Origin of the sequence: Aeromonas sp. FDAARGOS 1418 (assembly GCF_019048585.1) — a bacterium.
Lineage (GTDB): Bacteria > Pseudomonadota > Gammaproteobacteria > Enterobacterales > Aeromonadaceae > Aeromonas > Aeromonas caviae.
Window position 1 is genome coordinate 402,501 of the sequence record NZ_CP077387.1, and the last position, 56,899, is coordinate 459,399.

Below are 56,899 nucleotides of genomic sequence, written 5' to 3' on the forward strand. Positions count from 1 at the left end.
ATAGGGAGCCGCGCCGTGATGACAAGGGCTTTTTCACCGAAAAGAACAGTTCGCTCAGATATACAGCAAAGCGGTTCTATTTCGTTCGCATCACCACCATTTCGGGCTGTCATTGGATTTAAATTGAACATTTGAAAAGCCACTTTATAATTGGCTTTTCAAATGTTCAATTAAGGTTTCATTCATGCACCAGATCCTGGATAGCCGCAAAGAGGAGAGAATCGTTCCTCTGTTCCGCCTCGGGTTTCGGCCTTTCTTCCTGTTCGGCGCCTTGTTCTCGGCTTTGGCGATGCTGGGCTGGCTGGGGCAACTCAACGGCTGGTTCGCTCTGCCCGGGATTAGCAACCCCATCTGGTGGCATGCACATGAAATGCTGTTCGGCTTTGGTGCCGCCATAGTGGCGGGTTTTCTGCTTACCGCCGTCCAGAACTGGACCGCTCACCCAGGTGTACGCGGTTGGCCGCTGGCACTGGTCGTGGGATTGTGGGCCATCCCGAGAGGCCTGCTCCCCTGGTTTGGGGAAAGCAATGTCACTCTGATGGTCATGGACCTGGCCTGGTTGCCCCTCTGTACGTGGTTTCTCGCCAGACCCATCATAGTGACGCGCCAGTGGCGCAATCTCTTTTTTGTTCCCCTGCTTCTCGTGTTGACCCTGCTCAATACCGCTTGCTGGCGGTGGCATGCCGAATGGCCATTGGTAGAACATATCCTGCTTGCAACCGTGCTCCTCTTCACGACCCTGATTGCCGTCATGGGAGGACGTGTCATTCCCTTCTTTACCGCCAGAGCCACTGGGACGGAAAAAGCATTACCACTGCCGTGGCTGGAGCGCATTGCCCTCGCGTCTCTGTGGCTCATCCTGCTGCTCTGGTTGGTGCTCCCGACCCAGTGGGTCCTCGGAATCCAGATGTTCCCTCTATATATAGTGGCGGCAGGGGCTCACCTCTACAGGCAGCTGCGCTGGCGACCCGGAACCACGTTAGCCCAGCCCCTGCTGTGGTCGCTTCACCTGGCCTACCTCTTTATCCCACTGGGGCTGACCGCCCTGGCGGCACGCACGGCTGGCTGGCCGATTGCCTTGTCACTGGCCAGCCATCTGTTCAGCGCAGGCAGCATGGGGGCCATGATCCTCGGGATGATAGCCCGTGTATCCCTCGGACACAGTGGCAGAGCCCTGCAGATAGGACGCAGGATCACGGCGGCATTTGCACTGGTCATGCTGTCCGCACTGTTGCGGGTCTTGCTCCCCCTCTTTTGCCCAAACCTCACCCTCACGGGATGGAACCTCAGCGGATGGAGCTGGGTTGCCGCCTACGGTCTGTTCATCTGGGTTTATACCCCCATACTGACCAGTCCCAGGGCGGATGGCCGCCCCGGCTAGTCATCGCGTGGCCATGGCCGGATAGTGGATCAAATTGTGGAAGATGGCGGGAGCGACCCCAAGATTGCGATAGCCATGGGGACGGTCCGCTGCAAACCGGACGGCCTCACCCTGATCGAGGGAACGCCACGCCCCGTCAACCAGTACCTCCATCACACCGCTGATGACGATGACATGTTCGGTCACTCCGGGTTCATGGGGTTCTGACTCCCGCTGGTAGCCAGGTAGCAGGGTCAGTTCGAACAACTCGAAACCAAAGCGGGCCTCATAGGGGAAAAGCGGGGCAACCTGCATCCCCTCTCCCGCCGGCTGCTGTCGAATATCATCGGCAATACGGTATACCGTCTCTCCCTGTGCCGCTGGTGTCGGCTCAATGAAACTGGAGAAAGAGACCCGAAAGCCGGTGGCAATCTTCCACAATGTTGCCACCGTCGGACTGGATTCACCTCGCTCGATCTGTCCCAGCATGGCCTTGCTCACCCCCGTTTCACGGGCGGCCATATCCAGGCTCCATCCTCTTTCAGTGCGCAGCCCTTTCAATCGCTGGGCCAGATAGCGACTCATCTCCTGCATCTGTTCTCCGATTACTTCTAACCATATTGTGCGCCATAACGCACAGCGCTATAGTCAAAACCACATTGTACGCAATAGCGCACAAGCTATCAGCATCCACAAGGAAGTTTCCCATGCCCCTAGCCCTCCCCCACATGGTCGCGGGACTCATCGCCGTATTGGTGGGTTACACGAGTTCTGTCGTCTTGATCATCCAGGCTGCCACGGCCGCCGGTGCCGATGCAGCCCAGGTCTCTTCCTGGTTATGGACACTGGGTATCGGCATGGGGGTCAGCTGCATCGGCCTCTCCCTCTATTACCGGGTGCCTGTCTTGACGGCCTGGTCCACCCCGGGTGCCGCCCTGCTCATCACCAGCCTGGGGAACTTCAGTCTGGCGGAGGCCATCGGCGCCTTCATCATCTCTTCACTGCTGATCACCCTCTGCGGTATCAGCGGCTGGTTCGACAGGCTGATGCGTCACATTCCCGCCCCCCTGGCGGCCGCCATGCTGGCCGGAGTCTTGCTCAGGTTCGGGCTGGATCTCTTCAAGGTGGCACCGCAAGATCCTCTGCTGCTTGGCACCTTGCTACTGGCTTTCTTGCTGGGTCGCCACCTCTGGCCCCGCTACACCATGGTGCTGGTCCTGGCGGCCGGCATGCTGCTCTGCACCCTGAGGGGCGAGCTGCAACTCAACGAGGTTCACTGGCAACTTTCCACCCCGGTCTGGATCTCGCCAGCCTTTTCCATCGACGCCCTGCTCGGCATCGCACTCCCGCTCTTTCTCGTTACCATGACCTCGCAAAACATGCCGGGCATTGCCATCCTGCGCGCCCACGGCTATCAACCGGCCACTTCTTCCCTGATTGGCTGGACCGGATTCATCGGCGTGCTGCTGGCACCGTTTGGCGGCTATGCCTTCAACCTGGCCGCCATCACTGCCGCCATCTGCATGGGCAAGGAAGTGGATCACGATGTCACTCGACGCTGGCCTGCTGCCGTGTGGGCTGGTTGTTTCTACCTGCTCACAGGCTGTTTCGGTGCCACCGTGGTTGCCCTGTTCAGCGCATTCCCTGCGGTGCTGGTCACCTGCGTGGCCGGGCTGGCGCTGCTCGGCACCATAGGCAGCAGCTTGCACAGCGCCTTGCAGCAGGACGAGGAGCGGGAAGCCGCGCTACTGACTTTCCTCGTGACTGCCTCGGGGATCACCCTGCTCGGGGTCGGGTCTGCCTGCTGGGGATTGCTGATCGGAGTGACATTGCATCAAGTCAACCGGCTCCGCGCCTGATCTGACCATCTGGGGAGACTCCAGTGAGACGCAGCACATAATCCTGAGAAGAGCGTTCACATATGAACCTTATTCCTTTCTAGTGACAAAACGGCGCAGATCCTTCCCGACAAGCGCCGTTGTCAGACTCAATACTGGAGAACGAAGATGAGGAATCAGGCTGCCATTTTGTTACTGGCACTGCTGGGCGCCACCACGACCCAGGCTGCCGACACCGATCGGGAGCTGGCACGCCAGCTCGCGCTGCAGCAGAAGAACCTGCTGCCACTCCTGAACAATCAGGAATACCAGAGTCCACTGCCCAACCTGCTGCAAAAGGCCAGCCCGCGCCTGAAGCGTCAGGCTCGGGATGCCAACCAGGCGGCCATCAGTCGGCAAGGGCTGGATGGTGAGGTCAGGGAACTGATGCAACTGCGGCTGGCCAATCCGGATCAGGCGGATGCACTGCAACAAGGGGTTGAGCCACTGGTTGCCTACATACCAAGTGGTGACGAAAAGAGCTGGAGCGCCATCGAGGCGTTCGACAGCGCCGGCAGCCCGATCTATCTCGATGTGAACCAGCCGCCGGCGCGACCGGTACTGGTGGTGGAGGCCGATCCGGTCAAAGCCAAGAATGCCGGCCTGAAGGTGATGCGAAAGGCGCTGGCTGCCGCCGACATGCAGGTGACGCCCCGTGCCACCAGCAACACCACGCCCCTCAAGACCAGCATTATCAAGAAGATCAGGCTCAACGATGATCAGGAGCCCTGGCTGCTGGGCGCCGCCGAGGTCTATGCCGTCGTGGCCGGAGTCAACCCTGGCAGGGACGAGCCCGTGGTGGATATCGTCGACATGCCCTATCTCGACTACGACAACACCGACTACACCCCCAACCAGATCCTGGTCTATTGGGATCGCTACCGCTGGGGAGCCGTCGACGTGGTCATGATGGAGCAGGATGACAACGTCAATTACAAGGAGCTGAGCGCCCTCCTGATTGACGCACTCAAACTCGGCTTCACTGCGGGCGGCGTACCCGAGGCCCTGCCCTTCCTCGACCTCGGCGGTCGTATCGTCAAGGCACTCCCGGACTCCTGGATGACCAACAACGACGACTACCTCGACACCTTCTATACCCTGGAGCAGGACCAGAGCTATCACCAGTATCCCGGTGCCGCCGGCAATGCAGTCATCGATCTCGAGCCCAGGGAGATCCAGCCAACCCGGCCCTGACTGTCGCCCAAAACAAAAAGCCAATGAGAAGACTCATTGGCTTTTCTGTATCAGAGCCGCAGATCAGGCCTGACCTTTCGGCCTCACACCCAGTGTGTGACAGATGGCGTAGGTCAGCTCTGAGCGGTTCAGGGTATAGAAGTGGAAATCCTTCACCCCTTCCTGACTCAGCACACGCACCTGGTCGATGGCAATGCTGGCTCCCACCATGTTGCGCGTCATCTGATCGTTTTCCAGCCCTTCGAAACGCTGGTGCATCCAGCGCGGGATCTTCACGTTGGTGAAACCGGCAAACTTGGCCAGGGTCTGGTAGTTGGAGACCGGCAGTATCCCCGGCACGATCTCCGCATCGATACCGATGGCGGCGCAGCGATCCCGAAAACGCAGATAGGTCTCCACATCGAAGAAGAACTGGGTAATGGCCCGGTTGGCACCGGCATCTATCTTGCGCTTGAGGTTCAGCAGGTCGGATTGCGCACTGCGAGCCTCGGGGTGGCCTTCCGGATAGGCGGCGACCGAGATATCGAAATCGGCTTCGGATTTGAGCAGGGCGACCAGGTCGGTGGCATACATGTCAGGCTTGTCGAGACCGGGAGGCAAGTCTCCGCGCAGGGCCACGATGTGGCGAATACCGCTGTTCCAGTAGTCACGGGCAATGGTGCGCAGCTCGTCACGGCTGGCGTCGATACAGGTCAGGTGCGGGGCGGCGATGAGGCCGGTCCGCTCCTTGATGTCCTTGATCACCTTGTGAGTGCGGTCCCGGGTGCCCGAGTTGGCGCCATAGGTCACAGAGACGAATTTGGGCTCCAGCACCTGCAGGCGCTCGATGGACTGCCAGAGGGTGTTCTCCATCCCTTCGCTGTTGGGCGGGAAAAACTCGAAACTGACCGATATGTCGCCACCCAGATCCGCCAAACTCTGGTTGAGTGCCTCAACCTGACGCGCGCTGTGAAATCCCATCTGCTCTCTCCCTGTCCTGCAACCCATTCCTTCACGCCAAAACGGATGTTTGGACGTCTAAACGTCTTTCTATCTTTATGAGAAAACGGATCAAAGTCAATACCGATTTGTCAGCGACAAGGGGGATTGCCGATTTTTTTATTTTGCAATTCAACCTAAGTAATGAGCGACCCCATCCCAAAATGCTGTCAGGCACGCTATGATGCGGGCGGATCGTCCTGGACGTTCTGAATCTGCGTGTGATTGTTTGGCCGGGTTTCCCGGCCTTTTTTTAACTTCTTTCCCCGCCTGCCGATAAGCAATTCAAGCGTTTGCAGGAGCCCCATCATGGAAGATCACCCCGGTTTTGCCACCGATCTGCTGTTCGATCGCTATCAGGGCGAGGTGACGGATCATGATGCGTTCTGGACCGTGCGCACCCCGGGCTCTCCAGACTACTACTTCGGCAACTACCTGTTGCTGCCCACCCCCCCAAGCGATCGTGACAAGGGCTGGCTCGAGGCCAGTTTCGACAGGCTGATTGGCTGGGATCCCCGTATCCGCCACCGCACCTTCCAGTGGCCCCTCGCCGCAGGCCAGAACAGCCGGGTCGCCGGGTTCGTGGCGGCTGGATACCAATACATGGAGTGCGTAGTACTGGCGCTGGGTGCAATGGAGTGGCAAGCTCCCACCGGCAGCGACCTGGCCCCGGCTCGCCCGTTCACCGCGGCGGACTGGGATCAGTGGCTCGCCTTCGAGCTGGCAGAGCGGGATCCCGCCCATTCGGAGGAGCGCTATCTTCCCTACCTCTTGTCACGCCGCCAGCTCTATCAGGCCATGATCGATGACGGGCTCGGACAGTGGTGGGGGTTATGGCACCAGGATCAACTGGTTGCCAGCTGCGGACTCTTCTTCACCGGCACCCTGGGACGCTTTCAACTGGTGCACACGCACGCAGAGTGGCGAAACCGGGGGCTCTGTCGTCTGTTGCTGAGCCAGGTCGCACGCCAGGGACTGGCACGGGCCAGTTCGCTCATCATAGTGGCAGACGAGCACTATCACGCCCAGCGGGTCTATCGCACTCTGGGTTTCGTGCCGGTGGCCCGTATCGGCAGCCTGTGCCGCTGGCCACGGGAATGACAGGTCATCACGCAGATGCAAAACGGGAGGCCAAGGCCTCCCGTTCTTCATGGTGAACCATCAGGGTTGTGCCCCCTCCAGTTCACTGGCGAGCGCCTCCTCCACTTCTGCAGGAGGCGCTGGAGCGACGGCTCCGGACACCGGTTCTGACGGAGGCTGGGTCGCGCTTGCTCCGGAGGGCGCTTGTCCATCCGGCACCACAGGCGCAGCAGGTTCGGTCCCGATGGCACCCGACACAGGGACGGTAGACACGCTCGCCTCACACTGACACTCTTGTCCCTTGCCCTGGTTGCCCTGATGGGGGGCATACCACCCTTTCAACCCCTGTTCCAGGCGATCGGCCGCCGCCTTGGGTGCCACGGTTCCCAGCAATACCTGCTGGCTCACCTCGGCCAGTTCATCCCCGAGCTTGGGAGTGCCGCGGGAGAGGATCTGGGTGGCAACCCGGATGGTGGAATCGCACTGATCCCGCCACTCCATCATCTCTCTGGCCGCCGGATTGGTGGCTTCAAAGAAGTGGTTGGAGAGCGAGAAGAAGCCGGGCAGCGAGTTGGTATAGAGCTCGGCAAACTGGGGAGTGGTCAGCCATTGCAGGAAGGTCATGGCGGCCTCCTTGTTCTTGCTGGCCGGATTCATCCCCATACCGATATCGGTGTGATCGGTGAAGAAACAGCCATCCCCCTGCTTTGCCACGGGCGGGCGCATGACACCGAAGTCCACCTTGCCGGTGAAGGGGGCGATCTCCCAGGATCCCGCCGCATAGAAGGCAGCCTTGCCCGAGGTGAACAGCTCGTTGGTGGTGGCGTAGTCGCGGCTCTCACCCCCCTCCCCCAGGTAGTCACGCCAGCGGGCCAGCTCCTCGAACACCTTGACGTATTGCGGGTTGTTGAAGCGCTCCTGGCCCCCGATCAACGCCAATCGACCATCCTCCCCCTTCCAGTAGTTGGGGCCTATGTTCTGGAAACCGAGCTCGGAGGCAACCCAGCTCTCCGAGCCGCTCACGGCGAGGGGAACATAGCGACCATCCGCCTTCACCTTGTCCAGGGCCGCGAAGAATGCCTCGCGGGTCTGGGGTACCGTCAGCCCCAGCTCACTGAATATCTTCTTGTTGTAGAAGAAGCCGTGAATCACCGATGCCATGGGTACGCAGAAAGTCTGGGCGCCACTGTCGGTCTGCCAGGGGGATTGGGCAAAGCTCGGGAAGTTCTCCATCCCCGCCATCTCGCTCAGCTCCACCAGATGGCCCGCCTTGAACAGGGCCAGGGAGTCGTCAAACGGGCGGCAGGTGATGAGATCCCCCGCCTTGCCCGCCTTGAGGCTGGCCCAGAGGGTCGGCATGTACTCGACGTTCTGCACCCCGTTGAATTTCACCTGAATACCCGGGTGGGCGGCCTCGAAAGCAGGAATGATCTTCTGTTCCCACAAGGCCTTGTCATCTATGCGCCAGCTCTCTATCACCAGCTCGCTGGCCATCAGCTGGCCACACAACAGGAGACTCAGGGCCCCGATCCACTTGTTAGCCATAAGTCCTCCTATACCTTGAAATGGGCGATCAATTGCTGCTGCTTGGCGACCAGATCCGCCAGCACCTCACTGCTGCTGGCCGATTCCCGTGCCTCCCGCTCGGTCTCGTAAGCCACATCCGCAATGCCAGCGACATGACGGGCAACCCCCTGACTCACGGAGATCTGTTCCTGGGCGGCATGAGCCACCTGATCCGCCATCGCCTTGATGGCACTCATCCGCTCGGCAATGGATTGCAGCGCCTCGTCCATCACCCGGGTCTGGGCCACGCAATCCTGGGTCTGCTCCTGGCTGCGTGCCATCACGGCCACCACGTGCTTGCTGGAACTTTGCAGGTTCTCGATCATGGCCTGGATCTCCTCGGTCGAGGTCTGGGTCCGGTTCGCCAGTGCCCGCACCTCGTCCGCCACCACCGCGAAGCCGCGACCGGCGTCCCCCGCCCGGGCCGCCTCGATGGCCGCGTTCAGCGCCAGCAGGTTGGTCTGCTCGGCGATGCTGCGGATCACGTCGAGGATGCTGCCGATGTTGTCGCTGAATTCCCCCAGCTTGTGGGTGATGCCGACCGCCTCTTCCATGGCACCCGCCAGTTGTTCGGTGATCTGGCGCGTAGTCGCCACCTGTTTGCGTCCGGCGCGGGCCTCTTCGTCCGCCAGGTCCACCTCGCGCTTGGTGCCATCGGTGGAACGCGCCACCTCGGTCGCACTCACCTCCAGCTCGGTGATGGCGGCAGCCACCTGATCGGTCTGGCTCTTCTGATCCTGTACCCGTGACATGGCCCGCTCGCTTATCTCGGCGGCGCGGCTCGCCTCGTCCACCAGATGGCGCGAGCCGGCATTGATCTGGGCGAGCAGCTCACCAGTCTTGTCTGCCAGGGTATTGATGGAGCGGGTCAGGCTGCCAAACTCGCAGCGGCTCTGGTAGTCGATGCGCCGGGTCATGTCACCCGTGGCCATGCGATCCAGCTCCCGATCGATGAGTTGCAGCGGACGCTGGATGCTGCGGGCCGTGGTGTAACCGATGAGGAGCGCGGCGGCCGCGGAGATGGCAGACACGATCAGGATCCAGGCGCTGGCGCTGCTGACGGCGTCATCCGCCCCGACCCGGCTCGCGCTGGCAATGCTGCCCGCCGATTTGGCCATCTCGTCCAGCAGCGCCAGGCTGTTGACCAGACAGGTGTCGAGCCGCTGGTTCAGGGACTGCAGCGAGGCCGCCAGTTGCTGGCCATTGCGCATGGTCGCCAGCAACCCTTTCGGGCCGAGGGCCAGCTCCTGCATCCGATCGAGGTTGACGATGAAACGCTGCCTCACGTCATCGGGCACCTGCACCCGTTCGAGCCGTTTGCGTGCCATCTCGATATCCTTGCCGAGCACCTTCTCCAATTCATTGAGATCGGTCTTGGCATCGGCCCGGCGGATGTTTTTTAGATCCCGGGCAATGCCGGAGGTGATGAGTTCGGCCTTGTTGCGCATGGAGCGTTTGCTCGCGGTCTGCTGCAGCAACAGATCGGCGGCCCACTGGTAGGTATCTTCCAGCCGGATGAACGCCAGCTCCAGTTCATGGCGCCGATCGAGTGCGGCCACCCACTGACCGTGCTGGGTCAGCACCTGATCCGCCAACCCGTAGAACTCGCGGGTCGCCCCGTCGACCTGGCGGAACCGCTCGCTCGCCTCCGCCACCCCGTCAAACCGGGCCATCTCCTTGCTCTGGGCCAGGAAACGCTCCTGCTGCGCCTTGAACTGGCTGGCCAGTTGCGGCAACTGGGCCGCCTCCTCGCTGGTTCTGTAGGTGAGCACCCAGCGGTTGCTGTCCTGCAGTGCGCCCTTGAGCCCGGCGACCGCGATCACCAGGGGGGTGGCACGATCAGAAACCTGGGAGAGCCCCTCGTTGATCCCCCGGATCTTCAAGATACTGATGAAGCCGAGCAGAACCAGCAACAACAGCATCAGCACGAAGCCGGCGATGATCCGCTGCACAATAGATAAACCCATGGAGGTATCCTCACTCGTTGGGGAAAGGGGTGAATGCCGAGGTTATCGGCAGCGGGGTGCAATGGAATAGCGGTTCGTGACGCGATGGCGGGCCAGATCACAGTTGGCGTGACATGGCAGGCAGAAAAGGGCCCGAACAGAGCCGGGCCAAAGAGACATGCTTGTTGTCATGGCCGTGCACCGGCCACGTTTGTCATCAGAAGCGGTAACCGACGCCGAACATGAAGGCCACCGGATCGATGGAGGTGTTGATGGTGCCCACGGCGGTATGCACATCGGTATCGATGTCGATGAGCCAGGCAGAGGCGTTGACGAACCAGCGGTCATTGATCGCCATGTCCAGGCCCACCTGACCCGCCATCCCCCAGGAGGAGTCCACGCTCACATCCGTCCCGGCCAGGGCACCGCGCCCTTCCTCGTCGAAGAAGGTGGTGTAGTTGATACCGGCACCCACATAGGGGCGCACCTTGCTGTTGGCATCACCGAAGTAGTACTGCGCCATCAGGGTCGGCGGCAGGTGTTTGACCTTGGCGACCTCACCCAGGCCGGCAGTCGACACCGAGTGGGAGAAGGGGGTCGCGGCCAGCAGCTCGACACCCCAGTTGTCCGTCAACATGTAGGAGAGGGTCAGGCCAAGCTGCATGTTGCTGTCGATCTCCAGCTCGCCCGTCCCCAGCACGTTGTCACTGCTGGTCTGGGGAGAGACGAACGCCAGGCCACCACGGACCAGGATGTCACCGGCCTGATGTGCCATGGCGACGGGGGAAGCAAAAGCGGCTGCGATTAACAGAGGAAGGATCTTTTTCATCACATTATTCCTTTTTTGTTTTCTTTCTATGTTGCAAGCCCGAAAACTATAAAAGGATGTGAATGGCCGGTTATTGATTTAGCTCAATAGTTATCAAGAAATAGATAGATGTACACGGCAGCTTTGATTGGACAATCAAACCGCAGATGAAAATAAAAAGTCATTCAAATACATGATGATGCTTTAAATTACTGCATCAGCATGAAATGTAAAATACCAATTAAATACACCTTAAACATCTTCATATCACCTTTCAATTGTTGTTTAATTATGCCCCGGGGCGTATTTTATTAATGCGATGTAACCATGCTGTAATTTGAATTTTATGAAACCACAGACACGCAAAGACAAAATTCTCGGCATCCTTGCCGCCATCTGGGGGATAGGTTCCTTCCTCTTCATTCTGCTGGGTTTCCTGTTCGCCCTCGCCTTCCTGATGCTGACACACTGAGTCTGCCGGACGAGTCCCTCTTTTCTCCCTCTCATCCCTGGCCGGGCGCCAGACCGGCGCACCTCGCCCACCGGCCAACAAAAAAGGGGCCTTGGCCCCTTTTTCTCGAGTGACGCTTATTTCTCCAGTAGAGGAGCGAGGAAGCGCGCCGTGTGGGACTCCTTGCAACGGCTCATCTCCTCAGGCGTACCCGTCACCAGAATACGGCCACCACCAGCACCCCCTTCCGGGCCCAGATCGACGATCCAGTCGGCGGTTTTGATGACGTCCAGGTTGTGCTCGATGATGACGATGGTGTTGCCCCGATCCCGCAGCTGGTGCAGTACCTTGAGCAACTGTTGGATATCGTGGAAGTGCAGCCCGGTGGTCGGTTCGTCCAGGATGTAGAGGGTCTGGCCGGTGTCCCGCTTGGAGAGCTCCCGCGCCAGCTTGACCCGCTGCGCCTCGCCGCCAGAGAGCGTGGTAGCGGACTGACCGAGCCGGATGTAGGAGAGGCCCACGTCCATCAGGGTCTGCAGCTTGCGCGCCACCGCCGGTACCGGATCGAAGAAGGCACGGGCATCTTCCACCGTCATCTCGAGGATTTCGTGGATGTTCTTGCCCTTGTACTTCACCTCCAGGGTCTCGCGGTTGTAGCGCTTGCCCTTGCAGACGTCGCACGGCACGTAGACGTCCGGCAGGAAGTGCATCTCCACCTTGATGACCCCGTCCCCCTGGCACGCCTCGCAGCGGCCCCCTTTCACGTTGAAGGAGAAGCGGCCCGGCTGATAGCCGCGTGAACGCGCCTCTTGGGTGCCGGAGAGCAACTCGCGGATCGGAGTGAACAAACCGGTATAGGTGGCCGGGTTGGAGCGCGGGGTGCGGCCGATGGGGCTCTGGTCGATATCCACCACCTTGTCCAGATGCTCCAGCCCCTCGACGCTGCGATAGGGAGCCGGGGTGGACTCGGTGGCCTTGTTGAGCTCGCGGTGGGCGATGCGGAACAGGGTGTCATTGATCAGGGTCGACTTGCCGGAACCGGAGACGCCGGTGACGCAGGTCATCACTCCGATGGGCAGATCCAGGTTGACGTTGCGCAGATTGTTGCCGCTCGCCCCTTTCAATTTCAGCCACTTGCCAGTGAGCGGGGTGCGCTCGACCGGGATGGCGATCTGCTTGCGGCCGGAGAGGTAGTCACCGGTCAGGGATTCGGGGTTCGCGATGATCTCCTCCGGCGTCCCCTGGGCAACGATGGCCCCGCCGTGCACGCCAGCCCCCGGGCCGATGTCTAGCACGTGGTCGGCTAGGCGAATGGCGTCCTCGTCGTGCTCCACCACGATCACGGTGTTGCCGAGATCGCGCAGGTGGGTCAGGGTCTTGAGCAGGCGCTCGTTGTCCCGCTGGTGCAGGCCGATGGAAGGCTCGTCCAGCACGTACATGACCCCCACCAGGCCAGCCCCGATCTGGCTGGCCAGCCGGATCCGCTGCGCCTCGCCACCGGAGAGGGTCTCGGCGCTGCGCGACAGGCTCAGATAGTTGAGGCCGACGTTCACCAGGAAGCCGAGCCGCTCGACGATCTCCTTGAGGATCTTGTCCGCTATCTGGGCACGCTGACCGGACAGGTTCAACCCTTCGAAGAAGGCCAGGGCATCACCGATGGACTGCTCGGCGATGGCGGGCAGGTTGCGATTGTCCACGAAGACGTGGCGGGCTTCTTCCCGCAGTCGGCTGCCACCGCAACTGGTACAGGACTTGTTGGCGATGTATTTGGCCAGCTCTTCCCGCACCGCGTTGGATTCGGTCTCCCGGTAGCGGCGCTCCATGTTGTGCAGGATCCCCTCGAACGGGTGCTTGCGTACCACCACGTCGCCACGGTCATTCATGTAGCGGAACTCGATCTCGGTGCGCCCGGAACCGCGCAGGATCACCTCCTGGGTCTTGAGCGGCAGATCCTCCCAGGGGGTCTCCAGGTCGAACTTGTAGTGATCGGCCAGGGATTTGAGCATCTGGAAGTAGTAGAAGCTGCGCTTGTCCCAACCACGGATGGCGCCGCCAGCCAGGCTCTGGCCCGGATCATGGATGAGCTTGGCGGGATCGAAATACTGCTGCACCCCGAGACCGTCACAGGTGGGACAGGCCCCCGCCGGGTTGTTGAAGGAGAAGATCCGGGGCTCCAGCTCCGACATGGAGTAACCGCACTCGGGGCAGGCGAAGTTGGCGGAGAAGGTCATGGGGGCAACCCCATCCTCCCCGTCCATCGGCACCACCAGCACGATGCCGCCGGAGAGAGTCAGCGCCGTTTCGAACGATTCGGCCAGGCGCAGGGCCAGGTCATCGCGCACCTTGAAGCGATCCACCACCACCTCGATGGTGTGCTTCTTGTGCAGCTCCAGGGCGGGAGGATCCGACAGATCGCACACCTCGCCGTCGATGCGGGCGCGGATGTAACCCTGGGCCGCCAGGTTCTCCAGCAGCTTGGTGTGCTCCCCCTTGCGGTTGCGCACCACGGGGGCCAGCAGCATCAGCTTGGCGCCTTCGGGCTGGGCCAGCACCTGATCCACCATCTGGCTGATGGTCTGGGCCGCGAGCGGAATGGCGTGGGTCGGGCAGCGTGGCTCCCCGACCCGGGCGAACAGCAGCCGCAGGTAGTCGTAAATCTCGGTGATGGTGCCGACGGTCGAGCGCGGGTTGTGGGAGGTGGACTTCTGCTCGATGGAGATGGCAGGCGACAGCCCCTCGATGTGGTCCACGTCCGGCTTCTCCATCAGGGAGAGGAACTGGCGGGCATAGGCGGAGAGCGACTCCACATAGCGGCGCTGCCCCTCGGCATAGAGTGTATCGAACGCCAGGGAGGATTTGCCCGAACCGGACAGGCCGGTGACCACGATCAGCTTGTCACGTGGCAGGATCAGGTTGATGTTCTTGAGGTTGTGGGTGCGGGCACCCCGGATCACGATTTTTTCCATCTTGTTGCGCGCTCGATACGGGAACCAGAGCGGGCCAGTATGGCATAGAGACTACTGGATGAATAGACAGTCTTTCCTTCCGTGCCCCCTTCCTCAGAGATACTCCTTGGCCCAGCTCACCGCCTGCAACCGGTTCTTGACGTTCAGCTTCTTGAAGACGTTGTAGAGATGGGATTTGACGGTGTGTTCACTCACGAACAGGCTGTCGGCGATCTCGGTGTTGGAGGCCCCCGTCATCAGGTGACGCACGATCTCCTGCTCGCGGGCGGTCAGCAGCGTCTGCTGACGCTGAGGTTGCCCGCTCCCCTTGCGGTAGTAGTCCACCAGGTCGCACAGCAGGTGGCGCGGGATCCAGTACTCCCCCTGCAACACCTTGCGGATGCCGAAGACCAGCCTGTCCAGCGTGTCCTGACGAAAGAAGAGCCCGCTGGTATGGGGCCACATCAGCAGCAGCTCTTTGTTGGTGCTGGTCGGGGCATTGAGCAACACGGCACTGGCCTCGCCAAAGCGCTGGCAGATGGCATTGCTCCAAAGCTCCTGCTGGGTCGACTTGAGGTAGTCCAGATCGATCAGCAGCAAGGTTTTGGGGGCGCCCTCTGCAACGTCTGGCAGGTCATTCAGCTCCCCCACCAGCAAGATGGGCAGACCAAGCTCTTCACTGAGGTGACGCTGGAAACGGGAGGCTTGTGCGTTATTTTCGGTGATCAGCACCAGGAGGGTGTCGGGCGTCATCAAGAGAACTTCCTTGCACATTCGAGTCGGGGCTTTTTGGCAAGGAAGAGTACCAATCCCCCTCCTGGCTGCAGCATTAAAAAAGTATTAGACGCATCGGTGGCTCCTTTGAAGCCCAGCAATTTTCCAGCCAATACAATTGGCTAGCACGCCCCCCCCATTTGGGGGGTCAAGTAGTGCCGGTGCGCACCATAACAGCTCCGCCCTCTTCACGCAGCCTGCCCCAGCCGCCTCCCCTTGCTGGTGACACCTTACCTCGGGTAAGTTACTCAGGCTGTGGCGATCCATTGACGCCACAGTGGCAGGGAAGATGTGCGCTCATGCCCGCCAACTGGTACTATGGCGGCCAAACGCTGCGGCCGATCCATGACGCCTCTGCCGGCAAGCTCCGGCGCAGCCAGGACACTGATAGAGAGATGACACCCGTCCAGGGCGCGCATCTCGTTGCAAACAAACGTATTATTGAATGGGCCCAGGCATCTGGCCTGGCCGGTATACATAAGGGTGGAAGAGAGATTATGGCCAGTCGAGGCATCAACAAAGTCATTCTGATCGGTAACCTGGGGCAAGACCCGGAAGTGCGCTACATGCCGAGCGGCGGTGCCGTGACTAACATCACCCTGGCCACCTCCGATACCTGGCGCGACAAGCAGACCGGTGAGCAGAAAGAGCGCACCGAATGGCACCGTGTCGTCTTCATGGGCAAGCTGGCCGAAGTGGCCGGCGAGTACCTGAAGAAGGGCTCCCAGGTCTATGTGGAAGGCAAGCTCCAGACCCGCAAATGGCAGGATCAGAGCGGCCAGGAGCGCTACACCACCGAGGTGCTGGTCGACAGCTTCACCGGTGTGATGCAGATGCTGGGTGGCCGTCCGCAGGGCGGTGGCCAGGGCATGGGCGGCCAATCATCCCAGGGCAACTGGGGCCAGCCGCAACAGGCTGCACCGCAACAGAACATGCAACGTCCTGCTGCCCCGCAGCAGAACATGCAACCGCAAGGCGGTTACGGCCGTCCGGCCCAGCAGCCGCAATCTGCCCCGCCGGTCTACAACGAACCGCCGATGGATTTCGACGACGATATTCCGTTCTGATCCCCTGCGGCAGGCCCTGATTCATCAGGGCCTTTTTTTACCTGTTTCTGACGCATTCACCTCCCCCGACGACCATGTTGCTGCCACTTTCCCCCGCTTTACGTCCCCTTCGTCCAGGCTTGTGGCTATCATCGAGACGATTTCTCCCTTCGGGAACCTGCATGAACTACTTGAGCCGTCTGCTGTGCCTCGCCCTGCTGATGTTCGGCGGCCACCTTGCCGCGGAGCCGCTGCGGGTGGGAGTCAGCTTTGCCATTCCTCCCTATGTCATCAGCCACGAAGACAGGGGCATCGAACTCGATCTCATGCGAGAGGCCTTCGCAGGCAGCCCCCATGAGCTGCAGGTCGTCTATCTTCCCCTGGAGCGCACCTTCAGGATGCTGGAGGAAGGCAAGCTGGACGCCATCATCAACATCAAACCCGGCATGCTGGAAAGCGCCTACCTCTCACAGCCGGTGATCACCTTCCACAACCGTGTCTTTACCCTGGCGCCGACGGCAGTCCACACCATGAAGGATTTGCAGACCCTGCGAGTCAGTGCCTTCCAGCGTGCACGACAAATCCTGGGAACGACCTTCTCCGACATCGTCGACCAGAATCCCCGTTATGAAGAGGTGGCGAGGCAGGAGGGACAGGTACAGCGGCTCCTGCTCGGGCGCACCGATGCCGTGATCCTGGAACAGCGGGTGTTCTACTACTATCTGGCGCAGTTGCTCGGGGATGACCAGGAGGGCGACCGCTATCCCAAGGACAAGGTCAGACAGCACGACCTCTTCCCCCCGACTCACTACCACTTCGCCTTTCGCGAGGCGGGCCACCGACAATGGTTCGACAGACAGCTCGCCAAGATGAAGGCGGACGGGCGCTATGAACGGATCTTTGCCGCCTATGGCACCACCTCTACTGCCGGAGACAAAAAAGCCAGCCCATGATGGACTGGCTTGATACCGGCTCCGGGGAGTCGCAGTGGATGGAGCGTTACTTCATCGCGCTGCCGTTTTTCAGCTCTGCTTTCTGACGTTTGGCTTCGCGTTTCTCTTTCAGTGACATCTGCGGTTTTTTCTTGGCATCTTTGCCGTGATGCTGTTCTTTGTTGCTCATCATCAGACTCCAAAAAGGTTACCTGGACAGTTGGAACGGGTGTTCCAGCATGTCAGCCGAATCGTGGATTTCAGTACGCCAACAGTGACGATCGGGGATCGCACTGGCCTCAGCATACTCCCAATCTTCCGCCGGGATCCAGCCTCCCGGCAGCGCCTGTCAGCCAGGCGTTCCCGTCGCGTGCTCCCCCGGGAAATGACGACCGGGCGACACTTTTGGCATCCGGGGACGGATGGTCAGCCTGTCTCCGGTGGATGTGTGTTAGGGTGGGCATTCAACGATCGCAGGAGCGCGTCATGAAGAAGCTGGAAATGAAGGATCTGACCGAGGCCGAGAAAGCCGAGATTGCCCTGCTGGTGCAAAAGGCCCAGGCCAATGCCGATCACACCCTGACCAACGGGGAGCGCAACAAGATCCGTGAGGCAGGACGCCAGAAGATCGCCGCCGATCGCGCCCAGGCCGCCAAGGCGGCTTCCGCACTGGCGCGGGAGAAAGCCAAAGAGCGAGCCAGTGCCCAAGTACTGCCCGACACCTTCAGCTGGTCCGATTCCGTCAGCAACAAATACCGTGGCAGACGGTAACGGCAGCATGAATGCTCGCAGATGACGCTGCTGCAAAAAAGGGGGCTGGCAGAGCGTCATGTCATCCCCCTGAAAAGGGCAGCAGGAGGCCCCTGCCAGCTGATGCACACCCGGATAAAACGCCTATCCAGCCATCACTGACTGAAACGAATACCAAGATAAAGATTGCCATGACAGGGTGTGCGTGTTCTAATCGTTTTCGATGGTTCGGTAGTTCAGACCTGATTATGTTAGGCAGTCATCTTAAAGCAGTGATTTGTGCAGGCAGTTATCCACGATAATTCTTGCCAGATAATTCTCCTTCTTTAGTGCTCCCCATACGTATTTCTGACGAAAAATCATGGATTGCCGCTCCGGTGGCGTTTCACTAATCACTACTCAAGGAAATTATCATGTCCAAAATGACTGGTACCGTAAAATTCTTCAACGCCGAGAAAGGCTTCGGTTTCATCTCCCCGGCTGACGGCAGTAAAGACGTGTTCGTTCACTTCTCCGCCATCCAGTCCAACGGTTTCAAAACCCTGGAAGAAGGTCAGCGCGTTGAGTTCACCATCGAGCAAGGCCAGAAAGGCCCGGCTGCTGCGAACGTCGTTCCGCAGTAATTCAAGCCGGAGCACCTTCCCCTCTTTGGGCAAGGGCCTCAGCAAGAATTGAAAAAACCCGCTTCGGCGGGTTTTTTGTTGCCCGTTTCCGGGTGGCCGACCTGTTGCCCTGCTTCCCTCTCGCCACGGGCAGCAAAAAGGGCACCCTGGTGGTGCCCCATTTCCTGGTCAGGTTCCTTACAGGGGCAGGCTGATCCGCGCTTCCAGCCCCCCCTCCTGGCGATTGTGAAGGCTGAGCTCACCGCCGTGCTGGTGCACCAGGGTGCGGGCGATGGCGAGCCCCAGTCCCACGCTGCCAGACTCGGTGTTGCGGGCTTCATCCAGGCGCACGAAGGGCTTGAACACCTCCTCCAGCTGGCTCTCCGCAATCCCCGGCCCCTGATCGCGAACCAGGATCAGCAACTCGCCGTCACCGCGCACCAGCGAAACCTCGGCCCCCCCTGCGTACTTGATGGCGTTGCCGATGAGGTTTTGCAGTACCCGGCGCAAGGTGTTGGCCCGGCAGGCGTAAACCTGCTTGCCCTCGGCCAGGCAGGTGACGGGCTGGCCCATGTCGGCATAGTCGTCACACAGGCTCTCCAGCAGGCTGACCAGATCCAGCTCCCGGGTCGCCTCCTGCTGCCCCTCCTCCCGGGCAAAGCTCAGGGTCGCCGCCAGCATCTGCTCCATCTGCTGCAGGGTCTGCTGGAAGCGCTCCTTGTCTTCCCCGTCCGCCAGAAACTCGCTGCGCAGCCGCAGGCTGGTGATGGGGGTGCGCAGGTCGTGGGAGATGGCGGCCAGCATCCGGGTTCTGTCCTGCACGAAGCGATCGAGCCGGGTGTGCATCCGGTTGAAGGCCTGGATGGACTCGCGGATCTCGGTGGGCCCCTCCTCGCGCAGGGGCTCGATGTCCTCACCACGCCCCAGCCTGTCGGCGTTGGCCGCCAGTTGCTTGAGGGGACGGGTCGCCCGGCGGAACAGCCAGATCATCAGGCCGATCACCAGGCTCGCCACCAGCAGCAGGTTGAGGGTGGTCTGCCAGGACCAGCTCGCCGTCTCCTTGTCCACCAGGGAGCTGAACTGGAGCCAGCCGCCGTTGGGCAGTTCGATGGAGCCGTAGAGCCGCATGTCCTGGGGCGGCGGCATGCCGTTGCGATCCTTCATCATGCGGTTGTGGTGCTGCCAGGCCCGGCTGCGCTGGATGTCCTGCTTCAGCTCGGCGCTGATCTCAACCGCCAGGGAGGATGGATAGCCGAGCTTGGCCCGCACCAGCTTCTCGAAGCGGGGGCTGCGGTTGTCCGGCTGCAACGGCTCGTCGGCCAGACGCAGCAGCAGGGTCTCGCTGCGGCTCGCCTTGAGGATCTCGTGATAGAGGGAAGGAGGAGAGAGGGAGAGCAGGCGCACCACGGAGATGATCCGCTGCATGGCGTTGCGGCTGTTGACGTAACCGAGGGCCTCCTCCCTGTCCGAACGGTAGATCTGGATACTGAGCAACTGGATCAACACCAGCCCCGCCAGGGCCACCAGCACTATCTGGCCGGTCAACCCCTTGGGCAGCAGCCTGGCGAAGACGCGCTTGATCATGTCGGCCTCACTCCTGGGTCACGTCGGCGGCGAACAGGTAACCGCCACCCCAGATGGTCTTGATGAGCTCGGGATTCTTGGGATCCCGCTCCAGCTTGCGCCGCAATCGGCTCACCAGGGTATCGATGGCGCGATCGAAGGCCACCGCCTCCCGGCCACGGGCCAGATCCAGCAACTGATCCCGGCTCAGCACCCGCTGGGGCCGCTCCAGAAACACCTTGAGCAGATCGAACTCGGCGGTGGAGAGGCTCATCCCCACCCCCTCCTCGTCCACCAGCTCGCGGCGATTGACGTCGAGCAGCCAGCGATCGAAGCGCAGATCCCGGGTCAGGGTCTCCGGCACGGGCAGGCTCTCCGCCTGGGTGCGGCGCATCACCGCCTTGATGCGGGCCAGCAGCTCCCGCGGGTTGAACGGCTTGGAGAGGTAGTCGTCCGCCCCCATCTCCAGGCCGATGATGCGGTCCGTCTCCTCCCCCATTGCGGTCAGCATGATGATCGGCAGGCGGGATTTGACCCTGAGCTCGCGGCACAGGGTGAGGCCATCCTCCCCCGGCATCATCAGATCCAGCACCAGCAGGTCGAACTCCCGCTCATCCAGCAGCCGTTTCATCTCCTTGCCATCGCGGGCGCAACTGACGCGCATGCCATGCTGCTCCAGAAAGCGCTTGAGCAGATCGCGGATCTCGCTGTGGTCATCGACCACCAGAATGTGAGGGCTGCCTTGGTTCATCATCATCTCTCCGTTATCGGGCTGGGGCGATTATACGAAAATCAACCGGGCGGGTTGTGTCAAAGTGTGCCAGCACGCCCCTGTGCCACACTCTGCTACAAAATAGGCCTCTACTGGCAAATTTCAGACACTTCCACGGTGTTTACTGGATACCAAGGCGAAAGAGCCTCTACCCGTACACATCCGACAGGAGTTACCCATGAAAAAGCTGACCAAGACCCTGCTGACCGCCACCCTGATCCTCGGCCTGCCGCTGGGCGCCTATGCCGCCAGCGAGGCGGTCTCCACCGCGCAACCGACCCAGGCCACGGCGACCGGTTGCCCCATGGACGGTACCGGCATGATGGGCGGCAAGCATCATGGCGGCCGCCACGACAAGATGGCCCGCATGAAGAACATGACCCCGGAACAGATCCAGGCCCATCTGCAACAGCGCTACGACAAGATTGAAGATCCGGCCAAGAAGGCCGAGTTCGTGAAGAACCTCGGGCTGCGTGCCGACGGCATGATCAAGCACGCCGAGGTGATGAAGCAGTTCGCAGAAGCAAACCAGTAAATCGAAGTAATGAAGCCGTTTGCCGAAGCAGACCAGTAAGTCGAGATGATCAAGCTGTTCGCAGAAGCAAATCAGTAAGTCGAAGTGATGAAGCGGTTTGCCGAAGCAGACCAGTGATCCGGCGGGGCCCTGCCCCGACAACGGCGAAAACGACAGGGTGGCGCAAGCCACCCTTTTTTTGTCTCCCCCCCCCCCAGTTTTTCACCTTTTCCTGCTTGGCCGCATCATGTTATGTGAGCGATAACAAACGTTTCACTTTCGAAATAAATCATAATGGTCCCTCACACAACAGACGCGGGCACGATCCCGGGCACAGTGGACAGGAGTCGTTATGGGATGGAATCTGGGCACAATCAAGGGGCGCTATACCGCCGTTTTTCTGGGCTTCATGGCGCTGGTGTGCGCCCTGACGGTGATCGGCATCCAGATCTGGATCACCCCCGCCCTGCAAAAAGCGGGGGAGGAGAACGTGGCGCTGCGGGTCGGCGAGATAGCGACCGATATCCGTGACCAGCTCAACGGGGTGCAGACCCAGTCGCGCAGCATCACCCAGCTGGTGGCACAACTGCCGAGCGAGCAGATAGATGCCCAGCTCCCGGCCCTCATCGACCAGTACGGCAACGGCATGGTCTTCGGTGGCGGCATCTGGCCCCTGCCGGACAAGCGGGAGGCGGGGCGCGCCAAGTTCAGCACCTTCTTCCACCGGGATGCGTCCAACGCCCTCATTCCCAACACCTATTGGAACTCGGCAGAGGCGCCCAACTATTTCGATCAGCCCTGGCACAAGGCCGGTCAGCAGGCGCCCCGTGGCGTCTGTGCCTGGGCCGCCGCCTACAAGGATGGCGCGAGCCAGCAGCCGAGAACCAACTGCGCCATGGGGATCTACCAGGATGGCGCCCTCTACGGGGTGTCGACCATAGACGTCACCCTGGGCTTCTTCAACGACCTGGTGGCCAAGAAAGAGCAGGAGATCGGCGGTCAGGTGATGATCATCGAGGCTGACGGCAAGATCCTGAGCCGCAACGCCCGTCTGACCGGGGATGTGGTGCTCGGCAACCTCTCCGCCCACGCCGACTATCCCTTCGCCCTCGCCATCAGCGGCCTGCTGGGCCAGGATGCGAGCAAGGGGCAGCTGCGCACCACCTTCCAGGATCAGGGTGAGGAACAGACCCTGCTGATGGAGGCCATCGAAGGGACCCCCTGGTTGCTGGCCGCCGCCCTGCCTACCCGCACCCTGACCCAGGACAGCCGGGATGTGCTCGCCACCCTGGCGAGCATCCAGCTCCCCCTGGCGGGGCTGCTGTTCGTGCTCATGGTGCTGGCCATCAGCCAGCTTGGCAGCCGCCTGCAGACCCTCAAGCTCAACATCGACGCCCTCAGCGCCGGCGACGCCGATCTGACCGCCCGCATCCAGGTCAAGGGGCATGACGAGCTGGACAACATCGCCCTGTCGGTCAACCGCTTCATCGCCTTCCTGCAACAAATGATGGTGCAGGTGACCGCCGCCACCGATCTCATCACCCGCGAGCTGGCCCAGCTCGATCAGCAGACCGGGCAGGCCAGGCGGATCCTGGGAGAACACGCCAGCGAAACCGATCAGGTCGTCACCGCCCTCAACGAACTCAGCTCCACCGCCGACAGCGTTGCCCGCCACGCCAACGACTCCGCCAGCTTCACCGAGGCCGCCAACGGTCAGGCGGCAAGCTCCCGCAAGGTGGTGGGATCGGCCTCCGCCAGCGTGGTGGCCCTCATCGACGAGGTGGATCTCGCCGCCGCCAAGGTGCTGGAGATGCAGGAAGATGCCCAGCAGATCGGCAGCGTGCTCGGGGTGATCGGCGGCATCGCCGCCCAGACCAACCTGCTGGCGCTCAACGCCGCCATCGAGGCGGCCCGGGCCGGTGAACAGGGCCGGGGCTTCGCGGTGGTGGCCGACGAGGTGCGTGCCCTCGCGGCACGCACCCAGAACAGCACCGCCGAAGTGGGCAGCATGTTGTCACGGCTCACCCAGGGGGTCGCCGAGGCCGTGGTCGCCATGGAGCAGACCAAGCGCAGTTGCCAGGCGGCGGCCGACACCACGGGGCAGGTCACCGGCGGCCTCGACACCATGGCCGACGCCGTAGTGCAGATCCACGATCTCAGCAGCCAGATCGCCACCGCTGCCGAGGAACAGAGCCGGGTAACCGAGGAGATCAACCGCAACATGGTGAGCATTCGCGACATGCTGAACCTCCTGGTGGAGAACGGCGGCAACACGGAGCAGAGCGCCGCTACCCTGCTGGGGTCCAACCGCCAGTTGCTGGCTCTGGTACACCGCTTCAAGGTGTGAGCCTGAACACCAGACAGCAAAAAGGGGCCCGCGGGCCCCTTTTTCATTCACCTTGCCAGGACTCAGGCCTTGTTGGCCAGGTTCAGGGTCTTCACGGTCTCGCCTTCGAACTTGATGACCACGTTCTTCTGGGCCACTTCGGAGTCTTTCAGCAGGGACTTGGTGGTCTCGGCCAGCAGCGGGGAGGCCTTGTTCAGAGCGTCCAGGTCATAGGTCCACACTTCCAGACCGGCGTCGGTCTTGGTGCTGGCCGGGGCGCCCAGCTTGTCCTTGATGGCCTGCTTGTTGGAGCCGCCTTCCTTGATGTCCAGGGCCTTCTTGATCGCTTCGTTGGAAGCGGTGTCCATGGCGTTGCCAGCCATCTCTTTGGCGGTGCTGGTGACGCTGCTGGTCACGGTGTCGGTCAGGGAATCCATCAGGCCGGCGTGGGCAACCAGAGGCAGGGCGGTCAGGGCAATCAGCAAGGACTTTTTCATGAAGATACATCTCGCAAGAATGAAAAGAGCGCGCATGAAACCAGCGGGATGAATTGGAGTCAAGAAAATCCCTTGGTCAAGCCGTATTCGGGGGGGAAAAGCCCCGTAGCGGCTCCGACCAGTGCCCTTGTCAGCCGCTGAGCTGGTCCTTGCCCGCCAGCTTGGCCCGGTAGAGCGCCCTGTCGACCCGTGCCATCAGGTGGGACACCTGCTCGTCGGGGTCGGACTCCACCAGCCCGAAACTCAAGGTCACGGGCTCGATCCCCTTGACCCTGGCATGGCTCAGGCGCTGCCTCAGCTTTTCGGCCACCACCCGGGCGTCGGGCAACCGGGTATTGGGAAGCACCAGCATGAACTCGTCACCCCCCCAGCGAGCCAGCAGATCGATCTCGCGGATGCAGCCCCGGGTCAGCTGCACGATATCGATCAGGGTCTGGTCCCCCACCCCGTGGCCATGGCGATCGTTGATCTGCTTGAAGTCGTCCACGTCCATGGCGATCACGGCAAAGGGCTCCTTGAAGCGCTTGGCGCGCTCATGCTCCAGCCGCACCGCCTGCTCCAGCCGATAGCGGCTGGCCGCGCCGGTCAGGGAGTCCGTCTCCGCCAGGCGGCGGTTTTCCTCCACCTGGAACTGCAATGCCTGGTTGAGCCGCTCCAGTTCGGCGGTACGCTGCGCCACCTGCTGCTCCAGGGTGCGGTTTTGCAGCTCCAGCCGGGCGTAGAGTTCCCGCTGGGCGTGGATGTTGCGGTGTGCCCCCACCATCCTGGCGACACTGCCGTCCGGGTTGCGTGCGACGATGCGGCCGCAATCCGCCACCCAGAGGTAATCACCGTTACGGCAACGGCAGCGGTATTCGGCCCGGTAGTCCGCCGCCCGCCCGCTCAGGCAGGCATCGAAGCTCTCCATGACCTGCGCCAGATCGTCCGGGTGGATCAGGTTCTCCCAGGTGAAGACGGTGTTGTCGAGGGAGTGGGGCTCATATCCCAGCATCTGATACCAGCCGGGATAGCGATGGACATAGCCGGTGTTGGCATTCCAGTCCCAGAGACCGTCGCTCACGACCTCCAGCATGCCGCTCATCACGGCCTCGTCGAGGGCCGGTTGCCTTGTCATCTCATTGTCATGCAGCATGAAAACCTTCCTTGTTCTGCTACTCGGCGCCACGGTTCCGCTTGTTGACCTGGCGGGAAAACCGGGCCTGCCGGTCGAGCCTTCAAGGGGGCGACTGGCCTCGACACCCCGTCATGACGGGTTATCGGCCAGGTTGCCCTCTTGTTGAACAACAGTAGCAGCCCGCACACTTTCGAGTCTTGCGCGCCGTCACGCTCCCTTCCGTTCTTCTGCCGGCCAGATTGCACCACGGCGGTGCACACCTTTGGCGCAGCCCTGCCCATATTGGGCAAGCCTCGCTGACCAGGGTTGCGATTAATAAGTAAGTGCATGAATAAAAAGAAAAATACTTTTCTGGCGCAATATTTGCCTTTATCTGGGTGAACCACAAGGATTGGGGATATTGCATGAAATTAATCACCGCCATCATCAAGCCGTTCAAACTCGACGACGTGCGCGAAGCCATCGCCAACCTCGGCGTCGAGGGGCTGACGGTTTCCGAGGTCAAGGGGTTTGGCCGCCAGAAGGGGCACACCGAGCTGTACCGGGGTGCCGAATACCAGGTGGATTTCCTGCCCAAGGTAAAGCTGGAGATCGCCACCCTGGCCGACAACGTCGAGCAGATCATCGAAGCCATCAGCAAGGCTGCCCACACCGGCAAGATAGGTGACGGCAAGATCTTCGTTTATGACCTGCAGGCCGCCGTGCGCATCCGCACCGGCGAGACCGACGCAGACGCCCTTTGATACGACTGGAACTGAGGAATACGACATGGAAGAGTTGATCACATCCGTCAGCGAGCTGCGCTATGCACTCGACACCTTCTACCTGCTGATCTCCGGCGTGCTGGTCATGTGGATGGCCGCCGGGTTCGCCATGCTCGAAGCCGGCCTGGTCCGCGCCAAGAACACCACCGAGATCCTGACCAAGAACATCCTGCTCTATGCCATCGCCTGCATCATGTTCCTGATGGTCGGCTACAACATCATGTACGTGGACAACAGCGCCGGCGGCTGGCTGCCGAGCTTTGGCAGCCTGATGGGCAGCCAGGCGGACGACGCGGGCCACTCCCTGCACTCCGACTTCTTCTTCCAGGTGGTGTTCGTCGCCACCGCCACCTCCATCATCTCAGGTGCGGTGGCAGAGCGGATGAAGCTCTGGTCCTTCCTGCTGTTCTGCGTGGTGATGACCGGCTTCATCTACCCCGTGGAAGGCTACTGGAGCTGGGGCGGCGGCTTCCTGAAAGAGGCGGGCTTCTCCGACTTCGCAGGCTCCGGCATCGTCCACATGGCGGGCGCCGCCGCTGCCCTGGCCGCCGTGCTGCTGCTCGGCCCCCGTCGCGGCAAATATGGCAAGCAAGGGGAGATCTACCCCATCCCCGGCTCCAACCTGCCGCTCGCGACCCTGGGCACCCTGATCCTCTGGATGGGCTGGTTCGGCTTCAACGGTGGCTCCCAACTGGCGCTCTCCAGCACCGCTGACGCCACCGCCATCGGCACCGTGTTCGTCAACACCAACGCCGCCGCAGCCGCCGGTGTGGTCGGCGCCCTGCTGGTCAGCAAGCTCACCTGGGGCAAGGCGGATCTCACCATGATCCTCAACGGCGCCCTCGGCGGTCTGGTCGCCATCACCGCCGACCCGGCCTCCCCCAGCCCGCTGTTCGCCAGCCTGATCGGCGCCCTGGCCGGTGCCCTGGTGGTCTACGCCATCGTCGCCTTCGATCGCCTGAAGATCGATGATCCGGTCGGTGCCATCTCGGTACACGGCGTCTGCGGCCTGTTCGGCCTGATGGTGGTGCCCTTCTCCAACACGAGCGCCACCTTCGGTGCCCAGTTGCTGGGTGCTGCCACCATCTTCGGCTGGGTCTTTGTCGTCTCCCTCGTGGTCTGGAGCCTGCTCAAGGCCACCATGGGCCTGCGGGTCAGCGAAGAGGAAGAGATGATGGGTGTGGATGTCCACGAGTGCGGCATCGATGCCTACCCCGAGTTCGTCAGCGTCAAATCCAGCATCTAACGAGAGAGGTTGAGGACGGGGCCGAAGGGAAACCTTCGGCCCCGTTTTTTGGGGCGGTTCAGCGCCCTTGAAGACAGGATGGTTCGCCTGGCGGTAGTGGCTCGGTGCCAGCCCACCTCAAGCTGCTCAAGGGGGCCGAGGTCAAACACCTGGACGGCCCCCGCTGGACCGGCGACAGCTATTACGAAAGTACCTTCCTCGACCCGGAAGGCAATCGGCTGGAGCTGACCATCTAATGCCTGAACGCTCCCCTCACCCTGCCCTCTCCCAACGGGAGAGGGGATAAAGCGGCACCGGGGATATGATCGCCAGCCATATTGATTCGGTTGAAGGCAAAATAGCCAACCACGTAGGTTCGATTAGCGAAGCGTAATCGGACGGGCGTATTTGCCCCCTTCTCCCCTTGCGGGAGAAGGGTTGGGGATGAGGGGGAGGAAAAAAGAGATTTCGCGGAAACGTTGGGATTCGCTTCGCTCAACTACAACCTACACAATCGGTAGGCTGGTGCAAAGCCTGCGCAGCCCAACATACGAGATCGGGACTAGGGCGGATCGAAAACTAAACGGTAAGCGCTGGCATTGAAATGTGGCGTCTTGTGCCCTTTGGCAGATATGAACCGTAAGGGAAATATACATTTAATACTTCATCCTGCTTGTATTCTATCAGGCTAAGTCTAACTGTTCTTTGTGGAAGCGTTTCTCTCTGAAAATCTGAAACCAACCCCAATACTTTTAGTAGTGTTAATGCAGGAAATATATCCTTATAGTTAACACCTATTTTTGAAGTTATTTTTGACAAGGTTACTTCTGAATGCTCATCATCATTCCCTCTGATAGCCAGTAAATAGACCACTAGTTTAAGGGCATGCAATTCAACAGGATGGCGGTTCGATATCATTTTAAAAAAATTAATATTCCCACCCTTATCAACAACATCTTTAATAGGGAACTTGCACCACCCAGGATTATTATAATTAGGTATGCTATACCCCCTAACTCTTTTGCCAGTGGCTTCAATTACATTATTAGCTACAAGCCATTTTAACGCCCCGCTAATTACAGTCCGACTTAAGTTAGCGACAGATGACATCTCATCATAAGTTATAACACAGCTATTTTTTTGATTATCACTTGGCGCCAAACGAATGCACATCAATATATATATTTTTATGATGGCAATATTTACTGCAACATTTTTATTAGCATTTAAATCTTTCAACTTTCCACTGGAGATCCATTTTGATGGCATTTTAGCCCATGATAACTGCATTATACTCTCCCCAGTAATAAAGCAACCGCGAGGAAAAAAATAGAAAGACATAATACAAAAAATGACAATGAAGCAGCATTTTTTGACACAAAATCCAGTAACTCAATAACCTTACCCAAAAGATCCATTTAGTACCTACCTATACGCACTGTGGCTCATGTGCAGGCATTATGTAATGCAAGCAGGGGCTTTCCAATAAGGAATTACTAGTCTCTTCTAGAGATAAACAATACATAAAGCACTGATATTAAACATAAAATTACCCTTCATTAGTACATAGGAATACTTCATTAGTACATAGTGAACCCCAGTTACTTACCCTCTGACCGATTAATGAAGCTTCGTTAAAGGGCAGCAAATCCCTTCTCCGCCGCCGCCATCAATCACTCCCCCAACCTCTGTGCCAACCCCGAATACCGCTCGGTCTTTTTCCGTACCGCTTGTGCCAGCAGGGCGCGATCGCCGTAGAGGTCGAGGCGGGCCTTGGCGCGGGTGATGCCGGTGTAGACCAGCTCGCGGGTCAGGAGCGGGCTGGGGCTGTCGGGCAGCACCAGCACGGTATGGGCAAACTCCGAGCCCTGGGATTTGTGGATGGTCATGGCGTAGACCGTCTCATGGGGGGGCAGACGGCTGGGCAGCAGGGCCCGCAAGGTGCCGTCCGGCTGCTCAAACCATACCTTGAGGCGGCCGGTGTCATCGGGCAGGCAGAGCCCCATGTCGCCGTTATAGAGGCCGACCCCGTGGTCGTTGCGCACCACCATCACCGGGCGGCCCGCATACCAGTCGCCGTCACGCTGGATCAGCCCTGCCTTGGCGAGGGCCAGTTCGAGCCGCTCGTTGAGCCCCGTCACCCCGAAGGGGCCGTCCCGCAGGGCGCAGAGGATCTGGAAGCCGTTGAACGCCTTGAACACCGCCGCCGGGTCCTCGCCGGCCCGGGCCGCCTTGAGGTAGCTGCCGTAACCGGCCACTCCCTCGGCAATCAAGCCGTTGTAGGCCTCCCCCGCCCAGGGGTGCAGGCGGATGTCGCCAAATCCTGCGCTCCAAACCGCCTCCACCGCCGCCCCGTCGCCGCTGTTGCAGGCCCGCGCCAACTGGCCGATGCCCGAATGCTGGTCAAAGCGCCAGCTCTTGGAGAGCAAACAGAGGCTGTCGCGTACGCTGGCCCCCGTCGGCGTGCCTTGCAGGCGATAGCCGGTCTGGCGGGAGAGCCAGTGTGCCTGCGCGGGGCTGATGCCCTGTTCGATAAAGCTGCAGATATCCCCGAGCACGGCCCCCGCCTCCACCGAGGCGAGCTGATCCTTGTCGCCGAGCAGGATGAGGCGGGCGTGGCGGGGCAGCGCGTCCAGCAGGCGCGCCATCATGGGCAGGTCCACCATGGAGGCCTCGTCCACCACCAGCAGGTCGAGGTGCAGCGGGTTGCCTCTGTGATGGCGGAACTGGCTGCGCCCGGGGATCACCCCGAGCAGCCGGTGCAGGGTGCCCGCCTCCGTGGGGATGGCCTCCACCCACTCGGGGGGCAAGTCCAGCGCCTGCAGGGCAGCGCCGATACTCTCGGTCAGACGCGCCGCCGCCTTGCCGGTGGGGGCCACCAGCCGGATCGCCGGGGCCTTGCCCCCTTGCAGGCCGGTCTCCACCAGGATGGCGAGGAGCTTGGCCACCGTGGTGGTCTTGCCGGTGCCGGGGCCGCCGGAGATGACCGCGAAGGGGCGTGCCGCCGCCGTGGCCGCCGCCAGCTTCTGGCCGTTGCAGCAGAGCGCCTCGGGCACCAGGGTATCCAGCCGCTCCAGCTCGCTGGCTGCCTGGGCGCTTTTTAGCAGGGTCTCGACGGCGGGCCACTCCACCTCATGGGGGAAGACCAGATCCAGGTACTTCTCCACAAAGGGGCGGACGGAGAAATCCGGCGCGAGGCGGGCCTTGAGCAAGGCCCCGAACACCAGGCCGTAGTCGCGGGCAAAGAGGCGTGACAGGGCCGGGGCAATCTCCGGCCATTCGGCCCGTTCACTCAAGGCGCCAAGGTGGCGGGCCACCCCCAGCTCAAAGTCGTGATAGCGGGTGAGGTAGAGGCGATCCCCCCAGAGTCGCAGGGGCCAGCGGGGGGTCTCTCCCTCCTCCTGTTCGCTCCCCACCAGGGGGCTGGCCGCAAAGAGGGCGGGCCAGCTCGCAGGATCCGCGAGATCCGCCAGCAGATCCCGGCTCTGATCCGGATCCAGCCCGAAGGGGCGCGAGGATCCCTGCCCGTCACCGCTCTGAACGAGCATCGCCAGCGGCAGGCAGACATGGCCGCGCCCCAGCTCATGGCAGGCGAGCGCGGCCCCCAGCACCAGCTCGGGGCTGCCGCCAAGGTCGGCCACCAGCCTGGCAAATTGCAGGTCAAGCTGGCGGATGCGCCCCGCCAGCGCCAAGGCCTTCAGCCGCTCTATCATGGTTTCGCCCTTCATCTCGCCCCTCATGCCTCTGCCTTGTTCGATTTTTCTAAACGATGATCGTCAGACGTCACACCTTTACTAAACAACTCGTCCAGCCCCAGCACCAGTTCCCGGCTGGGCCTGGCATGGAAAATGCCCCCCTGGGGCATGCCGCGCAGGAAGAGATAGAAGACCCCGCCAAAATGCCGGTCGAAATCGTAGCCCGGCAGCCGCAAGGCGAGCAGCCGGTGCAGGGCCAGCGAATAGAGCTGGTATTGCAGATCGTAGCGATGCTCGACCATGGCCCGCTCCAGGGCCGGGCGGCCGTAATCGGCGGGGCTCATGCCAAGGTGGTTCGATTTGTAGTCGAGCAGATACCAGCGCCCCTGCCACTCGAACACCAGGTCGATGAAGCCCTTGAGCATCCCCTGCACGGTGGCAAAACCGAGCGGCTTGCCGCCCCGCGACAGGGGGTCGTGCTGCTGGCAGAGTGCGGTCAGCGCCGGTGCCGTCACCCGCCCCATGGGCAGGAAGAACTCCAGCTCCACCTGTTTGCGCTCGGGGGCCAGATCCCGCAGCCGCACCGGATCCCCAAGGCCGGTCTCAAGGGGAGTATCCAGCACCGCCTCCACCTGCTGTTGCAGCACGGGGGCCCAGCCTTCGTCGAACCCCTCCTGGGTCAGCAGGGCGGCGATGTGCTGTGCCAGCGACTCGCCCCCCGCATGCTCGAAGTCGATGGTCTCGAACAGACTGTGGAGCAGGGTGCCGGGACGCGCCCCCTTGGGGAAGGTGAAGATGGAAGGGGCGGGCGCCTCCTCTTCCTGCACGGTGACGGCTGCCTCGGTGGCCACCTCGTCGTCGAAGCCGGGGTTGGCCAGCACCCCCTTGCCGTGGCCGTTGCCCTGGGCCGCGAGCCCGGAGTAGGAGCTGATCCACCAGTCCCGCTCAAGCTGCCCCTGGAACGTGCGCACGGTGGGCTCCCCCGGCTTCTCCGCCTCGGCGGGCAGCGGGGCCGGGCGGGTGAGCGAGGGCTCACCGACGGCCACCCCCGGCAGGGCCTGGGCCAGGTCGGTGAGGGCGGTCGCCAGTGTCCCGGCGTCCCCCTCCTCCCCCTTTTGCAGCAGGTAGCCGATGGCGGTGCGGTGCAGGTCGGTCTTCTCCGACTTGCCCGCCCCGGAGCGCACCGGCGCCAGCCCGAGCCAGGTGGCATAGACCCCCCGGGTCAGGGCCACGTAGAGCAGGCGCAAGTCTTCGGCGAGGCGCTCCTTGTCGGCCTCGGCCAGGGACTCCTCGGCGCCGGTGAGATCGAGCACGGTGCGATTGCCCGCCTCCCCCGTTTCGTGGAACAGGGGGGTGTCGGCGGCGCGGTGGCTGCAAATGAACGGCAGGAAGACCAGCGGGTACTCCAGCCCCTTGGATTTGTGGATGGTGACGATCTGCACCAGCTTGCGCTCGGACTCCAGGCGAAGTATCTGCTCCCCGTCCTGGCCGTTGGGCTGGCTCACCGCCTCCCCGAGCCAGCGCAGCAGGGCGTACTCCCCGTCCAGCTCGCCGCTCGCCTGTTGCAGCAGCTCGCCGAGATGGAGGAAGTTGGTCAGCCGCCGCTCCCCGTAGGGGCTCGCCAGCAAGGAGGCGGCGAGGTTGCGCCCGTGCATCAGGGCCCGCAGCATGGCCAGCACCCCGTGGCGATGCCAGACCGCGCGGTATCCCATGAACTCCTGCACCGCGCTCTCCCAGGCCCGCTCGTCCGAGGCCAGCGCGTCCAGGGCCCTGGCATCGAGATCGAACAGGCCGGTGGCGAGCGCCGCCCTAAGGCTTCGCTCATCGCTCGGGTTCTGGCAGGCATGCAGGATCAGCAGGATCTCCCGCGCCTCCACCTGGGCCAGCACGCTCTCGCGGTTCGACAGATAGACGGAAGCGATGGCAAGGCGTGCCAGCTCCTGCTGCACCAGCTTGCCCTCGGCGCCGGTGCGCACCAGCACGGCGATATCCCCGGCCCTGACCGGCTCGCTGCCGAGCATCGCCTTGCCCTCCCGGGCCAGCGTGAGCAGGCGATGGATCTCCGCCGCCGTGGCGCGGGCCATCCTGCTCTGGTACTCCCCCTTGTTGAAGGTGGGCTGACCGGTGAGCTGCCAGCAGTGCAGCACGGGGGCGGTCTGCCCCTCGATCAGCAGTGCCCGGCTCTTGCCCTGCGCCTCCACCGGCAGGAAGGGGATGTCCGCCTCGTAGATGAAGGGATCCTTCGCCCGCTCGAACAGGCCGTTGACCGCCGCCACCAGGGCGCGGCTTGAGCGCCAGTTGCGCCCGAGGGTGTAGTGGGCGCTCACATTTCGCCGCGCCTGGATGTAGGTAAAGATGTCGGCGCCACGAAAGCCGTAGATGGCCTGCTTGGGGTCGCCGATCATCAGGAGCGCCGTGTCCTGGTGACCGCCGTAAAGGCGATGGAAGATGCGGTACTGCTGGGGGTCGGTATCCTGGAATTCATCGATCATGGCGACCCGGTAGGTGGCGCGGATGCGCTCGCACAGCCGCTCCCCCAGGCCCGAGCCGAGCGCCCCGTCGAGATCCCGCAGCAGATCGTCGAAGGAGAGCTGATGGGCCTGGCGCTTGCTCTCCTGCATTCGGCTGCGCACCACCCTGGCCGCCCGCTGCAAGACGAGATCCCGGATGCCGGGTCGGCTCGCCAGCAGGGCGTCTATCTCGCCAAAGAGCGGCAGGGTGGGCACCGCTCCCCCCTTCTTGAGGTTCTCCTCCAGCGCCTGCTGGCCGAAGCGCTCCAGCTCCTTGGGCAGGACGTAGCCGCTGGTCTCGTCCTGCGCCCAGTCGCCAATCTTGGCAAGCCAGCCCTCATAGTTCTTGCCGGTGTAACGGCTGATCTGCCCCTCGGTCTGGCTGCGGATCTCGTCCGTCTGCGCCAGCCACCCGGCTTTCACCGCCCCGATGCGGGCCATGGCGACGCTATGCCGCGCCGCCAGGGTCTCGTCCCCCGCCACCGGGCGGATCTCCAGCTCGTCATTGTCGAGCCAGCTCCCCATCTCCCGCAGCAGGGCGGCGGGGCTCGGCCAGAGCCTTCGCACCGCCCGGGCCAGGGGCTGATCCACCGGATAGAACTCGGCGCGCCAGTAGTCACTCACCGCCTGCAGCCGGAGCCGGCTGTCGTCGGTCAAAAATTCGGTTTCAAAGAGGGCGCCCGACTCGAAGGCGTTCTGCCTGAGCATCCGCTGGCAGAAGCCGTGGATGGTGAAGACCGCGGCCTCGTCCATCTGCCGCTCGGCGGCCAGCAGGCGACGGGCCGCCAGATCGTGATCCTCCACCTCCACCAGCAGTTGGGCCAGCAGGGTATCCGTGCTGTGACCGCGCATAAAGGCGAGGCGCGCCTCGTGGATGCGGGCGCGGATCCGCCCCCTCAGTTCGGCGGTGGCCGCCTCGGTAAAGGTCACCACCAGGATCTCGGTCACCGACAGGGGCCGCTCGTGGGCACAGGGCTGACCGGCGTCTCCCCCCTCCTCGCCTGCTTGTTCGATAACCGGGCCGTGGCCCAGCAAGAGGCGCAGATAGAGGCCCGCGATGGTATAGGTCTTGCCGGTCCCGGCGGAGGCCTCGATCAGCCGCTCGCCATAGAGGGGAAAACGCAGGGGATTGAGCGGGTTAGCCATTATTGCAACTCCTCCAGCGCCTGATGGAGCGGGGTCAGGTGTTCACGGGCCAACCCCTGCAACTGGGCCAGCACCTCGTCATCGAGTTCCGGGAAGCAGCGGGCGACATAGACGTCCTGCCCCTCTCCCGTCACCATGTAGCCGCCGTTGAAGCGGGCAAGCGCCGCCTTGTCGGCCTCCTCCGGCTTTGCCGGATCCTTCTCGATCGCCTTGAGCCACTCCCAGGCGGTGCTCGGGAAGAAGGGCAGCGGCCGCTTCATTCCCTGGGTCCAGAGGGCCACCAGGGCCGCCAACCTGGGCCGCGCCTCGTCCACCGCAAGCCTTGGCAGCCGCAGACTCTGTTTGGCATCGAACAGCAGGGTGTCGCCGGGGGCGCTGCTCAATGAGAGGCAAAGGTGCTGGATCCAGGCCAGCAGCAGATCCTTGCCGTTGAAGCTGCCGGGTTTGACCACCAGCGCTCGTCCCTTCTGGGTGTCTATCCAGCCCTGGAGCTGCCCCTGGGCCAGGGCGATGTCGATCTCCACCGCCTGTCTGTCCCCCGTCCAGGGGCGCAGCCGCGCCGCCAGCTTGCCCATCTCGCCGTCGATCTCCTCCAGCAGCAGGCTGCCGAACCACCCTTGCGGCAACAGGCCGGAGAGTTGCAGCCGGTGGCGACGGGCCTCGCTCTCCCCTTCGGTCAGATGGGCATCCAGCAGCAGCGCCTTGAGCTGATAGTGCTGCAGGCCGTCCAGCTCGAAGGGCTCGCTGTCTTCGATGGTCGCCTCCTCCAGCTCGAACCATACCTTGAGGCGGCGGTTGAGGAAGTACCTGGCGGGCTGGCGATAGAAGCGCAGCAGCTCCGCCAGCTCCAGCCCCTGCTCCCTGCCCCACTCCGCAGGCAGGGGCAGATCGCCGCTCTGGAAGTTGGCGGCCCCCCGCTCCGGGCTCAGGGCCGGCAGCCAGTCGGCGGCATAGGTGAAGAGACCGGAGCCGGGTTCGGGGTAAAAGTAGGCCGGGCTGTAGGGGGTGAGGGGGTGCGCCACGATCAGGTGTTCGAGCAGCCGCTGGCCCGAGGTGTCGTCGTCGAGATCTTCATCCCCCGCCAGCACGAAGCCCTGGCGCACGTAGTCGATGAGCTCCGCCAGCAGCACGGAGGGCACCTTCTCGCTGTTGTCCTGGGCGCTGAACCCCTGATAGCTGATGTAGAGCCCCTGCTGGGCACTGAGGAGCGCCTCGAGGAAGAGGTAGCGGTCGTCATCCCGGCGGGATCGGTCCCCGCGCCGCGAGGCCACCGCCATCAGATCGAAGCCCATGGGGGGCAGGGTGCGCGGGTAGACGCCGTCGTTCATGCCGAGCAGGCAGACCTGGCGGAAGGGGATGGAGCGCATCGGCATCAGGGTGCAGAAGTTGACCTGACCGGCGAGGAAGCGCTGGCTGGAGCGGGACTCCCCCAGCACGCTGCCGAGGTAGTCCTGCAAGAGGTCGGCACTGATGGCCTGTTCGAAGCGGGCCTCGCCGAGCTGGGCCTGCCAGTCGGTGAGCTGGCTGCGAATGAGCTGGAGCTGGCGCTCTTCATCCTCGTCGGCGAGATAGAAGCGCTCCAGCAGCGCCAGCAGGCAGGCGTGCCATTCGGCCAGCGGCTGCGCCTGTTGCAGCCTGGGCAGAAACTCCGCCAGGGAGTCGACGAACCAGGCGAGCTTGCCGAGGATCAGCCCCTGCTGACCCTCGATGTCCGCATAGGGCAGGATCCCCGCCACCGGCTCCCCGTCCCCCATGGCAAAGCCCAGCAGCATGCGCCGCAGGCCGAACAGCCAACTGTTGCCGGACAGACGCGGCAGCGCGAAGCGCTCGGGATAGTCGTCATCCAGCCCCCAGCGGATGCCGGTCTCCTGCACCCAGCGCCGCAGCACGTTGAACTCGTCGTCGTCCAGCTCGAAGCGGCGCAGCACGGCGGGCACCTCCAGGATGGCGAGCAGCTCCCCCGCCCCGAAGCGGGCGTTCGGCAGCCTGAGCAGGGCGAGGAAACTTTGCAGCAGCGGGCTCTCCTGGCTCGCCGCCCGATCGGAGATCGCAAAGGGGATCTGGCCGCGGGCCCCGCTCCGCCCCTTGCCGGCCTCCTTGCCAAAGACGGCCTGGATGTAGGGGCCGTAGCTGTTGACGTCCGGCATCATCACCACCACGTCTTTGGGGGTGAGGGTGGGATCCTGCTCGAACAGGGCCAGCAGCCGGTCGTGCAGCACCTCGAGCTCCCGCATGGGGCCGTGGCAGGCGTGGATCTGCAGGGTGCCGTCATCCAGGCTGACAGGGCTCTTGTGGTGGCTGGCATCGAGATTGAACTCGCCGGCCCCCCGTTCCGCCAGCTCCAGCACGTCTTTCTGGATGGCCCGCAGCAAGGTGACCTTGCCCTCATCGTCGCGATCCTCGATGTCGACGAAGGCCTCGATCTGCGGCACCTCCAGCTCCATCAGCTGGTGCAGGTAGTCGCGCCCCAGCTTGCCCATGGAGGCGAGCAAGGGGTTGGCGGGGCCCTGCAGGGTCTCGAGATCCGTGCCGGGCTTGAGCTTGTTTTCGAGGCGCGCCAGGGTCTTGCGATCGAGCAAGTCCCCCCAGTAGTAGCGGCAGGGGTTGGTCACAAACAGGTGTACCTCCACCTCGGGGCGGCTGCCGAGGGCCAGCAGGGCCTCCACATAGCGGGGCGGCAGGGCCGAGATGCCAAACACGAAGACCCGTTGCGGCAGCCTGCCCGGCAGATCACGGGTGCGCTCCAGCTCGTGGATGAAGGCCTCGTAGAGGTTGGCGCGGTGGTAACCGCTGGGGCTGAGGGCCAGGGTGCGGGCCACCAGCTCGCGCCAGAGCTCGGGCTGCCAATCCTGACCGCTCACTCCGGCCAGCTCCTGGCTCAATCCTTCCCCCTCTTCCCAGCGGGCGATCCAGTCCGGTCGGTAGACCAGATACTGGTCGAACAGATCCGCCACCTTCTGGCAGAGCTGCCAGAGCCGCACCTGCTCCGGCGCCGCCCCGTCACTGCCCCCCAGATAGGCCGCGAGGGGCGCAAAGGCGGGTCTGCCGAGCAGGGTGGGCAGAATGGTCATCAGGTGCCAACTCATGGCCCCCTTGTTGTAGGGGCTCTGGCGCGGCACGTCCGCCAGCACCCGGGTGAACATCTCCCAGATGAAACTCGCGGGCAGGGGAAAGTCGATGTTGGCGGCGATGCCGAACGCCTTGGCCAGCTCCAGCTTGAGCCACTGGGCCATGCCGGGACTCTGCACCAGGATCTGCTCCCGATCGAAGGGGTGGGAGAGCGGAGCCTGCCGGATGCGGCTCACCAGCAGCTCTTTGAGCAGATCCAGCTGATTGGAGTGGTAGAGGGTAAACATGGACGACTCCCGCCAATTTCATGAAGAGGGGGTGCGCGGGGGGACACTCTCTGGCATTCCCGTCACGGCACGCGAATCGGGATTGTCGGGGATCGGGGGATAAGATGCAAAAGGCACTTGTCGCGTCCGGACTGCGCGCCGTCACACCGATGACATCCCCGGAGAGCGGGCACAAAAAAGCCGGTGCAGGGCACCGGCCAAAAGGCGTTGGAAAACTTGAAACGTCAGGGTATTACCAGTGCTTGCCGAGGCGGGCATCCAGGCTGAAAGCCCCTGCACCGGCCGCCGCCAGGGCCAGGAAACCACCGGCCACGGAGACGTTCTTCATGAACATCAGCATCTGCATCTGCTCGGCAGGCTGATAGTGGAAGATGAAGGCGGCCATAAGGGTGAAACCGGCCAGCAACACGGAGAGGCTGCGGGTAAACAGGCCCAGCACGATGGCGAGACCGCCACCCAGCTCCAGCAGGATCACCAGGGGCAGCATGAACCCGGGCACGCCCATGGCTTCCATGTAACCCTGGGTACCGGCGTAACCGCCGATCTTGCCCCAGCCAGCCATCACGAACATCAGCGCCAGCAGTACACGACCCACCAGCAGTGCCACATCTTTCATCTTGTCCATCGTCATATTCCTTTGCTTACCATCATGGTATTTACAGTGTAAAAGCTAATTGTTAACTCATTCATTTCGCCAAGATTTTTCTATCAAGGCAGGTCAAACAGCAGGGCTTCACTCCCCCTGGAGGCGGTGAGCACCCAGCTCGACTCGTCGCGGCTGAGCAGCCCGTCGCCGGGTCGGGCAGCCAGACCGTTGCCGGTCAGCTCCCCTGAAATCATGTGCAGGTAACCATGACGCCCTTGCAGTGCCCACTCCAGGGTCTCCCCTTCTGCGAGCTGCAGCCGCCATACGCGGGCCTGCTGGCGGATCCTGAAGGATCCCGCCTCGCCGTCCGGTGACGCCACCAGCGTCATCCCGGGCTTGTTTTCAATCTTCTTCTGCTGATAACCCGGGGTCGTGCCGTGTTCATTCGGCTCGATCCAGATTTGCAACAGGGAGAGCGGCTCGGTCTGCGAGGGGTTGTACTCGCTGTGCCGGATGCCGGACCCTGCGCTCATCAGCTGGAAATCCCCCGCCGGGATCTGCTCGGCGTGGCCGAGGCTGTCCTTGTGCTCTATGGTGCCTTGCAGCACGCAGGTGAGGATCTCCATGTTGGCGTGAGGGTGGGTCGCGAAACCGCCACCCGGCGCCACCCGATCCTGATTGATGACCCGCAGGGCAGAGTGTCCCATCCATTCCGGGTCATAGTAGTGACCGAAGGAGAAGCTGTGACGGGCATCCAGCCAGCCAAAGTTGGCCTTGCCCCGTGCTTCTGCGGCTCTCAATTTCATCATGGTGTGCTCCTCACTGACCAAGTTGGTTCATTAACGCTGGCGACCGTCACCCAGACCGAAGGGGATGCGGTAGCTGCTGCTTTCGTTGCCCAGGCTCACCGTCAGCTTGCCCTGGGTGCGGCTCGGGATGGCGACCTGCTGGGTGCCCATCAGGTTGGCGTGGACGGAAGCCAGCAGATCACCGGACTCGTCGCGCACCTCCAGCATGGGGTTGGCCTTGCCGTCCATCGCGGCGGTGGCGCTCCAGTTGACGAACAGCACGCCCGGGGCGGCATTGAAGTCAGCGGGAACGGCAGCCTGGGCGGCACCTGCGGTCATCAGGCCTGCAACGGCCAGCATCTTGATTACGTTTTTCATGTTCATTCACTCTCTTGGGTTTTATGTCATTGCCAAGGCCCCTTGGGCCCGAATCAATGCATCCATGCAAGAGATCATTCAAATACTATGTTGTTCTTTTGCTGACATCAGACATCGTGTTTGAGGATGTCTCAGCCCGGAACTACCTTTTATTTGGCTGCCAGGCGTTCCTGCCTAAGCGTTGATTGAATATTAAAGTGACTTCCCCTAAGTTGTTAGCGAGATAATCTGGTAAACACATTCAAAAAAATTGAAGGTTGGATATGGCCAAGGAATCGAACAAGGAGCGGGCGCTGACCCTGGAGGCGATCCGGGTGCTGGACGCCATCGACCGCCGTGGCAGCTTCGCGGCGGCGGCCGACGAGCTGGGCAAGGTGCCTTCGGCGCTGAGCTACACGGTACAAAAGCTGGAAGACGAGCTGGACGCCATGCTGTTCGACCGCAGCGGCCACAGGACCAAGTTCACCCCGGCGGGCCGCATGCTGCTGGAGCGGGGCCGGGTGCTGCTGGAGGCGGCCGAGCACCTGGTGGGGGAGACCCGGGCCCTCTCCCGTGGCTGGGAGACCGACATCACCATCGCCGTCGATGCCTTGATGCCGGTACAGGCTCTCTACCCCCTGGTGGATCGGCTGGCCGAACAGACCGATACCCGGCTGAGGTTTCGCGCCGAGGTGCTGGCGGGCAGTTGGGAGTGCCTCGAGGATGGCCGCGCCGACCTGCTCATCTCCTCCCTCAATGCCGATATCGCCATGACCGGCATCAAGCACCAGGTGCTCAGGGAGGAGGTGATGCTCTACGTCGCCCATCCCGATCACCCCCTGCATCAGGAACCCGAGCCCCTGGCGGACGAGACCCTGCGCCGCTATCGCGCCATCGCGGTGGCCGACACGGCACTGCGCAAGCCGGTGCTCACCTACCGCCTGCTCGACAAGCAGCCGCGCCTGACCGTCAGCACCATGGGGGAGAAGCGGGACGCCCTGCTGGCGGGGCTCGGCATCGGCACCATGCCGCAACGCTGGATTGAGGAGGACATCAAGGCGGGCAGACTCAAGGTGATCAGTCCCGAATATCGCCACCAGATCCAGGTCGTGCTGGCCTGGCGGCGGGACACCATGGGCAAGGCCAAGAGCTGGCTGGTGCGGGAGATCCCCAAGCTGTTTGCCGGTCAGGGGGAATAAAGGACTGCCTTCCGGGGTCGGTGGCGCAGGAAGTACCAAAACTGCGCCCCATTCTTGACGACGGGCTCAGATTCGGAGAAAAGAAAAAAAGCGGACCTCTTGCGAGTTCCGCTCAATGCCAGGAAAGAATAAAACCTTGCGGTTAAAAAAACCCTTAAATTGGAAGCAAACAATCGTTTTCTCAACCAGGAAGGTATTGAATCCGATTCGTGTTGAATTATGTGCGATGTAATATGCATCACCAGCAAAATGTTGAAAGGTTGAAGGATATGCACCACCGAGTGTCACTTTCTGCCACCTTGCACCACAACTGGTCAGGCCATTTCCGCCATTATCACCGGGTTACCCTCCTCTGGTTTTTCTAGGTGTCAAAATTTGAGCCCGATACAGACAAACCACTCAATTTCTGACACGACTAAAAATGCAGATAAAGGAATAGTTGCATGACCTACAGCCAGACACTGGCCAATCACATCCTCGACACCCTGAAGAAAACCCTGACTGACAAGGGGATCCGCTATCAGACCCTGGCAGAAGCCATGGGGGTTTCCATCGCCACCGTGAAGCGCATGATGAACAAGCCCTCCCTGCCGTTCGACACCCTGCTGGAGATCTGCCATCTGGTGGGACTCTCCTTCGAAGAGCTGCTGGACCGGACCCAGGATGCCCAGAGCCGCCGGGCCGTCTTTACCCAGGAGCAGGACGAGGCGTTTCACAAGGAGCCGGGGCTCTATGCCTTCCTCGCCAACATCTTCTGGCGCGACAAGACCCTCATCGATCTCAAGCGGGAGTACGGCCTGACCGATGCCTCCTGCTACCTCTATCTGCGCAAGCTGGAGAAGCTCGGCATCCTGCAGCTTGGCATCGACAACAGCTACCACTTCCTCATCAGCGAGCGCATCAGCTTCGAGCAGCACAGCCGTTTCGCCCGCCAGCAGGCGCGCCAGGCCATGTCGGTGCTGGGGGACTATCTGGTGGAGAACATGCACAGGCCCAACAACTACATGGCGCTGTGCCAGCTCCATCTGGGGGAGAGCGAGGCCATGGCGCTGATCGATCGCATGAAGGAGTACTGGCATCAGGAGCTCAAGCTCAACCGCCCCGCCATCGGCCAGCGGGAGGGCAGCAAGACCTACACCATGTCGCTGCAACTGGCGGACTGCGGCTACCAGAGCTTCGACGATCTGATCCCCAACATCGACAACTGATCCCGGTGGATCCTGCGGGATCCGCCATGTCAGCGCCAGAACGCCGCTACTCTGCCAGTTGCACCTGCCGCGCGCCGGTGGCGAGCGGTTGCAGTGCCCGGGTATCCAGGCAGATGCGGATGGCGTCCGGTCGCCAGTGCTCGATGTCGCAATCCACCAGCTTCCCCTCCTCGTCATGATTGACCCGCACCAACCGCAGCACGGCACTCCCCTGGGCCAGGTTGAGGGCGCGGGCTATCTCTCCCCGGGCCGCCGACGGGGTGATCTCGAGGCTCGCCCAGCCCTGGCCTATGCCATAGCGCTGCCGGTAGAGTTCGGTGAGGGAGCTGGCCAGAGGAGCGCTGGCGATGCCGGGGAAGCGGCTCGCCAGCAGGTGATGGCTGACGTGCAGCACGGGGCGACCGTCGATCAGCCGCTGGCGGCGGATCTCGTAGAGCGGCGTAAAGGGTTCCAGACCCATCCAGCGGCACAACTCGCTGCTGGCAAGCTGGTTGCCATGGGCCAGCACCCGGGTCTCGGCGGTGCGCTGCTGCTCGCCAATCCACTGGTGAAAGTGGGTGTGGATGGCGGGATCGTAGGTGAGGCGAGGCGGCGCCACGAACCAGCCGCGCCGCTCGGCCCGGTAGATGAGGCCGTCCGCCTCGAGGCTGGAGAGCGCCTCCTTGATGGTGATGCGGGTGGTGGCGAAGCGCTCGCTCAGCGCCCGTTCGGCGGGCAGCTGCTGCCCCGCCGCCAGGTGTCCGCTACCGATATAGCGGCGCAGGGTCCGGCAAATCTGTTCGCACTTGGAGGGTGTGCGGCCATTGGCCATCCCCTGTTCACTCAATCGCTCTGTCACTGTCACATCCCTGTCGGTCATTCGGATTTGCACACCACTGGAGTAGACCAGAGGTTGTCGACCCCGAGTTGTAACCGCCCCTGATGACAGCGCCATGACAGGGCGATTGTCACGAAACTGCCATCAAAGCGCCCCGCCACCGTCATAATTCCCCTCTAGCATCCCTCTCGAACCTTAACTGACCTAGTCCAGAGGGATGGGATGATGAAAAGCGTGATCGCAAGTGCACTGGCCCTGGTGGCCATCAGTCAACCGCTGTTTGCCGCCGAGAACATCGCGGATCTCGAAAAAGCCGCCCGCGGTGAGGGCCAGCTCCAGAGCGTCGGCATGCCGGACAGCTGGGCCAATTGGAAGGATACCTGGCAGCAGCTCGGCAGCATCTACGGCATCAAGCATCAGGATACCGACATGAGCTCCGCCCAGGAGATCGCCAAGTTCGCCGCCGAGAAGGCCAACGCCACCGCCGACATCGGCGACGTGGGCGGCGCCTTCGGCCCGGTGGCGGTCAAGCAGGGGGTCACCCAGCCCTACAAGCCCTCCACCTGGGCCGACATTCCCAACTGGGCCAAGGATGCGGACGGCCACTGGATGCTGGCCTATACCGGCACCATCGCCTTCCTGATCAACAAGGATCTGGTCAAGGCCGCCCCTACCAGCTGGCAATCCCTGCTGGGTGGCGACTACAAGGTGACCCTGGGTGACGTGGGCGTCGCCTCCCAGGCCAACAACGGCGTGCTGGCGGCGGCCTATGCCACCGGCGGCAGCGAGAAGAATCTGAAACCAGCCCTGGATCTGTTCGGCAAGCTGGCCAAGCAGGGCCGTCTGTCGCTGAACGACCCGACCATCGCCAACATCGAGAAAGGCGAAGTGGAAGTGGGGGTGCTGTGGGACTTCAACGCCCTCAACTACCGCGACCAGATCGACCCCAAGAAGTTTGATGTGGTGATCCCGAGCGACGGCTCCGTCATCGCCGGCTACACCACCATCATCAACAAGTGGGCCAAGAACCCCAACGCCGCCAAGCTGGCGCGGGAATACATCCTCTCCGATGCAGGTCAAATCAACCTGGCCCGTGGCTACGCCCGCCCCATTCGCAGCAACGTGACCCTGCCGGATGACGTCAAGGCCAAGCTGCTGCCGGCCGAGCAGTACGCCAACGCCAAGCCGGTGCAGGATCACGCCGCCTGGGAGCAGAGCTCCAAGGCCCTGCCGCGCCAGTGGCAGGAAACCGTCATGATCAACATGCAGTAAGGAGCGGCCAGTGCAACACAAGGTGATAGTGGTACTTGTGGATGGCCTGGCAGCAGAGGTAGCCCATTGCATGGGCTACCTCTGTGGCATGGTGGAGGCAGAGCGCGGCCTGCATACGACCCTGAGTGCCGCCCTGCCCTCCCTCTCCCGCCCTCTCTACGAGTGCATCCTGACCGGCGTGCCGCCGGTGGCGAGCGGCATCACCCACAACGGGGTGAATCGCCTGAGCCAACACGACTCCATCTTCCATCTGGCCCGGGCCGCGGGTAAACGCACCGCAGCGGCGGCCTACTACTGGGTGAGCGAGCTTTACAACAAGAGCCCCTGGCTGGCGGCCCGCGATCGCTTTACCCACGACGAGCAGCTGCCCATCCAGCACGGTTGCTTCTACTGGGATGACAACTACCCCGACAGCCATCTGCTGATGGATGGCGAGTGGCTGCGCAGCCAGTACGACCCCGATTTTCTGCTGATCCACCCCATGGGAGTGGACGATGCGGGCCACCAGTTTGGCCTCGATTCCCGTCAGTACCGCAATCAGGCGCGCCGCATGGACAGCCTCTTGGCCGACCTGCTGCCCCAGTGGCTGGCAGAGGGGTATCAGGTGGTGATCACCTCGGATCACGGCATGAACAACGACCTGAGCCACGGCGGCACCCTGCCAGAAGAGCGCACTGTGCCGCTCTGGCTGTTTGGCGATGCCTTCGTCGAGCGCTGGCCGGATGGGGTAGTGATCGCCCAGACCCAGCTCTGCGCCCTGATGGCGGATCTGCTGGGAGTTCCCCACGACAAGCCGGCAGCCCCCCCGCTGCTCAAGGCGGCCTTTATGCTCGAGGTGCACTGATGATGCCTGCCACCACCGAGATCCTCGCGGATCAACAGGTGAAGCCACGCCGGGAGCGCCGCCACTGGCTGCCGGTCCTGGTGCTGCTGCCCTTTGTCCTCTTGATGATCCTGTTCCAGCTCGCCCCCATGGTGTGGGTGCTGGTGGGCAGCGTCCAGACCCCCGATGGCTGGGGTCTCGACCACTACCGGGAGATTTTGAGCTCCCCCTTCTATCTGCAATCCTTCGGCAACTCGTTGCGCATTGCCGGCATCGCCAGCCTGGCGGGGCTCGCCATCGGCACCCTCGGGGCCGCGGCCCTGCGCCACAGCGGCGAGCGGGTCAAGCGGGTGCTGCTGGCCTTCGTCACCATGACCGGCAACTTCAGCGGCGTGCCGCTGGCGTTCGCCTTCATCATCGTGCTCGGCATCAACGGTGCAGTGACCCTGTTGCTCAAATCCTGGGGCCTCATCGACGGCTTCAACCTCTATTCGGGCAGCGGCCTTATCCTGATTTACACCTACTTCCAGATCCCGCTCGCCCTGCTGCTGCTCTACCCGGCGTTCGATGCGCTGCAGGATGAGTGGCCGCAAGCGGCCGCGCTGCTCGGCGCGAGCAAGGGGCAGTATGTCTGGCACGTGGCGCTGCCGGTGCTGACTCCAGCCCTGCTCGGCACCCTGATCATCCTGTTTGCCAACGCGGTGGGGGCCTATGCCTCAGCCTACGCACTCACCACCGGCAACTTCAATCTGGTGACCATCCGGGTGGCCAGTCTGGTCTCCGGCGACATCTTCCTTGAGCCGAATCTCGCGGCGGCGCTGGCGGTGATCCTGATGGTGCTGCTGGGGGTGGTGACGGCCGCCAACCAGTGGCTGCTGAAAAAGAGCTATGTGAACAGGGGGCAATCCCATGCATGATTTGACGCCGCGCTGGCCCAGATGGGTGCTGGGGGCGCTGGTCGCCACCCTGTTGCTCCCGCTGCTGGCTACCTTTCTCTACTCCATCTCCACCCGCTGGGGGGCGACCCTGCTGCCGGACGGCTTCACCCTCGACTGGTATCTCAAACTCTGGGGTGACCCGCGCTTTCTGGCGGCCTTTGGCCGCAGCCTCCTGGTCTGTTTCGCCACCCTGCTGCTGGGGACCCTGGTACTAGTGCCCACCGTGCTGGTGGTGGCCTACTACTTCCCCAGGCTGGATCCCTGGATGAACCTCTTGATCCTGCTCCCCTTCGCGGTGCCACCCGTGGTCTCTTCGGTGGGGCTGTTGCAGATCTACGCTGACGGCGTGCTGCCGATTATCGGCACGCCGTGGATCCTCATCGGCACCTGGTTCACCGTGGTGCTCCCCTTCATGTACCGGGCGCTGGCCAACAGCCTGCAAGGGGTGCCGCTGAAGGATCTGATGGATGCCGCTCACCTGCTGGGGGCGAGCAGTGCCCGCGCCTTCCTGCTGGTGGTGATCCCCTGCCTGCGCAAGGGGCTGCTGGCGGCGCTGTTTCTCTCCCTCTCCTTCCTGCTCGGGGAGTTCGTGTTTGCCAACATGCTGGTGGGCACCCGTTACGAGACCCTGCAGGTCTACCTCTACAACATGCGTGCCACCTCGGGCCACTTCACCAGCGCACTGGTGATGAGCTACTTCCTGCTGACCCTGCTGCTCACCTGGGCGGCCAACAGATTTCATCGGTGAATCAACATGTTCCATCTAGAAGTGAATCAACTGCACAAATCCTACGGCGACACCAAGGTGTTCGAGGGAATTGAATTCGGCATCCGCAAGGGGGAGCTGGTGACCCTGCTCGGCCCCTCCGGCTGCGGCAAATCCACCCTGCTGCGGGCGCTGGCCGGGCTCACCCCGGTGGATGGCGGTCAGGTGCGGGTAGCCGGTGAGGAGATCACCTGGCAGGCACCCCAGAAGCGGGGCATCGGCATGGTGTTCCAGAGCTATGCGCTCTTCCCCAATATGACGGTGTGGGACAACGTCGCCTTCGGCCTCAAGATGAAGCCCCAGCCGGGGCGGGATCTCGCCGCCAGCGTACAGGAGGCGCTAGAGCTGGTGGAGCTGACCGGCTTCGAGCGCCGCTATCCGGGCGAACTCTCCGGCGGCCAGCGCCAGCGAGTGGCCCTGGCCCGGGCCCTGGTGGTGCAGCCGCGGATCCTGCTGCTGGATGAGCCGCTCTCGGCGCTGGATGCCCGCATCCGCCGCAGCCTGCGCCAGCAGATCCGCGAGATCCAGCAGCGCCTCGAGCTCACCACCATCTTCGTGACCCACGATCAGGAGGAGGCGCTGACCCTGTCGGATCGGATCTTCCTGATGAACAAGGGGTCCATCGTCCAGAGCGGCACACCGGAGCAGATCTACACCCGCCCCGCCAGCGAGTTCGTGGCGGGCTTTATCGGCAACTACAACCTGCTGGGTGGCGAGCAGGCCAAATCCCTGTTCGGCCCGCGCTTTCGCGGCAAGCTGGCGCTGCGGCCGGAGTCCATCACCCTGCTGCCCGCCGGGGCGGTCAGCCACGAGCCCAGCCTGCCCGGCATCGTTCGCCAGCAGCAGCTGCTCGGCAACGTCATCCGCTATCAGGTGGAGTGCGAGGCGGGGCTGTTGACGGTGGATTGCCTCAACCGCCGTGCCGGCGATCTGCTGCCGGTGGGCAGCGCCGTGACCCTGGTGGTGGCCCGGGATCAACTCTGTGAGGTAGCATAACGCCATGAATCCCATTCATTTTTTAGCCAGTACCCCGATGCTGGCAGCCAACCCGAGGAGCAGCCATGGCCCTGGCACTGTTTGATCTGGACGAGACCCTGATAGCGGGGGATTCCGCCAGCCTCTGGCTGGAGTACATGGTGGCCCAGGAGCTGGCCCCGGCGGGCATGGTGGCCGAGGAGCAGGCCATGATGTCCCTCTACCATCAGGGCAAGATGGACATGCACCAGTACATGGCCTTCACCCTGCAACCGCTGGCAGGCAGGACGCGCCAGTGGCTCGACTCCCTCTGCACCCGCTTTGCCGAACAGGTGCTGCGGGAGCGCCTCTACCCCGAGGGGCTGGCCCGCATCGAGTGGCACCGCCAGCGTGGCGACGAGCTGGTGCTCATCTCCGCCTCCGGCGAGCATCTGGTGGCCCCCATGGCGCAGATGCTGGGGATGGATCACTGCGTGGCCATCCTGCTCGACGAGGAAGCCGGCATGCTGACCGGCCAGACCCGCGGCACCCTGAGTTTTCGCGAAGGCAAGGTGGCCCGCATCAACCAGCTCTTTGCCGGAAAGGAACACCTCTGGCAGGAGAGCTTCGGCTACAGCGATTCCCACAACGATCTGCCCATGCTGCAGGCGGTGAGCCATCCCCATGCGGTCAATCCGGCCCCCGCCCTGCGCCAGTGCGCCGAGGAGCTGGGCTGGCCCCTCTGGACCTGGCAGTTGCACCCTTGATCCGCGCAATGAAGAAGAGGCCCTCAGGCCTCTTCTTTGCTCAACATGCCATCCCCTGAGGGCGAGTCGTCCCGGGGAGCCAGGGGATCCACCATGTAGATGCGATTCTTGCCGTCACCCTTGGCGCGATAGACCTCGGCATCGACCATGGTCAGCAGGCTCCTGGCCCCAAGCCCGGGGGCACTCGCCACCAGGCCGCCGCTGAAGGTGATCCCAAGACCGGGTTCACGCCAGTGCAGGGAGGCCACCCCAATCCTGTACTGCTCCAGCAGCATCTGGCAGAAGTGGATGTCCGGATTGGCGAACAGCACCACCAGCTCTTCCCCGCCATAGCGGCATACCCAGCCATGATCCCCCAGCAGCTTGGCGCCAAAGCTGGCCACCCGCTTGAGCACCACGTCCCCGGTCTGGTGACCATAGGTGTCATTGATCCGCTTGAAACCGTCCAGATCGATCATGGCCAGGCAGAAGCTGTCCTGATCGAGCAGCAGCCGATTCAACCGCTCGTCGAAGAAGCGCCGGTTGTAAAGGCCGGTCAGCTTGTCGAGGTTCGCCTGCTGGCGCACCTCGTGATAATCCTTGCTCACCTCCGCCAGCTCGGCATAGACGTGCCTGAGCTCGCGCATCCCCCCCTGGTGCACCTCGTCAGGCTGGGTCCGGCTGGCCCGGATCACGGTGGAGATCTCGTCCAGCATCCGCCTGAAATAACGGGACCAGATCAGTGCCAGCACCATGTAGAGCACGCTGGCCAGCAGGATGATCCCGAGCACGTTGAGGGAGGCGCTCGCCACCACCGCCTGGATGCTGGAGGCGGGCAACACGCTGATCAGCACCCAGTTGTGGTCCGGCAGACGGCTGTAGGCCACGAACTGGCGAGACGACTGATCCAGGAAGATGCCGTCCTCCCCGCTGAAGCGGGAGAGCCAGGTCGGGTGCGTCATGGGCTTGAGCAGTTGTGAGGGATCGGGGTGGGCCAGCACCTTGCCCGACTGGTTGACGATCATCTGGTAGCCGCTGTTCCACTGCCGGTTCAGCTGGGCGGAGAAGGGGGCCAGGATGGCATCCACCGCGAAGACCCCCCGCACCTTGCCCTCCTTGTCGGTGATGGCCCGCGCCAGGGCGATCACCAGCGTGCCGTTGGTGTAGTCGTAGTAGGGTTCGGTCCAGACCATCTTGCCCACATGCTGGCTGGCCAGCTGATACCAGGGGCGCACCCTGGGATCGAAGTCCGCATCCGCCTGCCATTCGGGGTAGATCAGCATCTGGCGCTCGGCGGTGCCCACATAGATGTAGATGAGATCCGCCATCACCCCCTTGTAGAGACGCCACTCCCTGAGATAGGAGTCGGTGTTGCGCAGACGGGGGCCGCTGATGTCCTCCACCTTGACCTGGTCGTAGATGAGGGAGAACTGACGCTCCATCTCGTTCAGGTAGGGCTCGATGAAGACGTGGCGCAACTGGTGATTGGTGGCGAGCAGGCGCTGTTGCAGCTCTCGCTGCAGGCTGCGCTCCATGTGCAGGTAGTAGATGGCGCCCAGCATCAGGACGGGAATGAAGAGCAGAAGCAGGCCCAGGCGCATCCGTGCCACCAGGGACCAGGTCTTTTTGGAGACTGCTCGCTTATCCAACCCTGACTCCATGCTATCCCCTGACATCGTGTAGTGTCAGAATATCAGCCCCACCTGATGGCGTCCAAAGGGAAGCGCATCAGGTGGCCAACGAGAAGGAACTGGCCTGGATGTTGAAACCGGAACTGCTGACTGCCCTCCATTACTGCGCCGTGATCACCCTGACCGGTGCCATCACCTCGGAGTATTTCCTGTTCCGGCGCGGCATGTCCATCGAGCAGGTGCGCAAGCTGCTGCTGGCTGACAGCCTGGCCGCCCTGGCCCTGCTGCTCATCTTCATCACGGGAGTGCTGCTGGTGGTCGCCCATCCCCAGCCACCGGCCATCCTGTTTGCCAATCCGGGTTACCGCACCAAGCTGCTGATGTTCTTCGCCATGGCCATCAGCTTTGGCTACCCCAGCCGGCTGTTCCACCACTGGCGCCGATCCTTGCGCCAGGGACGGGCTCCCCTTGTCTCCACCCAGCAGCAGTTCTGGGTGATCTGGATCCTTAGGGGCAACCTGCTGCTGCTCGCCCTGCTGCCCCTGCTCGCCAAGCTGGCCAGCCGCTGATCCTGCCCTCGCCCGGCAACAAATGGCTGACGACAAACGCCCCTTCTCGCAGGTATCGTAATGGCGGGGCCCGAGTGCCGCCGAGACTCTTTCTCAGGGATGATTCCGTATGCGTTCAAACATGATGTTATTGATGGCCGCCGCCATCTGGGGGCTGGGCTTCGTCGCCCAGCGTCTGGGGATGGATCACATGGGGCCCTTCACCTTCAACGGTCTGCGCTTCCTGCTGGGCGCCCTCTCCCTGCTGCTGCTCTTGTGGTGGCTCAAGTCACGCCAGCCACCCCAGCCTGCCGGTGATCACCGCCTGCTGCTGACCGGGGGCCTCATCGCCGGCACCGTGCTCTTCTCCGCCGCCTCCCTGCAACAGGTGGGGCTGCTCTACACCACGGCCGCCAAGGCGGGCTTCATCACCGGTCTCTACATCATCCTGGTCCCCGTCATCGGCCTGGCCCTGCGCCACAAGACCGGGGCCAACACCTGGATTGGCGCCCTCATCGCCATGGCCGGGCTCTACTACCTCAGCGTCACCGAGGAGTTCACCATCGGCTACGGCGATCTGCTGCAAGTGATCGGGGCCCTGTTCTGGGCCGTGCACCTGCTGGTGCTGGATCACTACTCGAACCGGGTCGCCCCCATTCGTCTTGCCGGGGTGCAGTTCGTGGTGTGCGGCCTGCTCAGCCTGGCCACGGCCTTCGTCATCGAGACCCCGACGGCGAGTGGTGCCGTCGCGGGCTGGCAGGCGCTGCTCTACGCCGGTCTGGTCTCGGTCGGCATCGGCTATACCCTGCAGGTGGTGGGGCAGCGCGGTGCCCATCCGGCCCATGCCGCCATCATCCTCAGCCTGGAGACGGTGTTCGCCGCCATCGGCGGTGTCCTGCTGCTGGGGGAACATCTGGACGAACGGGCCGTGGTCGGCTGCGCCCTGATGCTGGCGGGGATGCTCATCTCCCAGATCCGCCTGCGCTGGTGGTGGAAGTCCCGCCGCAACAAGGTGCCCAGCCAGCCCTGATATCTGCGGTGGTCATTGACCCCAAATAAAACGAGGCGCCCTTGGGCGCCTCGTTTTATTGCCGCCTGCCTAGCGCACGCTGGAGCAGAAGCTCACGTCATCCCGCAGGGGGTCATTGCTCACGCTGTGATAGAGCTCGAAGCAGGGGCCGTCCCCAAAGGCGAGGCCGGCCGCGACGATATCGCCGATGTGCTCCTGCCAGCGCTCCCCGTACTGGCTGCGATCCGTGATGAGATAGCGGGACTGGGCGTAGCGCCCGGCGGGGATGAGCTGAATTTCCACCTCCCCCGCCCCCAGGGTGCCCACCGGTACGCTGATGCCGATGTCGGTGCGGCACTGGGCCGGCGGCGTCACCTCGGGGTTGTCGTGGTAGATGAAGATCCACTCTCCTCCTTCCAGGCCACGGGGCGCGGCCCACTGGTGAAGGCGATGGCAGACGGCGTCATACCCTTCGCCATAGGGGCCGGTCACGCGGATATAGGCCAGGGTGCGGGCGTCCATCTCGACGGTGTTCATGGTGTTGCTCCTTGCTGATGAGTGGCCTTCAGCATAAGGGAGTGCCCCTTGCCATGCGTGTCCTTCCTTGCGATCCAGGTGTCCGTTCTTGCCCTTGTCGCGGCGAAACTCCCCCGGGGTGCAACCATAGTGACGACGAAACGCCTTGGCGAAAGCCTGGGAGCTGCCAAGCCCCGCCCCCAGAGCGATGGCGGTGACGCTGGCATCGGTGTAGCAGAGCTGCCAGGCCGCCCGCTGCATCCGCAGGCGGCGGCACATCTCGCCGGGGGCCTCCCCCACCACGGCGGTGAACACCCGGTGGAAATGGTAGAGGGAGAGGCAGGCGCGACTCGCCAGCGCCTCGATGGAGAGATCAGGATCCTGCTCCAGTGCCCTCAGCACCGGCGTCAGGCGCTCGCGATAGTCGATCATCGGCGCACCCTGGCCATGTAGAGGGCATCCACCAGCACCCCATGACGCAGGCCGTAATCCCGGGCAACGCCCTCCTCCACGAAGCCCGCCTTGCGATAGAGGGCCAGGGCCGCCTGGTTGTCGGCCCAGACCGTCAGCTCCACCCGCGTCAAGCCGAGCCAGTTGTCCGCCAGATCCAGCGCAGCCTGCATCAGGGCGGTGCCCACCCCGCGCCCGGCCCAGTCATCGTGTACCGCCATGCCGATGCTCGCCACGTGGCGGCGGCGGGGGGCCGGCTCCACCATCAGGACCAGCGCGCCCGCCACCTCCCCCTCCCACTCCGCCAGCAGGCTGTAGATGCCATCCCGCGGGGTCAGCTTCTGCTCCCACTGCTGCAGGGAGGGGAAGGGAAGTTGCAGGGTGCCCGCCTGGGCATGGGGCATGGCGTGAAGATCCCGCAGGGCGGCGGCATCTTCCGGCCCGGCGCGGCGAATGGTGATGGACATGAGACCTCCTGATTGGCTGAATCCCATCTTGCCGCAAGGCTGGCGTCTGTTTCCACCCCCATCAGCGAAACCAATCAAAGGGTTAGGCACACTCCATTGGAGCCGCTCCCCCACTTCCCCTAGTCTGGCGACTCATTACAAGGAGACCCGCCATGACCGACAAGACCCTGCGCAGCGCCAACGGCGCCCCCGTTGTCGACAACAACAACAGCCTCACCGCCGGCCCCCGCGGCCCCGTCCTGATGCAAGACATCTGGTTGATGGAGAAACTCGCCCACTTCGACCGCGAGCGCATTCCCGAGCGGGTGGTGCACGCCAAGGGCTCGGGCGCCTACGGCACCTTCACCGTGACCCACGACATCAGCGCCTTCAGCAAGGCCGACCTGTTCAACGCCGTCGGCAAGCAGACCCCGGTGTTCCTGCGCTTCTCCACCGTGGCCGGCGAGAAGGGGGCCGCCGACGCCGAGCGTGACGTGCGCGGCTTCGCCCTCAAGTTCTATACCGAGCAGGGCAACTGGGATCTGGTGGGCAACAACACCCCGGTCTTTTTCATTCGCGATCCCCTGAAATTCCCCGACTTCATCCACACCCAGAAGCGGGATCCCCGCACCAACCTGCGCAGCGCCACCGCCGCCTGGGACTTCTGGTCCCGCCACCCGGAATCCCTGCACCAGGTCACCATACTGTTCAGTGATCGCGGCATCCCCAGGAGCCTGCGGGAGATGAACGGCTATGGCAGCCACACCTTCAGCTTCATCAACGACGCCAACGAGCGCTTCTGGGTCAAGTTCCACTTCAAGACCGAGCAGGGCCACAGCTTCTACACCGATGAAGAGGCGGCCACCGCCGTCGGTCAGGACAGAGAGACCAGCCAGGCGGATCTGTTCAACGCCATCGAGCGGGGGGACTTCCCGCGCTGGAAGGTCTATGTGCAGGTGATGCCAGAGGCCGAAGCCCAGACCTACAAGATCCACCCGTTCGACCTCACCAAGGTGTGGCCCCACAAGGACTACCCGCTCATCCCGGTGGGCGTGCTGGAGCTCAACCAGAACCCGGACAACTACTTCGCCCACGTGGAGCAGGCCGCCTTCACCCCGGCCAACGTGGTGCCCGGCATCGGCTTCTCGCCGGATCGCATGTTGCAGGGTCGGCTCTTCTCCTACGGTGACACCCAGCGCTATCGCCTCGGCGTCAACCACGGCCTGCTGCCGGTCAACGCCCCGCGCTGCCCATTCCACCACGGCGCCCACCGCGACGGCGCCATGCGGGCAGACAGCAATGGCGGCGCCAGCCCCAACTACCAACCGAACCGCTTCGGCACCCAGCAGCCGAGCGAGCAGCACGAACCGGCCCTGAGTCTGGAAGGGGCTGCCCTGCACCATGATTTTCGTGACCATGACAGCGACTACTACAGCCAGCCGGGGGATCTCTTCCGCCTGATGGACGAGGGACAGCGCGCCCGCCTCGCCGCCAACCTGGCCCGCTCCCTCATCAATGTGGAGGATGACGCCATCGTCGCGGCCCAGCTCAGGCACTTCGAGCAGGCCGACCCCGAGTACGCCAAACGGGTCGAGCTGGCCCTGGCCGCCCTGCAGCGTTAAGCCGCAGGCAGCCAACCTCTGCAAAAGCAAAACGGGGGCCTGATGGCCCCCGTTCTCGCATGACGGTCTTGATGAATGAAGGGGTTGTACCGCCAGCTCACGACGGCAACGACGTTGTGCACTGGCAGCACGGCACCATTATCCACCTGTGGTAATAAACCTGCCTGCGGTAATGCACGTTTAGTCACCCATAAAAACGGAGCCCGAGGCTCCGATTTTAATGCGGTATCAATCCCGGACGGAACGCGCTTCGCGCTCTTCCCGCTCCCTTGCCAACAAGCGTTTGTACCACCAGCTACTGCGACGACGTTGTGCATTGGAAGAGCGACGAGCCATTGCTTAGATCCCAGTCAAGAGAAGAAAGAGCCGCATTATGCGATAGAGATCACGCCCGTGTCTGTAGCTGGATCAAGAAAAGGCTCACTGGCCCACCCGGATCGTCCGCTGGTTGCCCTCCGGTTCACCACTCTGTGACGGAGTCGTCACCTCTCGCCAGATCAGGGGACCATTGGTCTCCATCGCCTGTTGCGGCGCGCACTCCAGCCAGAGCTCCCCCTGCTGGATACGGGCCCCCTGGGAGTATTTCTGATCCTGATACCAGCACACCCGCTCGGGCAGCGAACCAAGGGGCAGCACCAGCTCGGTGCCCACCGAGTGGCTGAGGGTGTTGGACGCCGGGGCGGCCAACGCGGGGAAGAGCCAGCCAAGGGCCAGCAGACAACCTGCACAACGGATCATGGGAATTCCTGTCACGGGGGAGTGAAAGTGTAAAGCGACCAGCAGAGCCCTCGACTTGACCAATAAATGTCGGCTCATCTGGCATTCCGGAAGCAATATGATAGCCTGCCTGCGCCCGCCAAGGCCTGTCAGGGTTCTGCCGTGGGCCCCCACCGGCATCGCCGGGATGCGGTAATGAATAACCCTTAATAATCAGATAATTAACTGGATATGTTGTCAATGCGTATCATGCCGTTGCTCAAGGCTGCCTGCCTGAGCCTGATGTTGTCCGCCTGTGTCGCCCCCCTGCTGATGATGAGCCCCACCAGCCAGCTGATGTGGGCCCTGCTCAAGCCGCTGGTCGGTTTCGATCCGAACGAGGCCAACCTGTTCGAGCAGCCGCTGATCAAGGACAGAATGACCGCCATGCTGGGGCCCAACTACGAGAGCACCATGCAGTTGCTCAAGACCGCCGACGAGCTGCAACAGGAGGGGCCGCTCTTTTACGTGGTCTCCCGCTACGCCCCCGTGCCGGACGTGGCCAAACAGGCCGGCATGGTCTGGAACGCCGACACCAACCAGCTCGCCGTCATGGTGCAAAAAGGTGACGGGGCGACCCAGGTCTTCGGGGAAAACCTGACGGCCGCCACCCCGACCTGGCCCAGCGCCATGCAGGGCTGGCAGTCCCAGGCCACCCCGGCCGCCACGGCCCTGACCGGTGCCGGTCAGGGGCTCACGGGCGCGGGCAGTTCTCTGCTGGGCACCATGATGGGGGGCCTGCAACAGAGCGCCAGCAAGGCCCTGTCCGACTCCACCAGACAGGTGATCGGCAGTGCCGCCACCACGGCGCAGCAACAAGCCACCAAGGCGGTGAGCGACAACGCCAAGCAGGCCGCCAGCAGTGCCGCCACCACGGCGCAGCAGCAAGCCACCAAGGCAGTGAGTGACAGCACCAAGCAGGCCGTCAGCAGCGCAGCGACCATCAGTGCCGCAACCACGGCGCAGCAGCAAGCCGCCAAGGCAGTGAGCGACAGCGCCAAGCAAGCCGTCAGCAGCGCCACCACCACGGCGCAGCAACAAGCCGCCAAGGCAGTGAGCGACAGCGCCAAGCAAGCTGCCAGCAGCGCAGCCACCATCAGTGCCGCAACCACGGCGCAGCAGCAAGCGACCAAGGCGGTGAGTGACAGCACCAAGCAGGCCGCCAGCAGCGCAGCGACCATCAGTGCCGCAACCTCGGCGCAGCAGCAAGCCACCAAGGCAGTGAGCGACAGCGCCAAGCAGGCCGTCAGCAGCGCCACCACTACAGCGCAGCAGCAAGCCGCCAAGGCGGTGAGCGACAGCGCCAAGCAGGCCGTCAGCAGCGCAGCGGCCATCAGTGCCGCGACCAGTGCGCAGCAGCAAACCGCCAAGGCATTGAGCGACAGCGCCAAGCAGGCCGCCAGCAGTGCCGCAACCACGGCGAAGCAACAAGCCGCCAGCAGCGCCGCAACCACGGCGAAGCAACAAGCCGCCAGCAGCGCAGCGACCATCAGTGCCGCGACCAGTGCGCAGCAGCAGGCGGCCAAGGCGGTGCAGCAACAGGGCGAGAAGCGGGAAGCGACCTCCGGCACCCTGAGCGATCAGGCCAGGGCGGATGCCGAAGCGGAGCTGGAAAAACTGCTTAACTGACTTTTTTAAGCGTCATGCCACCATAAAAACAGGCCATCACATGATGG

The 56,899-nt window shown here is 62.7% G+C and carries 49 protein-coding genes and 1 pseudogene; 26 read left to right on the forward strand and 24 right to left on the reverse strand.

The annotated features are described in order from the left end of the window. Nucleotides 1–184 precede the first annotated feature (184 nt). A complete protein-coding gene (locus tag I6L48_RS02000) occupies nt 185–1,381 on the forward strand; it encodes an NnrS family protein (protein ID WP_216987725.1) in 1,197 nt (398 codons plus the stop codon). Here I6L48_RS02000 and I6L48_RS02005 read toward each other — a convergent pair whose 3' ends face one another. Then, nucleotides 1,382–1,954, reverse strand: a complete 573-nt coding sequence (locus tag I6L48_RS02005; protein WP_042015843.1) for a helix-turn-helix domain-containing protein — start codon at nt 1,952–1,954, stop codon at nt 1,382–1,384. It abuts the gene before it with no gap. A gap of 113 nt (nt 1,955–2,067) precedes the next feature. Here I6L48_RS02005 and I6L48_RS02010 point away from each other — a divergent pair, with 113 nt between their 5' ends. Together I6L48_RS02010 and I6L48_RS02015 are read left to right on the forward strand one after the other, a co-directional pair. Then, entirely contained in the window at nt 2,068–3,219 is a 1,152-nt protein-coding gene (locus tag I6L48_RS02010; RefSeq protein WP_048209697.1) for a benzoate/H(+) symporter BenE family transporter, read from the forward strand. Between the two features lie 147 nt (nt 3,220–3,366). Next, complete coding sequence (locus tag I6L48_RS02015; protein ID WP_216987726.1) at nt 3,367–4,431, forward strand: DUF3103 family protein; 1,065 nt, start codon at nt 3,367–3,369, stop codon at nt 4,429–4,431. A 63-nt stretch (nt 4,432–4,494) separates the two neighbouring features. On the opposite strand, the gene metF is transcribed toward I6L48_RS02015, so the two are convergent. Continuing rightward, nucleotides 4,495–5,391, reverse strand: a complete 897-nt coding sequence (gene metF / locus I6L48_RS02020; protein WP_010674220.1) for a methylenetetrahydrofolate reductase — start codon at nt 5,389–5,391, stop codon at nt 4,495–4,497. A gap of 327 nt (nt 5,392–5,718) precedes the next feature. Here metF and I6L48_RS02025 point away from each other — a divergent pair, with 327 nt between their 5' ends. After that, entirely contained in the window at nt 5,719–6,510 is a 792-nt protein-coding gene (locus tag I6L48_RS02025) for a GNAT family N-acetyltransferase (RefSeq protein ID WP_113069094.1), read from the forward strand. 60 nt (nt 6,511–6,570) lie between these two features. Here the strand turns inward: I6L48_RS02025 and I6L48_RS02030 are convergent, their stop codons facing one another. From I6L48_RS02030 to I6L48_RS02040, 3 genes are all read right to left on the reverse strand, one after another. Then, a complete protein-coding gene (locus I6L48_RS02030; RefSeq protein ID WP_216987727.1) occupies nt 6,571–8,034 on the reverse strand; it encodes an ABC transporter substrate-binding protein in 1,464 nt (487 codons plus the stop codon). 8 nt (nt 8,035–8,042) lie between these two features. Next, nucleotides 8,043–10,022 (reverse strand): methyl-accepting chemotaxis protein, encoded by a 1,980-nt coding sequence (locus tag I6L48_RS02035; RefSeq protein ID WP_216987728.1) that lies wholly within the window; start codon nt 10,020–10,022, stop codon nt 8,043–8,045. Nucleotides 10,023–10,218: 196 nt separating this feature from the next. After that, on the reverse strand, nt 10,219–10,830 hold the full coding sequence (locus tag I6L48_RS02040; RefSeq protein ID WP_010674216.1) for an OmpW family outer membrane protein: 612 nt from the start codon (nt 10,828–10,830) through the stop codon (nt 10,219–10,221). A gap of 325 nt (nt 10,831–11,155) precedes the next feature. Here I6L48_RS02040 and I6L48_RS20875 point away from each other — a divergent pair, with 325 nt between their 5' ends. Next, nucleotides 11,156–11,281, forward strand: a complete 126-nt coding sequence (locus I6L48_RS20875; RefSeq protein WP_010674215.1) for a hypothetical protein — start codon at nt 11,156–11,158, stop codon at nt 11,279–11,281. A 116-nt stretch (nt 11,282–11,397) separates the two neighbouring features. Here the strand turns inward: I6L48_RS20875 and uvrA are convergent, their stop codons facing one another. Continuing rightward, nucleotides 11,398–14,226, reverse strand: coding sequence for an excinuclease ABC subunit UvrA (gene uvrA, locus I6L48_RS02045; protein WP_216987729.1), 2,829 nt, complete (start codon nt 14,224–14,226; stop codon nt 11,398–11,400). 93 nt (nt 14,227–14,319) lie between these two features. After that, nucleotides 14,320–14,958 carry a LuxR C-terminal-related transcriptional regulator gene (locus I6L48_RS02050; protein ID WP_162726122.1) on the reverse strand — a complete coding sequence of 213 codons (639 nt, stop codon included), beginning with the start codon at nt 14,956–14,958 and terminating at the stop codon, nt 14,320–14,322. Between the two features lie 518 nt (nt 14,959–15,476). Here I6L48_RS02050 and I6L48_RS02055 point away from each other — a divergent pair. Both I6L48_RS02055 and I6L48_RS02060 read left to right on the forward strand, forming a co-directional pair. After that, nucleotides 15,477–16,046 carry a single-stranded DNA-binding protein gene (locus I6L48_RS02055; protein WP_010674212.1) on the forward strand — a complete coding sequence of 190 codons (570 nt, stop codon included), beginning with the start codon at nt 15,477–15,479 and terminating at the stop codon, nt 16,044–16,046. 161 nt (nt 16,047–16,207) lie between these two features. Next, the gene (locus tag I6L48_RS02060) at nt 16,208–16,978 is read left to right on the forward strand and encodes an ABC transporter substrate-binding protein (RefSeq protein WP_113069100.1); all 771 of its coding nucleotides are present in this window, start codon (nt 16,208–16,210) and stop codon (nt 16,976–16,978) included. A gap of 46 nt (nt 16,979–17,024) precedes the next feature. Here I6L48_RS02060 and I6L48_RS20880 read toward each other — a convergent pair whose 3' ends face one another. Beyond that, entirely contained in the window at nt 17,025–17,147 is a 123-nt protein-coding gene (locus I6L48_RS20880; RefSeq protein WP_010675895.1) for a hypothetical protein, read from the reverse strand. 296 nt (nt 17,148–17,443) lie between these two features. On the opposite strand from I6L48_RS20880, the gene yjbD reads away from it, so the two are divergent. Both yjbD and I6L48_RS02070 read left to right on the forward strand, forming a co-directional pair. Further along, entirely contained in the window at nt 17,444–17,728 is a 285-nt protein-coding gene (yjbD, locus tag I6L48_RS02065; RefSeq protein WP_039040119.1) for a DUF3811 domain-containing protein, read from the forward strand. 392 nt (nt 17,729–18,120) lie between these two features. Continuing rightward, nucleotides 18,121–18,330, forward strand: a complete 210-nt coding sequence (locus I6L48_RS02070; RefSeq protein ID WP_010675897.1) for a cold shock domain-containing protein — start codon at nt 18,121–18,123, stop codon at nt 18,328–18,330. Nucleotides 18,331–18,507: 177 nt separating this feature from the next. Here I6L48_RS02070 and I6L48_RS02075 read toward each other — a convergent pair whose 3' ends face one another. Together I6L48_RS02075 and I6L48_RS02080 are read right to left on the reverse strand one after the other, a co-directional pair. Then, on the reverse strand, nt 18,508–19,893 hold the full coding sequence (locus I6L48_RS02075) for an ATP-binding protein (RefSeq protein WP_010675898.1): 1,386 nt from the start codon (nt 19,891–19,893) through the stop codon (nt 18,508–18,510). Between the two features lie 7 nt (nt 19,894–19,900). Next, entirely contained in the window at nt 19,901–20,623 is a 723-nt protein-coding gene (locus I6L48_RS02080) for a response regulator (protein WP_010675899.1), read from the reverse strand. 199 nt (nt 20,624–20,822) lie between these two features. Between I6L48_RS02080 and I6L48_RS02085 the strand changes: the two genes are divergently transcribed. Both I6L48_RS02085 and I6L48_RS02090 read left to right on the forward strand, forming a co-directional pair. Then, nucleotides 20,823–21,179 carry a hypothetical protein gene (locus tag I6L48_RS02085; protein ID WP_010675900.1) on the forward strand — a complete coding sequence of 119 codons (357 nt, stop codon included), beginning with the start codon at nt 20,823–20,825 and terminating at the stop codon, nt 21,177–21,179. 331 nt (nt 21,180–21,510) lie between these two features. Continuing rightward, nucleotides 21,511–23,505, forward strand: a complete 1,995-nt coding sequence (locus tag I6L48_RS02090; RefSeq protein ID WP_039040120.1) for a methyl-accepting chemotaxis protein — start codon at nt 21,511–21,513, stop codon at nt 23,503–23,505. Between the two features lie 62 nt (nt 23,506–23,567). Here the strand turns inward: I6L48_RS02090 and I6L48_RS02095 are convergent, their stop codons facing one another. Together I6L48_RS02095 and I6L48_RS02100 are read right to left on the reverse strand one after the other, a co-directional pair. Continuing rightward, a complete protein-coding gene (locus tag I6L48_RS02095) occupies nt 23,568–23,981 on the reverse strand; it encodes a hypothetical protein (protein WP_010675902.1) in 414 nt (137 codons plus the stop codon). A 130-nt stretch (nt 23,982–24,111) separates the two neighbouring features. Continuing rightward, nucleotides 24,112–25,113 carry a sensor domain-containing diguanylate cyclase gene (locus I6L48_RS02100; protein ID WP_048209682.1) on the reverse strand — a complete coding sequence of 334 codons (1,002 nt, stop codon included), beginning with the start codon at nt 25,111–25,113 and terminating at the stop codon, nt 24,112–24,114. A gap of 386 nt (nt 25,114–25,499) precedes the next feature. On the opposite strand from I6L48_RS02100, the gene glnK reads away from it, so the two are divergent. From glnK to I6L48_RS20885, 3 genes and pseudogenes are all read left to right on the forward strand, one after another. After that, nucleotides 25,500–25,838 carry a P-II family nitrogen regulator gene (gene glnK, locus I6L48_RS02105; RefSeq protein ID WP_010675904.1) on the forward strand — a complete coding sequence of 113 codons (339 nt, stop codon included), beginning with the start codon at nt 25,500–25,502 and terminating at the stop codon, nt 25,836–25,838. Between the two features lie 25 nt (nt 25,839–25,863). Beyond that, a complete protein-coding gene (locus I6L48_RS02110; RefSeq protein WP_216987730.1) occupies nt 25,864–27,105 on the forward strand; it encodes an ammonium transporter in 1,242 nt (413 codons plus the stop codon). Between the two features lie 104 nt (nt 27,106–27,209). Continuing rightward, a pseudogene (locus I6L48_RS20885) lies at nt 27,210–27,341 on the forward strand (glyoxalase); the annotation flags it as partial. 322 nt (nt 27,342–27,663) lie between these two features. On the opposite strand, the gene I6L48_RS02120 reads toward I6L48_RS20885, so the two are convergent. The 7 genes from I6L48_RS02120 to I6L48_RS02150 form a co-directional block, all read right to left on the reverse strand. Next, entirely contained in the window at nt 27,664–28,374 is a 711-nt protein-coding gene (locus I6L48_RS02120) for a hypothetical protein (protein ID WP_113069101.1), read from the reverse strand. Nucleotides 28,375–28,757: 383 nt separating this feature from the next. Then, nucleotides 28,758–30,812 (reverse strand): exodeoxyribonuclease V subunit alpha, encoded by a 2,055-nt coding sequence (gene recD, locus I6L48_RS02125; RefSeq protein WP_216987731.1) that lies wholly within the window; start codon nt 30,810–30,812, stop codon nt 28,758–28,760. A gap of 8 nt (nt 30,813–30,820) precedes the next feature. Continuing rightward, the gene (gene recB, locus I6L48_RS02130) at nt 30,821–34,435 is read right to left on the reverse strand and encodes an exodeoxyribonuclease V subunit beta (RefSeq protein WP_216987732.1); all 3,615 of its coding nucleotides are present in this window, start codon (nt 34,433–34,435) and stop codon (nt 30,821–30,823) included. Further along, entirely contained in the window at nt 34,435–37,791 is a 3,357-nt protein-coding gene (gene recC, locus I6L48_RS02135) for an exodeoxyribonuclease V subunit gamma (RefSeq protein WP_216987733.1), read from the reverse strand. Before recC ends, recB begins: the two co-directional genes overlap by 1 nt. A 232-nt stretch (nt 37,792–38,023) precedes the next feature. Continuing rightward, the gene (locus I6L48_RS02140) at nt 38,024–38,416 is read right to left on the reverse strand and encodes a DoxX family protein (RefSeq protein ID WP_043154976.1); all 393 of its coding nucleotides are present in this window, start codon (nt 38,414–38,416) and stop codon (nt 38,024–38,026) included. Between the two features lie 83 nt (nt 38,417–38,499). Beyond that, entirely contained in the window at nt 38,500–39,186 is a 687-nt protein-coding gene (locus tag I6L48_RS02145) for a pirin family protein (protein WP_010675910.1), read from the reverse strand. 30 nt (nt 39,187–39,216) lie between these two features. Further along, nucleotides 39,217–39,549, reverse strand: a complete 333-nt coding sequence (locus I6L48_RS02150) for a hypothetical protein (protein ID WP_216987734.1) — start codon at nt 39,547–39,549, stop codon at nt 39,217–39,219. Between the two features lie 257 nt (nt 39,550–39,806). Between I6L48_RS02150 and I6L48_RS02155 the strand changes: the two genes are divergently transcribed. Further along, the gene (locus I6L48_RS02155; protein WP_010675912.1) at nt 39,807–40,721 is read left to right on the forward strand and encodes a LysR family transcriptional regulator; all 915 of its coding nucleotides are present in this window, start codon (nt 39,807–39,809) and stop codon (nt 40,719–40,721) included. Nucleotides 40,722–41,164: 443 nt separating this feature from the next. Further along, nucleotides 41,165–41,929, forward strand: a complete 765-nt coding sequence (locus tag I6L48_RS02160) for a helix-turn-helix transcriptional regulator (RefSeq protein WP_010675913.1) — start codon at nt 41,165–41,167, stop codon at nt 41,927–41,929. Between the two features lie 46 nt (nt 41,930–41,975). On the opposite strand, the gene I6L48_RS02165 is transcribed toward I6L48_RS02160, so the two are convergent. Further along, nucleotides 41,976–42,788 (reverse strand): UTRA domain-containing protein, encoded by an 813-nt coding sequence (locus I6L48_RS02165; protein WP_216987735.1) that lies wholly within the window; start codon nt 42,786–42,788, stop codon nt 41,976–41,978. A 183-nt stretch (nt 42,789–42,971) separates the two neighbouring features. On the opposite strand from I6L48_RS02165, the gene I6L48_RS02170 reads away from it, so the two are divergent. The 6 genes from I6L48_RS02170 (at nt 42,972) to I6L48_RS02195 (ending at nt 48,266) form a co-directional block, all read left to right on the forward strand. After that, complete coding sequence (locus I6L48_RS02170) at nt 42,972–44,018, forward strand: ABC transporter substrate-binding protein (RefSeq protein ID WP_010675915.1); 1,047 nt, start codon at nt 42,972–42,974, stop codon at nt 44,016–44,018. Between the two features lie 10 nt (nt 44,019–44,028). Further along, nucleotides 44,029–44,862 (forward strand): alkaline phosphatase family protein, encoded by an 834-nt coding sequence (locus tag I6L48_RS02175; protein WP_216987736.1) that lies wholly within the window; start codon nt 44,029–44,031, stop codon nt 44,860–44,862. Continuing rightward, on the forward strand, nt 44,862–45,758 hold the full coding sequence (locus tag I6L48_RS02180; RefSeq protein WP_216987737.1) for an ABC transporter permease subunit: 897 nt from the start codon (nt 44,862–44,864) through the stop codon (nt 45,756–45,758). The genes I6L48_RS02175 and I6L48_RS02180 overlap by 1 nt, the downstream gene beginning before the upstream one ends. Continuing rightward, nucleotides 45,751–46,527 (forward strand): ABC transporter permease, encoded by a 777-nt coding sequence (locus tag I6L48_RS02185; RefSeq protein WP_039040132.1) that lies wholly within the window; start codon nt 45,751–45,753, stop codon nt 46,525–46,527. The genes I6L48_RS02180 and I6L48_RS02185 overlap by 8 nt, the downstream gene beginning before the upstream one ends. 6 nt (nt 46,528–46,533) lie before the next feature. Next, nucleotides 46,534–47,541: an ABC transporter ATP-binding protein gene (locus I6L48_RS02190; protein ID WP_216987738.1), complete on the forward strand. Its 1,008-nt coding sequence runs from the start codon at nt 46,534–46,536 to the stop codon at nt 47,539–47,541. Between the two features lie 65 nt (nt 47,542–47,606). Further along, complete coding sequence (locus I6L48_RS02195) at nt 47,607–48,266, forward strand: HAD family phosphatase (protein WP_010675920.1); 660 nt, start codon at nt 47,607–47,609, stop codon at nt 48,264–48,266. Between the two features lie 23 nt (nt 48,267–48,289). Here I6L48_RS02195 and I6L48_RS02200 read toward each other — a convergent pair whose 3' ends face one another. After that, the gene (locus I6L48_RS02200; RefSeq protein ID WP_216987739.1) at nt 48,290–49,894 is read right to left on the reverse strand and encodes a sensor domain-containing diguanylate cyclase; all 1,605 of its coding nucleotides are present in this window, start codon (nt 49,892–49,894) and stop codon (nt 48,290–48,292) included. Between the two features lie 110 nt (nt 49,895–50,004). Between I6L48_RS02200 and I6L48_RS02205 the strand changes: the two genes are divergently transcribed. Together I6L48_RS02205 and I6L48_RS02210 are read left to right on the forward strand one after the other, a co-directional pair. After that, the gene (locus I6L48_RS02205; protein WP_029314852.1) at nt 50,005–50,445 is read left to right on the forward strand and encodes a DUF2214 family protein; all 441 of its coding nucleotides are present in this window, start codon (nt 50,005–50,007) and stop codon (nt 50,443–50,445) included. Nucleotides 50,446–50,554: 109 nt separating this feature from the next. Further along, nucleotides 50,555–51,454, forward strand: a complete 900-nt coding sequence (locus I6L48_RS02210) for a DMT family transporter (protein WP_216987740.1) — start codon at nt 50,555–50,557, stop codon at nt 51,452–51,454. 69 nt (nt 51,455–51,523) lie between these two features. On the opposite strand, the gene I6L48_RS02215 is transcribed toward I6L48_RS02210, so the two are convergent. Together I6L48_RS02215 and I6L48_RS02220 are read right to left on the reverse strand one after the other, a co-directional pair. Beyond that, entirely contained in the window at nt 51,524–52,381 is an 858-nt protein-coding gene (locus I6L48_RS02215) for a GyrI-like domain-containing protein (RefSeq protein ID WP_216987741.1), read from the reverse strand. Further along, on the reverse strand, nt 52,378–52,866 hold the full coding sequence (locus I6L48_RS02220; RefSeq protein ID WP_010675925.1) for a GNAT family N-acetyltransferase: 489 nt from the start codon (nt 52,864–52,866) through the stop codon (nt 52,378–52,380). Before I6L48_RS02220 ends, I6L48_RS02215 begins: the two co-directional genes overlap by 4 nt. A gap of 152 nt (nt 52,867–53,018) precedes the next feature. On the opposite strand from I6L48_RS02220, the gene I6L48_RS02225 reads away from it, so the two are divergent. Continuing rightward, nucleotides 53,019–54,467, forward strand: a complete 1,449-nt coding sequence (locus tag I6L48_RS02225; RefSeq protein ID WP_216987742.1) for a catalase — start codon at nt 53,019–53,021, stop codon at nt 54,465–54,467. Nucleotides 54,468–54,887: 420 nt separating this feature from the next. On the opposite strand, the gene I6L48_RS02230 is transcribed toward I6L48_RS02225, so the two are convergent. Continuing rightward, the gene (locus I6L48_RS02230) at nt 54,888–55,205 is read right to left on the reverse strand and encodes a DUF1496 domain-containing protein (protein WP_039040821.1); all 318 of its coding nucleotides are present in this window, start codon (nt 55,203–55,205) and stop codon (nt 54,888–54,890) included. Between the two features lie 219 nt (nt 55,206–55,424). Here I6L48_RS02230 and I6L48_RS02235 point away from each other — a divergent pair, with 219 nt between their 5' ends. Continuing rightward, nucleotides 55,425–56,852 (forward strand): hypothetical protein, encoded by a 1,428-nt coding sequence (locus I6L48_RS02235; RefSeq protein ID WP_113069109.1) that lies wholly within the window; start codon nt 55,425–55,427, stop codon nt 56,850–56,852. The last annotated feature ends 47 nt before the right edge of the window (nt 56,853–56,899 follow it).

Coding starts and splice junctions, on each gene's coding strand:
- I6L48_RS02000 (WP_216987725.1), top strand. CDS start 185: ATGCACCAGATCCTGGATAGCCGCAAAGAGGAGAGAATCGTTCCTCTG.
- I6L48_RS02005 (WP_042015843.1), bottom strand. CDS start 1,954: ATGCAGGAGATGAGTCGCTATCTGGCCCAGCGATTGAAAGGGCTGCGC.
- I6L48_RS02010 (WP_048209697.1), top strand. CDS start 2,068: ATGCCCCTAGCCCTCCCCCACATGGTCGCGGGACTCATCGCCGTATTG.
- I6L48_RS02015 (WP_216987726.1), top strand. CDS start 3,367: ATGAGGAATCAGGCTGCCATTTTGTTACTGGCACTGCTGGGCGCCACC.
- metF (WP_010674220.1), bottom strand. CDS start 5,391: ATGGGATTTCACAGCGCGCGTCAGGTTGAGGCACTCAACCAGAGTTTG.
- I6L48_RS02025 (WP_113069094.1), top strand. CDS start 5,719: ATGGAAGATCACCCCGGTTTTGCCACCGATCTGCTGTTCGATCGCTAT.
- I6L48_RS02030 (WP_216987727.1), bottom strand. CDS start 8,034: ATGGCTAACAAGTGGATCGGGGCCCTGAGTCTCCTGTTGTGTGGCCAG.
- I6L48_RS02035 (WP_216987728.1), bottom strand. CDS start 10,022: ATGGGTTTATCTATTGTGCAGCGGATCATCGCCGGCTTCGTGCTGATG.
- I6L48_RS02040 (WP_010674216.1), bottom strand. CDS start 10,830: ATGAAAAAGATCCTTCCTCTGTTAATCGCAGCCGCTTTTGCTTCCCCC.
- I6L48_RS20875 (WP_010674215.1), top strand. CDS start 11,156: ATGAAACCACAGACACGCAAAGACAAAATTCTCGGCATCCTTGCCGCC.
- uvrA (WP_216987729.1), bottom strand. CDS start 14,226: ATGGAAAAAATCGTGATCCGGGGTGCCCGCACCCACAACCTCAAGAAC.
- I6L48_RS02050 (WP_162726122.1), bottom strand. CDS start 14,958: ATGACGCCCGACACCCTCCTGGTGCTGATCACCGAAAATAACGCACAA.
- I6L48_RS02055 (WP_010674212.1), top strand. CDS start 15,477: ATGGCCAGTCGAGGCATCAACAAAGTCATTCTGATCGGTAACCTGGGG.
- I6L48_RS02060 (WP_113069100.1), top strand. CDS start 16,208: ATGAACTACTTGAGCCGTCTGCTGTGCCTCGCCCTGCTGATGTTCGGC.
- I6L48_RS20880 (WP_010675895.1), bottom strand. CDS start 17,147: ATGAGCAACAAAGAACAGCATCACGGCAAAGATGCCAAGAAAAAACCG.
- yjbD (WP_039040119.1), top strand. CDS start 17,444: ATGAAGAAGCTGGAAATGAAGGATCTGACCGAGGCCGAGAAAGCCGAG.
- I6L48_RS02070 (WP_010675897.1), top strand. CDS start 18,121: ATGTCCAAAATGACTGGTACCGTAAAATTCTTCAACGCCGAGAAAGGC.
- I6L48_RS02075 (WP_010675898.1), bottom strand. CDS start 19,893: ATGATCAAGCGCGTCTTCGCCAGGCTGCTGCCCAAGGGGTTGACCGGC.
- I6L48_RS02080 (WP_010675899.1), bottom strand. CDS start 20,623: ATGAACCAAGGCAGCCCTCACATTCTGGTGGTCGATGACCACAGCGAG.
- I6L48_RS02085 (WP_010675900.1), top strand. CDS start 20,823: ATGAAAAAGCTGACCAAGACCCTGCTGACCGCCACCCTGATCCTCGGC.
- I6L48_RS02090 (WP_039040120.1), top strand. CDS start 21,511: ATGGGATGGAATCTGGGCACAATCAAGGGGCGCTATACCGCCGTTTTT.
- I6L48_RS02095 (WP_010675902.1), bottom strand. CDS start 23,981: ATGAAAAAGTCCTTGCTGATTGCCCTGACCGCCCTGCCTCTGGTTGCC.
- I6L48_RS02100 (WP_048209682.1), bottom strand. CDS start 25,113: ATGCTGCATGACAATGAGATGACAAGGCAACCGGCCCTCGACGAGGCC.
- glnK (WP_010675904.1), top strand. CDS start 25,500: ATGAAATTAATCACCGCCATCATCAAGCCGTTCAAACTCGACGACGTG.
- I6L48_RS02110 (WP_216987730.1), top strand. CDS start 25,864: ATGGAAGAGTTGATCACATCCGTCAGCGAGCTGCGCTATGCACTCGAC.
- I6L48_RS02120 (WP_113069101.1), bottom strand. CDS start 28,374: ATGCAGTTATCATGGGCTAAAATGCCATCAAAATGGATCTCCAGTGGA.
- recD (WP_216987731.1), bottom strand. CDS start 30,812: ATGAAGGGCGAAACCATGATAGAGCGGCTGAAGGCCTTGGCGCTGGCG.
- recB (WP_216987732.1), bottom strand. CDS start 34,435: ATGGCTAACCCGCTCAATCCCCTGCGTTTTCCCCTCTATGGCGAGCGG.
- recC (WP_216987733.1), bottom strand. CDS start 37,791: ATGTTTACCCTCTACCACTCCAATCAGCTGGATCTGCTCAAAGAGCTG.
- I6L48_RS02140 (WP_043154976.1), bottom strand. CDS start 38,416: ATGGACAAGATGAAAGATGTGGCACTGCTGGTGGGTCGTGTACTGCTG.
- I6L48_RS02145 (WP_010675910.1), bottom strand. CDS start 39,186: ATGATGAAATTGAGAGCCGCAGAAGCACGGGGCAAGGCCAACTTTGGC.
- I6L48_RS02150 (WP_216987734.1), bottom strand. CDS start 39,549: ATGAACATGAAAAACGTAATCAAGATGCTGGCCGTTGCAGGCCTGATG.
- I6L48_RS02155 (WP_010675912.1), top strand. CDS start 39,807: ATGGCCAAGGAATCGAACAAGGAGCGGGCGCTGACCCTGGAGGCGATC.
- I6L48_RS02160 (WP_010675913.1), top strand. CDS start 41,165: ATGACCTACAGCCAGACACTGGCCAATCACATCCTCGACACCCTGAAG.
- I6L48_RS02165 (WP_216987735.1), bottom strand. CDS start 42,788: ATGACCGACAGGGATGTGACAGTGACAGAGCGATTGAGTGAACAGGGG.
- I6L48_RS02170 (WP_010675915.1), top strand. CDS start 42,972: ATGAAAAGCGTGATCGCAAGTGCACTGGCCCTGGTGGCCATCAGTCAA.
- I6L48_RS02180 (WP_216987737.1), top strand. CDS start 44,862: ATGATGCCTGCCACCACCGAGATCCTCGCGGATCAACAGGTGAAGCCA.
- I6L48_RS02185 (WP_039040132.1), top strand. CDS start 45,751: ATGCATGATTTGACGCCGCGCTGGCCCAGATGGGTGCTGGGGGCGCTG.
- I6L48_RS02190 (WP_216987738.1), top strand. CDS start 46,534: ATGTTCCATCTAGAAGTGAATCAACTGCACAAATCCTACGGCGACACC.
- I6L48_RS02195 (WP_010675920.1), top strand. CDS start 47,607: ATGGCCCTGGCACTGTTTGATCTGGACGAGACCCTGATAGCGGGGGAT.
- I6L48_RS02205 (WP_029314852.1), top strand. CDS start 50,005: ATGTTGAAACCGGAACTGCTGACTGCCCTCCATTACTGCGCCGTGATC.
- I6L48_RS02210 (WP_216987740.1), top strand. CDS start 50,555: ATGCGTTCAAACATGATGTTATTGATGGCCGCCGCCATCTGGGGGCTG.
- I6L48_RS02215 (WP_216987741.1), bottom strand. CDS start 52,381: ATGATCGACTATCGCGAGCGCCTGACGCCGGTGCTGAGGGCACTGGAG.
- I6L48_RS02220 (WP_010675925.1), bottom strand. CDS start 52,866: ATGTCCATCACCATTCGCCGCGCCGGGCCGGAAGATGCCGCCGCCCTG.
- I6L48_RS02225 (WP_216987742.1), top strand. CDS start 53,019: ATGACCGACAAGACCCTGCGCAGCGCCAACGGCGCCCCCGTTGTCGAC.
- I6L48_RS02230 (WP_039040821.1), bottom strand. CDS start 55,205: ATGATCCGTTGTGCAGGTTGTCTGCTGGCCCTTGGCTGGCTCTTCCCC.
- I6L48_RS02235 (WP_113069109.1), top strand. CDS start 55,425: ATGCGTATCATGCCGTTGCTCAAGGCTGCCTGCCTGAGCCTGATGTTG.